This is a genomic window from Zooshikella sp. RANM57, from assembly GCF_050749885.1.
In the GTDB taxonomy this organism is placed as follows: Bacteria; Pseudomonadota; Gammaproteobacteria; order Pseudomonadales; family Zooshikellaceae; genus Zooshikella.
Genome location: NZ_JBOIUB010000022.1, coordinates 1 through 46107, shown reverse-complemented (window position 1 = coordinate 46107; position 46107 = coordinate 1). Strand labels below are relative to the sequence as shown.

Here is a 46107-nt window from a genome sequence, read left to right as displayed (position 1 = left end):
GCCGGATTGATCATGGACCCACAGGCACCAGCACGACCTACTACCAATCGGGTATCTATGAGAAGGTGGTTAGTGATACCGGCAAAATACAGCATAAGCATTACATTGCTGACGTCGCCATTATCACAAAAACCGAAAATGCCGGCACAGACAATGGCATCAACGTTAATTATTTCCACCGTGATCATTTAAACTCACTGACCGCTATTACCGATCAAAATGGTCAAGTGGTTGAGCGCTTCAGCTATGATCCCTGGGGTAAGCGCCGTCAGACCGATTGGCAAGCCGCTATCGACTTTACCCAGATCACCAGCACCATTACCAAACGCGGCTTCACCAACCACGAGCATTTGGATGGTGTGGGCTTAATCCACATGAACGGGCGGGTGTATGATCCTAACGTCGGGAGATTCCTCAGTGCTGATCCCGTCATACAGTACCCCGACGATTTGCAGAGCTTTAATCGCTATAGCTATGTGCGTAACAATCCCCTGAATGCCTATGATCCCACAGGTTTCTCTGAGTGTAAGCCTGATAGCAATGGCAATGGCTGTGATGATTCAGGCGGAAACAAAGGTGGTGGAAGAAGTAGAGGTAGTGATCGAGGTAAAGGTTGGAATGAAGAAAAACAGTGCTATGACGATTATTATGATAATGACTTGGAAACAGTAGTTCATTATATGCGGAATTCTTGTGCTGACAAGGGCAGCGATGACTATAGTTCACCAGGAAATAACAGAAACGATGTAGCTTACAGCCCTGGAGGTAGTTCTTCCAACCAGTCGCCCACAAGCTCTCCATCCAACCGCCCTGGAGGCAGTGAAGGCCCTCGCTCTACCGGTGGTGTAACTTCAGGAAGAATGACTGGAGGCTCAAAGTCAAACACGATTGGGGGCGGTGCACTTTTTGGGAGTATGCTGATTGCAGGAGGCCTTTATAACCTAGGTGATCCCAATGCCTATGCCAATATAGCTCGTTCTCAAGGTGGCTCTGCATACAGCACCTATAGTGCTATAAACTCATCAAAGTATTTTGCTGCTGCTGCAACAGTTTTTATAGCTGTTAAGTCGGCAAAGGGTGCTCTAAAGGGCGGAAGATATGGAAAAGTTAGGTATGCAAATGTTGGTGGCGAAGTCCATCATATGCCTGCAAATTCTGTTAATGGATTACGCCATAGTCAAGGTCCAGCTATTCATATGCCAACCGTTGATCATAGACAAACAGCAAGCCACGGTCACCAAGGTTTGGCTGGAGCTGAGTACCGAGCAAAACAAAAAGAGCTTATTGATGCTGGAAGGTTTGATGATGCAATTCAAATGGACATAGATGATATCCAAACTAAGTTTGGTAATAAATACGATGATGCTATTTTGCAAATGATTGACTCCTTAGACTGAGGTGCGATTAATGAGTGAATTGAATTTAATCCCATATGTTGGAGTTGGACCCATATCGTTCGGTATGGCTCCAAAGGAGGTTGAAGCTGTTTTGGGGAGGCCTGATTCAATCTCCACTAGTGGGCGAAATGAGCTTGAAGAGCATCGTGGAGAAATTACCATACGATATGACTCTGAAACAAATGGTGTTGTAGAAATATCCTTTGGACCAGAAAGTGGTTTGATGTTGGATGGAGTCTATCTATATAGCTCTAGCGACTTAACAAAATATCTTTTATCTAAAGATCCGCACCCTGTTGAGTGCTTTGGATTTTTGCTTTATTTAAATCTTGGGATCGCTGCGACTGGATTTCATGATGGAGACGAGGACCAGAAAGCAATTTCGGTTTTCCAGAAAGGTCGATGGGACTCAATGAAGGACAACTTCACGCCATTTTAAATGCATTGATAATAGCGGTATATGTCGCTCATAGTAAAACCGAATGTGGGAGTTGGCTCTATAGATTTTGGAATGACTCCTGATGAAGTTAGAAATATTTTAGGAGTGCATTATAAGTCATTTAAGAGGACTCCTAGTGCTGCATTTCCATGTGATTACTTTGAATCTCTCGGAATTTTTGTATATTACAAACAGCCAGGAAAAGTTGAAGCATTGGAGTTTGCAGAGCCATCTACTCCTTTATTTGAAAACATCAGTTTACTGACGCTATCGTTTATAAATTTAAAGTCTCTGCTCTTAAAGCATGATAAAAACTTAGAAGTTGATGAGGATTCCCTGACCTCTTTTAAGTTAGGAGTTGGTGCATATGCTCCTGAAGCTGCTGAGCAGCCAGAGTCGAAAATAGAAAGCATTATTGTGTTTGAAAAGGGTTATTACGACTAGCAAAAATAAAGTTCCCAGCCCAAAAATCTGGGGCAGAGATAGATGATGATTAATACGCTAACTACGTTAAAAGAAGTTCTTTTAAATGCAAGTCAACTGCCTTGGGATTTTGCATTGTATATCCCTATAAAAGAGCGTAGCTGGCTTTCAGATATGCCCGTAATGATTTTAGATCCTGAAGACACTGATGATCCTGATGAAGCTAAGAAAAACGGGCTGCAATATGCTTTAACGGTAAGTAGTGTTCAAGATGTGGTAGAGAATGCAATGGCTCAAGATAAAAGTGCCAGCGTGGAGCTGCTTATACAAGCATTGATTTACTACTACGAAAATGATGCATTTATTGCTTTGGGCTAGAAATAGCATTTTTACGACAAGTTATGGATAGCTAGTCAATAAGTCATATTTAAATAAATATTGATATTAAAGTGAGGTCGCTACTCACTACGCTCAAATTCAACCACCTTACTCACCGTATCTACTTGCGGTTGATGCTGAGGTGGTTGCGCCTCTATATACTCAAGTGCCAGTCGTTTCTCCTGATTAGTACTCATGCACTGGGCCAGGGTGGCTAAGCGTGTCTGTTCGTTGTGGGTGCCAGCCGGGTCACGGCTTAAGGCATCGATCTCTTCGTTATTAATAAACCAATGACACTGGTCTTTATGGCGTGAGCCGGCCACATAGGAGAGTTTTTTATTTATTGGAATAAATTTTAAAGGTGCAAGCTGTATATCATGAGTTACTGATATATATGCTGGTGCCCTTAGTGCTCCTACCCCTCCCCAGAATACTAAACCCCCCTGAAAAAACTTCCGGTAACCCTTGTTATCGGCTATTTTGGAGATTTTAGCGTAAAATGCTATCAATTTTGGTATAAAGTAATACCAAATACTGTATTTGTTTTGAGTTTGCTATCACTAAACATTCACAGTAGACGCTTCAGGCTCACCTCTCACCTGCCCAGGGCGAGTCGGTAAATAATGTCTCTGGCAGGAATTCGCACCAGGTCATCTTGATAACAATGGCCGTCCTCAGGGTGTTGGCTATGTACCCAATACGCCACACGGTGCGGCCGTTTCAGGGCACGCTAGAATCGCCGGTGTCAGTCGTTTTTTGGAAAACTCCCGCGCTTTTTCTTCACTGATTTGTACAATCAACATATCAGCGGGGTCATTAGCAATGGTATCTACTGCCCAACCATCGACCAGGGAGACCGTTTTAGAGGTCCGCGCGGGACCAACATAAATCACCGCACTAAAAGACCGCAACTGTAGGCAATCCATGGGTTCCCACATATACGGGACAATATCGCCGTCCCATTTATCCATGGTGCCGCCTTGGCTAACATAAAGAATTTTACGAACCGCTTTGGACAGTTTTTCGCGCTTGGGGGCTTGGATTAAATCGGTATTTTCTATGAATTGGTCAGTTGTTGAGGCGTACACGATTCCGTTAATTGTCTTTGTAATGTTTGATGTAATTGGTTTCTAAATAAATCACACTGCTTTTCCAGCAAATCCAATTGTTCCGAATTAAACAGTCTTGAACGTTCCATTTTGTCAGGTAGCGATTCAAAAAAAGCCACCAGGGTCTTCATTAATTTAATCGACTCTTGTCGTACTTCCTTGGCGGGGATTAATTCACTGCAGGCCAACTCAAACTTAAGCCGCTCATTCTCAGATTGATACCAGTCTTTGCGGTCTTTAGGGGGTAGGTCATTAGGATCGTAGTCAGGCGGCAGGTTGCGTGCGCTTGACTCGTAAAATAGGTGCTCTACATCTTCAAGGTTATAGCGGTTTGCATTACCAATTTTATCAACTGGCTCAATCCCCTCCTGTCGTATTTTGCGCATCACCGTATTTCGATGAATGTCATAGAACTCGGCAATTTGCGTGATGTTGAGCAGTTTCTGCTCTTCCATTAAGGTCTCCTTCATACATTTTAAGTAGCGCTGCTGCCCCATAAAAGGCCAAAATTCTTCCAAAACACGAGCGTGCGCTGCGTGTGGGGCGTTTTCAGGCCCTCAGGGTCCCCAGCGCATTCCCCAGGATCAACGTTGCTCAGAACGCCTCTCAAGCAGCCTATCGAGCTTGTCACTTATACCATTAATGTCGCTTTTCATCTCATCCCTAAACTCTTTATAGCGCTGGTCCGCCTTAGCCTGTGTAGCGATCACATGTTGTATGTTCATGGCATTGACTTCTATGCGCTTATCAACGGAAGAGCCAAACACGATGGCAGAAATCACTAAGGAAAGGGTAGCTATGATGTGCGTGATATTAATTTCTTTTTTAAAGATCCATGGTTCTTGATGGTGTACTGTCATTCTCCTAACTCTTATTTATTTTTGTGCTTAAATAATTTGAAAAAACATTGCGTAAAATGCGCCTAAATCCAAACGTATCGATATACACCAAGGCTAAGGCGAGCATATACCATTCAGGGACACTCGCGTTTAGGGCTTGAAAGCCATTCTTAATATGGTCAGACATCTCAGGCACAAAGCACAGCACAAGCGGGGTAACGGTGATGATGAGTAAGAAGTCATCCTTCCAGCCACGGCTTTGAATACTTAGCGAATCAAGCTCTGAAGCAGAGATATTGCCTTGCTGAATCTCATCTAATTGCTTGTTATGGATGGCTTGTTTGAGTTCGGCTTTGTGTTGCTTATTAGTGAAATAGGCTTGGAAAAGGCTAGTAATTGCGGTGATTATGGTTGAATACATAAGCATTCCTAATTAAGCGGTGGCGCTTCCTCATACCCTTCTGTCAGATACCTGACCTCATATGGCAACAGTAAAAACCGTTTGCTTTACGAGCCATAAACCTCTATAAGACTCACTGAATTCATAAAACGCGAGAATAGAATGAGCACAGGTACAGTTAAGTTTTTTAACACAGCTAAAGGTTTTGGTTTTATCGCTCCTAATGATGGCAGTAAAGACTTGTTTTTCCATAAAAATGATATTCAAGGCTATGAGCCACGCGATGGTGACACAGTTGAGTTTGAGGTAGGCCAAAGCCAGAAAGGACCTTGTGCTATCAACGTTCAAGTGAACTAATAAAGCTTAAGTACCTATTGGAGCGGTGGCGCATCGTCATACCCTTCCGTTAGGTACTTCAACTCCTCAACGGTCAGCATATTCCCTATATAACCAGGTCTTGCTTTCAATACTTCAAGCCTTCCCAGTTGTTGCTTATACAGCGGCAACATTGGGCCTACGGGTGGAAACTCAAGCATATCCTCAGTGACAACCCTTACACCTGGTCTATCTTCGAATACCTCACTATTGTTTAATGCTGTGAGAAAATCCCTTATTTCCGTATAGTATTTGTCTTCTCTACCAAAGCCATTAAATACGATTTTATCGCCGTCTATTTCCCTTTGTTCATCAAGGGACAAATAGCTGTAGCTTGTTTCCATGAGTTCATATAGCTCAGTAATAGCAAGCACATCACGCTGTATATCGTGGGGTAGCTCATAGTTGCCTTCAAATATCTCGGGGAAAAGCTCAACCAAATTGCTATCTAAAATCTCGATGTAATTTTTATATTTATTGGCTTCGTAAATGCCACCGTCTTTATTAAATGCTGGGGCTAGTAATTGAAGGATTTTGTATTGATTACTCAGTACAGCTTTCTCAAAGTAGTCCAGGTGATATTTGTTTGTCATTGGTTTCCTTTTGGTGAATGTAGGTATTCATAAACTTGAAATTATTAAGCAAAACAAAGAGCAATATTCTGTCTAAAAACTCTTCACTAGACAGTTACACGAAAAAAATACTACTTTAGTGGTAGATGAGAGTGAGGTGCAAGTATGACAAGGAAAAAAGCTTTTAAAGAGTCGTTTCAAGAACTCTTGACCAGTAAAGCTTCTGGAGTTTTGGTCTCTTTCAGTGCTCTTTTAGTGGTTTTAATTCATGAATTATTGTATGCAATCTCCCCCCTAAGTGAGTTAAAACGCTTTTCTACAAAGAGCGCTATTTTTTTCCAGTTAAGTCTATGCAAATGCAGTAATAAAAGTTTAACTCAAATGCCATCCAAATATACCACTTTGTGGGTAAATTAACTTCTGCAAAGATGTGTACAAAAGTTGGTTTTATTCATGTTTATCCATAGAATAATTATAGATTAGTCGCAAGAGTCTCCTATAGGCGGTGTTCTTTAACAGTCTTAACTCATGATTTATCTCAAAATGCATTCCTGATATTAATTGAGTTTTGATTGCGCCATATTGAAGAGCACTGCTTTTTTTCATACTCAAACCGCTTAGTTAATATGGGTAGGTGTCACTAACTCTTAAAAATATTTACCTAGCAGGTATAAATTAAAAGTACTACTATGACGTATGTGTGGATCTCAGATGTATGGTATATAACGCATAGATCGCTCAATTAATCTATATGGTTAAATCTTTACTGGCATGAAGATATCCTTGTTAAGTACTGTTCTTTAATATTTTTTGTTCTTTACCCTTTCGCCTTCGCTCCGTAAGGCTTTGAATAAAATGTTGTTATTAAAGAGCGGCACCACTCCCCAACGTCAAAATTAGGGCAGGTCTTATGCGGGTCTAAGTCTCGATGCCCACATATTTCTGCAAGCGGGTATTTATCTTTCCAGCGGGTTAACACACGGTCCAAACTATCAAATTGGTCAGCTGTAAACTCATCCCTACCAATCAAGCACACACCCAGACTGTTACTGTTGTGGCCCTTTACGTGCGCGCCTTCCCAGTACTCTGGTCGACCGTTTTCAACCGTCCCATCTCGTCGTATAACTTTGTGATAGCCGATTCCAGCCCACTTGCGCTGTATGTGCCATCGGTGAATGTCTGCAGCAGTTACGTTCCTATCATTCGGTGTGTCCGAACAATGGACGACTAATCTAGTAATTTTCATTCGATAACTTAATGCTTCAAAGCTTCTTCTAACGTCTCAAACGTGGGTATTTGCTTAACCACAATCCTCCCCTCATCCCCCCAATACTTACTCACGCGACCATCCCATATATGAGAATCTTCATTAAATATTGCATCGAGCAAGCCTTTCTCTAGGTTGTCTTTATCAGGTGTTTGCTGGTGAGGTTTGCCCCGCATCTCGTCTCGCTTTTTCTTGGTCCAAGATTCAGGCATAGGCATAACGAAAATTAAGTGATAACCACCTTCAGGCAAATCAACACACGCCTTGCGTATTTCATCCTTATAATCGCGATATTGCATAACACAGGGTCGTTGTTTCCATTTATCTGAACGCGTCATGCGTGGCTTTGTGTTTGGTTTTATTGGGTAGGATTTGGTCATATTAGATATGAAGTGAGAGTTGTTCGAATAGGTTCGCCGTGTGATAATCCGCCTTTTTCCGGGAGTAGAAGTATGAAAAAGGTGGCTTGCCTTGGCCTATTTGTGGTTTCTTTGTCAGGGTGTGTTTCTCACTACAGCCCTCCAAAGTCGGGACCTACAGCAAAAGCCACTTTTGACTTTGGGGTTACTACATTTTATAAAGAACCAAAGTTATGCCAGGGACTTAGCAATTTTCAAGCAGGAATGGATATTGGTGACTCTGCAACTACAACAATTGAGGCAGAAAAAGAGGTATCGCTAGTTTTTTCAAAAATTAATGATACAGAAGTGGTCTTTAACCAACTAAAAGTTAATTTCTGTAAAAGCCCTGCATTAACCTTTATTCCAATCGCTAATGAATCGTATAAGTTTGTTGCAAAACATGATAAAGAGGCTGGTGAATGCTATTTTCACATTCTTGATTCGAAAGAAAATCGAGTGCCTTTTAGAGAAAGAAAAAGTCGCCTCTGGGGTTCTAACTCATCACCTCAGTGTTTTCCTGAAGAAGAAGTTAAATATGTAAAAGAGGTTAAATCTATTGATTTTGGGCCTAATATTAAGGAGTAACATTCTTAAAAGAAACAAAAAAGCCCCGCTGTGTTAGCGAGGCTTTAACCTTAAGATAAGGTTCTCTCAGTATGGAAAATATTATTCCATATCCATTCCAACCAATCAACATTATTTAATTTTATTAATGAAAAAGTTTACCAGAAACATGCTTAACCCCAACTTCAACCTCTTTATGAAGCGCCGCTACTGTATTCTGGTACACCTCCTTCCACTTACGGAAATACGTGGTTTGTGGGATACCCGTCAGGGTAGAAATCTCTTTAACGGTCGGTGGCTTGTGCCCTGAACCGTCACAGCTCTTGCACTTAGTACGTCGAGTAACGCCTGTTCCATTACAAAACTTACAGATATTATCTGACACCACTTCATAAACCGCAGCTCTCATTAGGTGTCTGGCTTGCGTACTTTGGTAATCATTTCTTCTACAGATCAGTTCTGCTAACTCATTAATTACGCTAAAATCGCCAGAATACTTAATTCGAACCAATAGATATGGAATACGGTCTAGCCCAGCACATGCACCAGCGACCATGTCTGAGGTGATTTCGGGTATTCCCTTGTCACCTCCTTCCATTGCTTTGTAATTAATTCCTTTCGCAGCCAATAAGGCTAATAAATTTTCACTCATGTTCGTTAGGTCTTTAATTATTTTAAGATTACGCTGCCTTAGGTAGCAGCTGTTTTATATTTTAAGATAGGAAATGATGAAAATCATGACTAGAAAAGGTAACTGCATGATTATGCTTTTCCTAGTACAACAACAGTAAGCCAAGGCTGAATGTTTGTAAACAGCCTGTCCGCTGCTCTTGTTGACTCCTGAACCCAAATGGCCTCGAAGTCCCTTGGTTTTCTTTCTGTAAGTTCTTCAGCTATGCTTTTTAAGTATTTACAATGCGTGCATTAGTTAAATGTTATGAGTATATGCTTTCAGAGGCTTTTTATAAGCATATTTTTAACTTCTTGGATATCGATATCTTTTTCTGCTGAATCTGATCAGCAGGTAGAAATCTATACCTATGATATCCTTCCTCCTTATGCTTACCGTGATGACAAAGGGGAATTAACTGGTATTTATATTGAAATTACTAGAACTGCTATTTCAAGGATGAAGGATTACAGTTTAGTTTTTCGAGTTGTTCCCTGGAGTAGAGCAAAATTTCTGGCTCAACAAGGAAAAGCATTTGCTATACTCCCTCCTTATTTTCATGCTCATGATTGGCTTACCGATACTGAACCAAAGCGCCCATATATTTGGCCTTATTCACAGCCGCTTTATACCCAACACGATGTTGTCATATGTAATAAACGTGTACTCAACAAAAGCAGAAGCAAATGGCCTGATGACTTCCAGGGCTTAGGTTTTGTAATGTTCAGAGGGGATGGCCGAGCTGGAGATAAGTTTCTTGAGCAAGTTAAAGAGCATAAAATTAATTTGAAGTTGTTAAACACTGTTGAGGATACTGTTAAAGCCTTGCTACTTGAGCGAACAGACTGCACTGTTACCTCTAGACTTCCTTTTGCTTGGTATCTAGCTAAAATTTTAGAACAGCCTGATTTCCATCAAGAGAAATACAAACAAAATAGCCTAAAACTGAAAGAAGTGTTGTACATATCTAAAAATACTGGGCATCTAGGTTATACGGATATTAATGCTGAAAAGAATTTTCCCTATAAAAAAGATTTCACCATAAAATTTGATATTGAGCTTTACAAAATGAAAATGAATGGAGAGCTAGATGATATAGTGGCTCAATTCATAGATACTGACTATGTAAAACAACTAATGAAACATAGCTTATAAATTAATATCTTCTCTTGTAGCTTGGGTTTCTGGCTCCATCTCGTAAGACTGCAAATTTGGTGGCAAGCTATCAGTATCTAAGTTCATCACTAGCGATTTATCTATTTTATTGCTTGCACTTAGCAATCTGGCTAATCAATAACTAAAATGTACATAAATAAGCAACATACTTGTTATTGCTTAAACAAACTCTCAAAGGTTCTACTCTATGGCAAGAATTTTAATCGTAGATGACTCGATAACAATGATAGAAGGACATAAAGTAATTCTTGAGGGGCTTGGGCACACTATATATTCTGCCCAAAGCGGTGAAGAGGGTGTTGAAAAAGCAATTGAGATTTTGCCAGACTTGATCCTGATGGACATAGTTATGCCTAACATGAATGGATTTCAAGCCACGAGAAAGATCACCAAAGATGATCGCACTAAACATATTCCAGTAGTGATCCTATCAACAAAAGATCAGGAAACTGATATCATCTGGGGTAAGAAGCAAGGAGCCAAAGGGTATTTGGTCAAGCCTGTTGACAAAAAGGAGCTAGCGAGCACTATAGACCAGCTTCTAGAAGAATCTAACCAGTGAACTTGTTTCCCACCATCTCTCTTATACGACTCAACGCGTCTTTCCCCTTCAACCCTGTTAACCCCTGCTGCTCTACTTTCTCAGCCAGTGCCTTAGCATTATATTCCTCGCTTTTCTCGGCTAACGTCTTCTTCTTGGCTCCAGGTAAGGCTTTATGTATTACGATCTCCTCCCCGGCCATCACCTTACGGCAAGCTATCTCATAGTTACGCTTGAACAGTGGTAATACTTCTTTTTCTGTCCTGCTTCTTAGCTCAAACCACCCTGTCGCCCTTGCAGCGGCATATACGGCGTTATGGCTCCATACTGCATTGGCCGGACTGCTAGCGTTCTGGCAAGCCTCGTTGTAAGCCGTATGAACCATAGGCAATCCAAAGTCCTCCGGCCCAGGCTGGCACCATTTCATAAACTGGCCGACAGATGGGAAGTACCTGTCTTCATCCTGGCGAGCTTTAGCAAACCCGTGCCGTAGCTGCTCAAACGTGTTAATTCCGTTATCGATAAACGCCTTGGTCCACTCTCGCTTGGCTGTTACCTCCGACTTGTCGTCTGGTAGAGACAATTTCCAAGCGGGTTTAATACCCTTCATTTGCTCAAAAACTCGGTCAATAATCTTCGCGGTTTGACCTTTTGCTTCCTGTTGTAGCGTTGCCTGCGTCTGCTGAGCGCCCTGTGTAAGGTTTATTTGTGAAACCAATTGCTGAGCATTTTGCATGGCTAAAAATCTCCCAGATCGTCTATCCAGTTGCTCTGGCCTGAAGTTGCCTGCTGCTGCCCTCCCCTCTGAAGCGTGCAAAGTCTTCGTTGCAGCCAGCCAATTTTCACGCCTTTCCAGCCCGCTAGCATGGTCTCATCCAGCGCCTGCTCTGGTGTTATGCCAATTTCTGGCCCCTTCAAGGCTTCAGCGATTGCCAGCTCGAAGGCTCGTTGTGTCAGTGGGGCTTTCATGGCTTTGCGGTGCTCGATGAATGATTTTGCGGCCTCCTCGCTGATGCAGTCCGGCAAGTTGGACAGATCGATTGTGGTTGATTTTTCCCGTTTGGGTTTGGCTGGTTTTGATTTTTTGTTGGTTTGCCCCTTGGGGGGATTAAGGGGGGTAATATTATATTTTGGATTATTATATTTTATATTTTGTTGTTGGCGGTTTTCCGCTAGTTTTTGTGGCACTTTTTCGCTAGTTTTGTAGCAGGTTTCCGCTACTTTTTTATTAGTAGCAGTTTTCTGCTTATTTAGCGTTTTTCTGCTAGTTTCTCCTACCGATTTTTTATTATCCCACTCACTAAGATTTAAATTAATTCCAATCGCTTTGCCTTCATTAATTAAAATTTTACGTGCTTTTAGTGCACGCAAATCAGCGTATATGTGTGACAGATCCCCATCATAGTCAATTAACTGCGCTATTTGGTTAGCTGTGATTCGGTCAAATTGACGTTTAAAGCCAATAGTTTTCCGTATAACAGCATTAATGATGTTGTGCTGTCTACCGCTGATCTTAACTGCACTAGTCGCCTCTAACAGCTCTAAGGCCACCATTGCAAAACCATTCTTTATGTCAGCTATTTTGTCTTGTGATTCGTGTGTCACTGTTGATACTACCGGAAAGCTTACAATACTCATCGCGAGATCCTTTATTAAACCGTCGTTCTCCAGTTGTGGCGGCGGGTTTTTTTAAATGCATGAGGAAACGTATTTTCTAAAAACTCGATAGCACCTAGCGTTGTGCCTGCTGATTCCTTGAGTTCACGATACGTCGTTTTAATCTGTTCAGTCGTTGGATTTGGCCCAAGCTGAATTACAGCAATTTGTGCCTCTGCATTTTCTTTAGTCATCGAAGCGGCAACTTGTCGTATGCTCTTCTCTCCCTCAGACACATATGTCTCATCACCTTTTTTAGTCCCGATATACACGCCAGCCATAGCATAAACCTCATTGAGGTAAGCCAGTTTTAAATCATTGGGCATTGCGGCCACTATGACTGGCTCTAACGCTATGATTTTCGGCTCACTCTTGAACTGCTCATCGTAAAAACCCAGCCACCTAAAAAACTTCTGAGCGTTTACCCTCATTGCTTGATCACAATTTAAGCTGTGTGAGTCTTTAAACTTAATACCTTGATCGGTTAATATTTGGTCAAAACCAAAGTCTAAGAAGGCAGTTACTACTTTATCTGTTAGAATCGCCCGACTTAACTTAGGTAAACTTAGCCAGCGATTAATGTATTTTTGGATAAGGCTAAACCGTCCCTGTGATTGATAGTTCATCAGCTGTCAGTCCTTTGAGTGTAGGTTTTGCCATTGTTGGCTTCGGCTTTAAGTGCTCCATTTGTAATGACTTGGAGCTGGTAGGCTCTAGATGTAGGAACTCTGTTGCCCCATTTAGATACAGCTGATTGAGATATGCCAAGTAAATTGGCTAGAGCAACTTGGGTTCCAAAAAAGTTAATTGCTTCAGTTTTGAGCATGGTTTCACCTCCAAAATATGAGTTTTCTTATATTTTGGGTGTAAATCGCTTCATTGTCAATGTGAGAAAACTTATATATGTCTACACTTGGTAAGAGACTAAAAGAGAGACGTAAAAGCCTAGGTTTAACTCAAGGCCAAATAGCTGAAGCCATAGGTATTTCTGCGTCATCTGTTACCTTGTGGGAAAGAGGAAATACAGCGCCCAAGGGTGAAAACCTATTTGCTCTATGTAATATCTTAAACTGCGAGCAAAACTGGCTCTTATATGGCGATGAAGGTTCAGTAGAACTAGTTACCTCATTTATAAAAGAAGAAAAGGCACCTCTACTTAACTGGGTGGAAGCTGTTAATTGGCAAGAACATGCTTTAAGTAAAACTGATGAGGGTTATCTATGCCCAATCAAAGCTAGCGCAAATACCTTTGTACTTAAGGTGCACGGTTCAAGCATGGAGCCTTTACTTCGAGAAGGTGACTATATTTTTGTAGATCCTCAAGAACAAGCTTCTAGTAGTGATATCGTTGTTTTTCAAGATGAAGACAGTAATGAGGCAATTTGCCGTCAGCTTGTTATTGAGGGCGGGCAAAAGTTTATTAAAGCCATTAACCCAAACTGGCCTGAGCAAGTGAGGATAGCAACCAGCTCATCTAAGGTTATTGGCAAGGTAGTCTCTTCATTTACACTTTTATAAGTAACCCCCCATCCCCAAAAAAAAAGTGAGTTTCCTCATTTTTACCGTTGACTCAAGTATGAGTTTACTTATATTATTCCCACATCAACTAAATACTTCCTGGAGACGAAGTTATGTTATGTGGGAATACAGCAGCACCAGCTAGAAGAACAAAGTTACATCAAGGAACAGAAAACCCGTGAGCTAGCCGAAGACCTACTAAACGGTGAAGAATACGGCAGAGGTAGCCTTAAGTTTTCTATTAATGATGTTGTTGAGCATGTCGTAGAAGATGAGTCCTTTATGGACCTAATCAAAAAGCTAGCTCAAGCCCGCAATAACCAGTTTGAACAAGCGCAGATCCTTAAAGATTTTAACCACCTAGTGAATGAACAAGCCTTCTACGTTGCGGACATGATGGAGGCTTAACAATGAATAAGATCGCACAGCACAATGCGTATATAACAAAACTAAAAGCAAGCATCCCCAGTTTTGGGGAGCTTGAAGGCAAGGCAAAATTCCTTGCTCATCGTCGTCTAGGCATTGGCGGCAGCGATGTTGCAGCCATTATGGGCATAAATAAATATAAAACGTCCTATGCGGTATGGCTGGAAAAAACAGGCCGCGAAGATCCGCAAGAAGAAACCAAAAGTATGTACTTTGGTAAGGTGCTCGAAAATGTTGTTGCAGATGAGTATGCACGCGTTACAGGTAATGCAGTACACCGTGTTAATCAGCCAATAACGTGTAAATTAAAGCCCTGGCTCACCGCTAACTTAGACAGACGTGTAGTCGGTGAAAAAAAGGTTTTAGAGTGTAAGACAGCTAATCCTTTTGCCTTTAAAGCAGAACAATGGGGAAAAGGAAATCAGTATTTAAATATAGAGCCACAAACGGTTATTACCTGCGACGCTGTGCCTGATGCTTATCTATTACAATGCCAGCACTACTTAACCGTTACTGGCTATCTAGAAGCTGATTTAGCGGTGCTTATTGGCGGTAATGACTTTCGAATTTACACCATTAAACACAACACTATGCTGTCTGACATTGTGTGTGAACGGCTCACAGACTTTTGGTTTAACCATGTTATTGCTGATATCCCTCCTACCCCAGAGACGTTGTTAGAAGTAGATGAGTTCTACGGCGGTAACGATAACGGCCAAAGTATCACCGCGACACCAGCCGTAATGCAAGCAATCCATGAGCGGAAGAAAGCTATACATGTAAAGAAGCAGGCCGAAGCGCTCATTCATGAGCAAGAAACCACCATTAAACTGCATATGGGTGAAAATCAGCTGTTAATTGACGACAGTGGTAAGAAATTAGCTTCATGGAAAACTCAAGTTTCTAACCGATTTAATACGGCTGAATTTCGAAATATACACCCAGAATTAGCCAATCAATTTACTCGCTCGGTTGAGAGTCGAATTTTCCGTTAATTATTATTTGAATTAAGTAAGCATTTTTATGTCAAAAAATACGTCAGTTGCCGTTAAAAATAATATGTTTTCGTTGTCACCGCGCAACCTTCAAGAAGCGATGGAGTACGCTAATTTAATAGCACAAAGCTCAATGGTTCCAACGGCATTTAAGGGAAAACCAGGCGATGTGCTAATAGCCGTGCAAATGGGGGCAGAGCTTGGATTACCACCTACCCAAGCACTACAGAATATAGCCGTTATCAATGGTCGCCCTTCCCTTTGGGGTGACGCTGTGCTGGCTGTTTGTAAAAGCTCTCCCCTTTGCGAGTACGTTAGAGAATACTGGGACAGTGAAAAGAAAGTAGCGACCTGTATAGCCAAACGCCAAGGTGACGAGGAAGAAGTTGTCAGAAGCTTCAGCTTTGAAGATGCCAAGCATGCAGGACTGTATGGCAAGCAAGGACCATGGAAGCAGTACCCGCAACGCATGGCGCAGATGCGTGCAAGATCCTGGGCTGTTAGAGATGCCTTTCCCGACCTGCTAAGAGGTATCGCTATCAGAGAAGAACAAGCCGATGTTATGCAGCCTGCAGAGGAAAAAGATGTAACGCCCGCTGAGTCTCGCTCTGATGCCCTACTCCAGAAGTTGCAGCCCAATAAGGAAGAAGATGCTCAAGCCGCGCTGAATATGGTGCTTGATGCAATAGACAAAGCTGAGTCGCTAGAAGGTCTTAACGTGATAGGAGATGACGCCAAGCTGCTACCCGAAGCCGTGCGCGAGCCAGCAAGACAGGCGTATGCAGCCAAAATGAAGGCTTTCAAGGAGTTTCAAAATGTTTGACGCACAACACTGCAAGCAGCTAGGTAAACAGTGTATAAATAAGCCCAGTGCTGATTACAAGGAGGTAAGCGACATGAGGGAATATGCAGATACCAACAAAATGTGGCTAAAAATATCCGCTAAATATCAGCAGAAAAAAAGCGAAAATACTGCCATTAGGAAAAGGCTGAAAAAGGCTTTAGAAGAAGCTCGAAAGCGTATTAGTAAAACTCAGTAATTTAATATTTAGATCGTTTTTATTTTCATGTGCTGGCCGGCATAAAAACATTATTGTAACAGGGTAGATACCAGCTCTTATCCGATTAGACATTTTTTTATAACCCGGGAATATCACTTGGCTTGAAAAAATGGTTTGGGCCGCCGCAGTTCAAATAGTATGTGTTGGGTTTGCTTATACTTTTATCACCGTACTCGATTTCGTTACACTTCTTTGAATCAAGAAAATATTTTCCCGCAGCATAGAGAATTCTGACGTCTCGTTCAGTAGCGCCATATTGGCCTACCTTAGGAATTCCTTTGATTCTCGGATCGTGAGCAATATTGGGTTGAGCTTTATCATTAGGGCGACTATCTGAAAGGTAAGCAGCAGAAACCCACCGAGCGACATTACCTGATAGACCTTCAACTGCTCCATTGTAATATTTGGATATTCTCGCCCATCCACTCTTGACCTCAAAAACTTCTAATTTTTGTTGTCTATATAACTTGTTTGTGATTTTACCTTTCGGGTTGGGTGACAATCTCACGTTCAGTGAGTCTGCTGTAACGTAGTATGTTCCTGCTCTATCAGCATTGGCATGTGCGAACATGGGCAGAAATAGCAGTAATAGTGACAATACTCTGAGTTTCATGATTGGGTTTTCCTTTGGATTGCCTAACTATTAATGAACATCACTTTGACGCAATATATTACGTCGCATTGACGTATAACACTCTAATTAATTTTAACTGGCTTTCACTATTTGAGTGTTTTTTTTGAATAAGGCGGGGATGTCATAGTAGCTTAATATTTTACGTCATTTTAAGGAAAATTAACCGTTGTTATTTATGAGAGTGATTTTAGGCAACCCTATAATTTAATTTACTGAACTGGTTGATTAAACATAATTAACCAACCAACCCCCGCACTAACTCAGCGCTCTTGACGTATTCTTCTGGCCTACCCTACTTTACTGCCGAGGGGGCTAATAGTGGTAGCGACACTGCACAACAACAATAGCTGAGTCAGTAACCTTGTAAACTAATCGATGCTCTCTATCTATCCGCCTAGACCAGTAACCCGACCAGTTGTGCTTTAGCGGCTCAGGATCTCCAAGTCCATCAAAGGGTTCGCGAGTAATATCTTTGATCAACGTATTAATTCGCTTGAGCGTCTTTTTATCTGTCTTTTGCCAATACAAATAGTCTTCCCAAGCAAGTTCGGCCCACGATAAAATCATTCTTCAATAAGATCCTTATTTACCGTGTTGCCTGCCTCCACCTCTGCAATAGCTTGGTTTAGACGCTCTGCATTTCTTTGGCTAGCCATTAGGTAAGCAGTAGCCTCATAAGATTTAAAGTCCTCAAGAGACATCAAAACGGCAGGCTTGCCATTCTGCCGAGTGATTAGTACAGGTGTATGATCATCATTCACCTTATCTAAAGTCCCGGCTAGCTTGTTCCTAAAGGCTGAGTAGCTAATTGTGTCCATAGTAGAACCCTCTTTCATTGTACATATTATTGTACTTGTACTTGTTTTTGTACGCAATGTTTCCACGATATGATTGAGCTACATGACACTAGCCAATAAGACTGGAAGTTGTATCGATGTAGCCGTATCCAATACCAAATGCTACAAAAGTCGAGGAACAATTTGACGATGAGGATTGTGTAAGAGGGCAACTGCTCTTGACGTATTCCTCTGGCTTACTCTCTAGAATTTTGTGAAATATTTCACCTTATCTTTTGTGACTATATAGACGATAGTTCGCTTCTCAGCTAATCAAGACGGAAGTACTAAGGTGTTATATGTCCCAGGCGAACACAGAAACCGATTTCCAGACCATGCTTAATGATGGCTTTGTGATGGTCCCTACCCTTATTCTTATTGCCCTTTCTGAATGCAGACTCAGCAAGCGAGAGCTTAAACTCGTCAATTTTATTATCCTGAAAACGTTTGGCTTTCATAAGATGGTTGATCGAATCTCTCTGAGCCAATTTGAGGAAGCGACAGGTATTGCTAAACACCACACTTGTCAGCTATTGAAGAAACTGGTTGAAGACGAAGTACTCGTTAAAAAGAGGGCTAGAGATGGCTACCTATACGGTATCAACCCTGCCCTTATTTGGAGGTTTAGTAATTCAAAACTCCGCCAGAGTAATGTAAAAAAAAGCACTGAAAAAGTTACCAAAGAAGGGAGTACAGGGGTTACCGAAACAGGTACTAAAAGAGTTACCGAAACAGGGAAACACAATATATATAATACAAAATATAATAATATTATTATTAAAGAGCCTTGCTCAGAAAATGAACAGGGTTTAAATGTTGATCAAGAAAAAAATCAAAACCCTACCCCTGAAGATTTTCAAAAAGTTAATGCCATTGTTTTTGAGTCACTGGAAGAACAATACGGCTCTGAGTTTATTCAAAACCATAAGACTCTGATTAAATCCAAGCTCATGGATAACGAGGCCTACTGTCGACAAAATGGCTACTTCCCAAAAGTCAGCATGGCTCTGAAATACGTTCAGACTGGCATTGATAACTACCTGAAGACCCAAAAGCGCACGGCTCAAATCACCGCCGCTTTGGACAAGAAAGCCAGGGCTACCACTGATTACCAATTCAAAATTACCCAAGCACTTGAACGCAAGATGGATGCAATTGCGCAACGAGGACGTACGACAGCTGAAGAGCTTACGGATTACAGCTGGGCTAACAAGTTTAGCTTTGAGGACAGTAGGATTTAGAAGGCGTGGTTTAGAGTCTGTTTTGGTTGAGTTTGAGGATGAGAACATGAGAGCAAATCTTTACCATTGACTATAAAGTAAAGATCATATATTCTTTACCATATAACAATAAGTAAAGGAGATTAACATGCCAAAAGTCAGCTCAAAAAGACAGATTACCCTTCCTGTTGACCAGTGCCTTGAAGCCCACATAGAGCCTGGTGACGAGATAGAAACATTTATCTTTAATGGTCAAATCACCATAGTTAAAAAGACTGCTGGGGCTGCTAAGGGTATTCTCGGCCATCTGAAGGGTGATAAACGGATCAGCGATGAACAATCACTACAAAGCACTATCGACTCTCGACATTAAGGGCTTCTGTAGTGATTTCAATCGATACAAATGTTCTCTTGCGTTACCTACTTCAAGATGATGAAGTCCAGTCAAAAAAGGCAGCCAAACTAGTTAATGGCTCAGTTAAAGTACTAGTTACAGATATAGTCTTAACCGAGACGCTTTGGACGCTTAAAGGCAAAAAATACAAGGCAACTAAAGATGATATTTTGCTTGTATTAGATTCACTATTTAAAGAGCCAAATATAGTTTTTGAAGATGGCCATACAGTTTGGCGTGCAATGCATGAATATAGGCTATCTGAAAAGGTCAAAGTAGGTAGTAAGAAAAAGGATGCAGATTTTTCTGATGTATTAATTATTAATAAGTCTAAGCAAGTAATCAGACAAAAAAGTGAGGAGTTTGAAGGGGTCTATACCTTTGATATTGCTTCTCAACAAATTGATGGGGCAAAGGCACCTTAAAATAAGGCAGGGATTAAAATGGCATACGAAATTGCTATCAAGCTCATTATTCGGAAAGCCCAAATAGCGCCTTAATTAGCACCCAAATAACTTCTACAAGTTTTCCTCCTACTTCAGAAGCCTCAGAAAAAATGCTAATAATAAAAACAGTGAATACTATTACCAATAAGCATGCAACTCCTATGAATACTGTCAGTGGGATAATCCACCTCAAATGTTTCTTACCCATTAAGATCCACCATTACATAAGGTAATTGGATACTAGATACATTATGATGGAGTATAGCTTTATAGTTATTAATTAGAGCCGCTCAGCGGCTCTCAGGTCTCAGTAATTTATCTTGTGCAACTGCTGCTAGAAACCCTGAACGTGACTTATATTCAGGGTGTAAAGCCACAAACTCATCAATATGCTTAATAAGCAGTCCTGGCAGAGTCACGTTAATTCTCTCAGCCTTACCCAGGTAAGGAGTAATATCAACCTCTACCAAGGCCCAAATCCCACCCTCATAATCAGAGTTTGCCTGATGCTTATTGATGGCAGTAGCTACAGGCACTTGCTCGCCATCTTCGACCAAGATCTCTAGATGGCCTTCAATAGCCTCAACGGCTTCTTGAAGCGCCTCTTCTATACCCTCCCCTGCTGAAAAGCAGCCAGGTATATCTGGCACAGTCACACCATAGTTAATGCCGTCGTCGGTATGTAAAACAACTGGATATTTCATTTTGCCTCCCACTCAAGACTCACTAGCAAGGAAGGCCCAGCTTATAGCTGAGCCTGTTTCCGAATGCTTCTGATAGTTCCTACAGGTAGCTCCCTTTTCGGGTGAGGAACTGTCACAAGCCCCGGTTTTGTTGGATGCTTGAAGTGGTGATGGCTACCTCTAGTACGATGTAAATACCAACCATCAGCTTCAATCTCCTTGATTATTTCCTTGCTGGTCATTGAGTCTCCTCTGTAAATTTGATAAACATAATTATACACACTACACACACCTTTTCAATTTTTTATATGTATAGTGTGTATATAATTAGAGGAAGCAACTGAAGCTATTACATCCTGTTAAAAGAAATACGAAAAAAGCTGTATAGCTCCTATAACAAACATCAAACAACCCAGAAAAGCCCAATACTTAACTGCAGACTTGACCATGTCTGGGTTTTTTTTACGAGTATAGACTTTTACTTCATTTCTTCTGAAATGATTATGTTCATGCAGTGTTATTGAAACTTGACCAGTCAACTTTATAAAAACTGATATACCAAAGAATAACATCCCAAGTAAAAAAGCATTTCCACCATCCATCAAAACACCACTAATAAAAAACTAATAAAAAAGGAAAAGTTATCAATCCCCACACCGTTGATTTAATTTAGGAAAATACTCTTTTCCATCAACAAAAATTCGACTGTCATAGCTATATATGTCACCAGCAATACATGAAATAAAAATCTTATCTCCCTCGATTTCCACCTTCATATTCTCTATATCACTAACTTCCAAAAATGCTTGATCAGGATCTGGAGCCTTGGTTACTTCACTCGTATTAGCTAAAAAATAAAAGCGATAAACATAGTCAACGGTAGCACCATAATTGTATTCAAAGACTGCGACTTTATGAGATTCAATGGGAAACTCAGCCTTTTTTTCAACTGATGGATCACTACAACCAGATAGTAACAAACTACCTACCAGAATAATGGGGAAAGCAAAAGATGACATAATCCGTATGTAGCCCTTAACCAAATTAGGCTATTTTAGTAGGACTTGTATTAGCTATCTCAGAAATAGATCTCACAACTAGTGTTTTTATTTGTAAAACACTAAGGCTACAGACAGACAAAGCACTATTGAGAATCTTCCCCTCAATGCAAGTAAGAAGATTTCCAATCTATTGATATAGTTTGGTGTATTTTATTTACATGCAATCTACATTGACTCTACATGCACTTTATGTTGGATGTGATTTACATCTAAAGTGCATGTACTACAAATTTATTCTGCATGAAGGGTATTTTTAGAATGGCGCAGCTGTCTTTGCATGACCCGTAGATGCTTCACGACCACGGTTATATGCCACTAAGCGATACTCTCCAGCCCCACCATAATATGATTCGCTTGGAAGTCCACCTTCTACTTCAACCCACTTACCATCAATCTTTTTAAAGATGTAAGCAATCAGCCACCCTCGCCCACTCACACGATTATTGACACTAATGCTATGAGTGCCAGCAGCACAGGAAGTGCGATAAGCATTTACAATTTTAAAGTCCTCAGGGGCCAAATTGTAAATTGGAAACTCACTGTGAACAGTAATACATACTCGATTTGCTTCTGAGCTTACAGGCACATTTAGTGCCTCTTCAAGAGCATTTAGTTTGCTTGGCGTGAAATCACCCGTGTTCATTAGTTTTTCTGTTGTTTCTGAAGCAAGTGGGGCTTGTGTCGTTTCCGCTTGAGTGAATGAGGTAGCCCCCATCAAAACAACCAAAATACTCGTTGTTATACATTTAGGTAGGTATTTAAGCTTCATAAGTTGATCCTTAACTCATGTTGGAGGGTATAAAAAAACCACTTTAAGCTGCGTTAAAGTGGTTTCAGCGTATGAAAGCTACATATTGTTGTAAATACGTAGTTTTTAGCAAAAAACAAATGCAAACCAAATACATACTACATTTAATGTAAATGCATACTTTATTTACATTAAATTTGAAGTGCATGTACTATACATGCATATATCGCCCATTATCCTGTCGTATCAATAGGCCTTCACTTTCTAGACGTTCAAAATAGGCTTTTACTCTTGCAGAACCAATCTTGTGCTTCCGCATTGCTTCGCGCTGAGATGGTTTAGTAGCACCTGATGAGATGGCCTCTTTGAGCTCTTCATAAAGCTCTTCTTCTGAGTCAATACGTTCATCAGACGCATTTGGAAATGCCACTATATTGTTTGCTTTATGCTCAGTATTTTCTTGTTCCTCAACCTCAACTCTACTTTCCAGAAGCAGCGTACTATCTGGCTCAGTGGCATTTTCAGTAGCGTTTTGAGTGACACTCTCAGTAGCATTAAGTTGATTGTTATCCATGCATGAAGAAGATAACTTCAGTTGTCTTCTAAAGTCGTTTTCTTCTCTTACCAGGTTAATGCAAAAGCCTGCTACAACATCCAACAAAACACTAAGAACAATAAAGGACCAAGCCTGCACTTTTTCTACATCAACCTTAAAGGCTGTTGCTAGAGCATGGAGCATAGCCAACATTGAAGTTTCACGCTCTTCAGGAAGGGTATTTAACTCCTTTTGAAGCCCTGAAATTTCATCTCGTAGCTTTTGGTTTTCTGTTTGTAAGGGTTGAGCATAATTTTTGATCCGATTTAACTCTATATATCGCTCAATTGCCTTATTGTTTTGCTCAATTTGATTTTTCAGCGAATTAATTTGTAATTGCAGTCCAGATCGCTGTTGCTCAATCTCAGCCAGCCTCGCCTTTGCGGCTTCAGTATCACTATTTAAGCCACCAATTGAGCCCAAAATACTTGTACCTGCTAGCACTAAAAACAATAAGGTAGCAGTCAGAGAACCCAGTTTATTTTCACAGCGCCACCGATGACCTATCTCTGCCAACGCCATAAATTTGGCTAGCTCGAATGAGATTGCCAATGCAGCAAATAAACAGGAAAAATAAAAGCTTTCACTTATTGACCAGAACAGCAAAACTGACAATACGATGGAAATCGTACATGTCAGCGTTGTTCCAAGATAAGCAATAAAGTGATTTAAATTAGGTTTTGGGGTGCGCACATATTCAGAAGTATGCACTAAAACCTCCTAATATCTTACTTCTCAGATTTAGTAGCCTTATCCAAAGCAGGCTTCAGGATTTTTTCAAAAAACATAGAGCGGCCAAGTTTACGACCAGAGCGCTCATATTCATCGTTATCAACAATCCAGTTCCAAATAGCTAACTCATAGTCAGAAACGGGTATTTGAATATGCCTGTTAGCTTTCGCCTTTCTGCTTGGATCAAACTGCTCCCAAGGCTTATCTGTTGTTGGCTTTGGCGTTACAACCGGCTCTTTAACAGCTTTTACTTCATGAGTCCCATCAACAGCCTTACCAGCGAACTTTTCAATCTCAACATCATCAACTTGCTTAAGCTTCTGTTTGTTCTGCTGCTTGATCTTCAGTCCGATGTCTGTCAGTTTGGTCATGTTCTGCAATCTCTTGAATTAGTAACTGAATAGCGGCTTTAGCGTTAGTTTTCGGCAACTCAAGTACACTTCTACCTTCATTAAGTGCAGTTCGGTAATGCTTGAGTTCTTTGATAACAACATTCGATAGGAGCATGTATTCAGATAAATCACTGAGCAAAGTTTTAGCTTCTTTTAATTCATCATTACCTGGAATATTCGGAGCTCGTGAAATAATCGCTCTGCTAATAAGATCAGGATTAAAACTGTCTTTAGCATCAATGATCATTTCACACAATGCCGGTAGTGTTTCTAAATCAGCACGTGAAACCTGAAAAGGCATATAAAAGATATCAGCTGCCGTCAAAGCGGTACGAAATGCTCTACTGTCCCAACCGCCAGAGTCAACAATCACCATGTCATAACGGGATCTTCTATCTAGTAAATCTCGACGGATATTTCCTGTTTGCTGCTCACAGAAAACAGGCGGCAGTTGTTCACCATTATCAATAAGCTCGTTTCTTCTTTCTGCCCACTTCGCAGATGTTCCTTGAGGATCTGCATCAACCAGTAATACTGATAGCCCTTGTAACGCACAACCAACAGCTAGATTTTGGGCAATGGTACTTTTACCAGGACCACCTTTCAGCCCGCCAATCAGAATTATCATACATACATTCCCCCAACATTTGATGTACATAAAATATACATCAGATGTTTATTTAATGTGCAACTAAGTTAAAGTTATACCAAAACCAATGTATATTCAATGTACATAAACTTCGAATGCAATATGAATTAAATTCAAATCTATTTTACATGCACTTTACATGTATAATGAATGCAACTATCTGAATCCCTTATAAATAGTGGGCTAGTGGCGTTTTTGGTAGCATTATGGAGAGAAGGGGAGTAGCGTTTTCAGTAGCGTTTTTTTCAGTGACACTGGCTCTTAATAGCAATCAATTAGCCTGAAGGCGGACTGGCTAAGAAGGTTGCTAGAGAGGCGGGATAACCGCCTATTCAAACTCTCGCTCCTTTGGCTTCATATTTAACCAAGCCTGGTCTTCGCTAGTATTTGTAAAGTTCTCTTTGGGGCTTTTTTCGAGCAACTTCTTGAGCCTTTGCGACTTAATTATTTCATCAGCTTCTTTAACGCTAGCCAGAAGCTCATCAAAAAGCTTTTCATCCATATTCTCAACCCCTTAGAAGAACAAAACAGGGCTAATACCAAAGCGCTCGCTAAGTGCAATTATATGCTGCTTTGTAAGGTTTCGCTCACCTTTGAGGATTTTAGAAAGGAGGGTTTTGTCTCCAATTTCTGGCAAATCTGAAAGCTTTAATTGGTGCTGATCGATTAACAAACGAAGCATTGCAACGTCCGCAGGATCTTGATGCGCTTTCTTTTCAAACTTGTTTAAAGTTTCGTCTTTTTCTTCATACTCAGCAATTGATTTACTCAGTATTTCAATAAGCACATTTCGAGGATCATCATGACAGTCCTCAGCTTCTTCTAAAAGCTCTTCAATGAGGGCAAGTGCTTCTTCATAATGGGCTTGATCGACGATATGTAAATAAGGTGCTGCAACCTCAAAAAAGTGACTCCATGCCTTGTTAACGTCATCGGTACTCATAAACCTCCTTGAGTAAAACTAATCAGATGTGTATAATTTTGTCATTTCATACACATCAAGGCAAAATAGCTATGCGAACTAATATAAACATTGATGATAGCTTAATGGACGAGGCTCTTAAAATAACTGGACTCAAGACAAAGAAGGATGCTGTTGAAGCTGGCTTAAAAATGCTTATCAGGCTGAATAAGCAAGAAAAGATTAAGAATTTTCGTGGCAAGTTAGCTTGGGAAGGGGATCTAGATGATATGAGGACTAACTAGTGGTTCTTGTAGATACTAGTGTCTGGATTGATTACTTCAATGGCAAGGTTACAGTACATACAGATCGCTTGGATAGCCTCCTCTCAACTGAAATAGTGATAGTTGGAGATCTTATCCTTGCTGAGATTCTCCAAGGGTTTCGAGTCGATAAAGACTTTAAAAAAGCGAAAGAATTACTAACTGAGCTAGATGTTTACCCTTTATGTAATCAGCATCTAGCGATCAAAAGTGCTGAAAACTACCGAACATTACGAAAGAAAGGTATTACGGTTAGAAAAACCATTGACTGCATGATTGCCACGTTTTGTATTGAAAGAAAAATCCCTTTGCTATTTTCAGATAAAGACTTTGAGGGGTTTGTTACTCATTTAAAGCTCAAGTCAGCTCTGCAACAATCAAATTAACTCACATATATTTTTAGACTCGCATCAACATAATTTTGTGTATTTAATGTACAATAGGCTTGTCTGATCATGAAAAAGCAATTCTTTTTCATGTGCTTTTTTTAATACCCAGGTTGTGCTAATAGCCTGGGTTTTTCTTTAAAACAACATTTCTTGTGTTGGTGCTGTATCCTCAAGTATGTTGTGAATGCAGTATGTCACAACACCAATGGCCTCAAACTCTGACTCGTCATTAATCTCAAGTGGCCTACATCCCTTACAATCTGTTGTTAGAAATAGTTGTTGTCCTGAAGACTTAAAAATAAGCGACTAACCATGCATGAGATGGCTAAGAGCGTCGTTAAAAAGGCGGAGTAGCCCACCCTAATCAATCCCAGTTCATCTTTAACTTCTTATGGTGCTCAGCACAATCCTTTAGATAAAGATTGATAAGGTTTTGATAAGGAATACCATTTTCCTCAGACAACTCTTTGAAGTAATCAATAACATCCTCATCTAGCCGGATGGTTATTTGCTTCTTAAGCTGCTTGGCGTAAGGGTTTGGTACTGAGTTTGTAAAATCGTAATTATCACGCATAACGGAACCCATCATACTGTTTCTGCTCGTGTTTATTTGCTCTTCGCGCTGATATCAATCGTATTTCATGGTCATCAGCTCGGTAGCAGTGGCACACCACGAGAGTTTTGAAGTGATTGCTCATGCCTAGCAGAATAAAGCGCTCCTCATCTTCTGAATGGTCTGGATCGGCTATTAATCTCGCATAGTCATCAAAGAAAACTGTCTTGGCTTCATCAAAGGATACGCCATGTTTACTTTGATTGATGAGGTTTTTGCGCTCATCCCAAGTAAAGTTATATGCACTCATAATTATATTGTAGTTATAATATAATTATAGTCAAGCTTATAAATTATCTAGTAATAGATGTTCCACAATAATGTTCCACGCGGAACATAAGACAGTTACTGTACGAGATCGGCAAACAAATCCTTGATGGTTTTCATGGGAAGGAACAGAGATAACTCGTCATAGACCATAAACCCGCACTTCTCGTAAAATGACAAAAGCTCTTTAGTCTTGGCATCCACAATCACTGCAGCGCTACCCACCGATTTAGCGACCACCAGTGAGCGCATTAAAGCATCTATGATCAGCACTTTACCTAACCCCTTACCATGCTCAGAAAGATCCACGGCTAACCGATTGATACGAATACAGGGTACAGCAAGTAAGCCATTGTACTTTTTCATAAAGGCAGCTGGTAGTTTGCAGGTATCTACCTCACAAGGCCCAATACTGTAAAAGCCTCGAATGCGGTTACGTTGCTCTCGACGGGTGAGTACAAAGGTCTGCGATAAGTACTTGAGGCCATGCTGGTTTGCCGTTCGTTGCAGATAATGGTTAAGGTCTTCATTGCCGCAATCAAAAGCCTGCCGATCATGAATATGGGTGTCTAATGCAATTGTTTTGAAGGGTAAATCAGCCATTAAGCATCCGACCCCAAGTACTGCTTCAGCGCATCCTTTAAGAACTCAGAAGGTTCGGGTGGGTTTTCCAGCGCCTCAAAAAACCGCTTTGCTTGATCCTCATTGGGGTACAGTCGCTTTTCTGCTTCAATAAGCGCCCGTGCACGCTCAAGCGCGGCTTCAGCGACAAAGGAGTTGATCGAGGTAGCGCCAGATAAGGGTAGGGCAGAGTTAATCAGCTCGCGTTGGGCTTCGTCGAGTGTGGTTGTTATGCGTGACATGATCACCTCCAACAGTTAATGCGTGTCAATATAGCACGCAATAACACTACGTGTCATTTTAACACGCTATTAAGAATATACAATCTCGAATAGGTGTGTCCGCGACAAATTCAAACCTTTATTACCTGTAGCCTGTAGCTGATTGGGCGTCACTTTTCATTTTATTAGCTAAATCTAACTTAGTAATACGTATTACCATTTTTGATAATATACTACGGCTGTCGCCCAAAAATAGCCGATAACTGAAGTTATCGGAAGTTTTTTCGAGGGGGTTGAGTATTCTGGGGTGGGGTAGGAGCACTAAGGGCGCTGGCAACATTTTTCAAAATGAAAGAATAAAGGGGGATTGGTGGCTAAAATGAACTAAATGTATGGGGGATATGATCCCAGAAGAGAGAAAATAAGATGAATAATAGGGTAGAAAGTAGCCATCAAAATAATACTATAAAGTTTGTATTAATAGCAGTATTGTTTTTTTCATTAGGGGTTATGGCTAACAATTTCTACAACCAAAAAGTGGACTTAAAATCGATGTATAATGAAAAAATACAAGAAGATAAAAGGAGAATTTCTGAAACCATTATTTTGGCTAAATTGCTTCAAGATAAGAGATATGATGATGTTACTGAATCATTTGATCAAATAATGTATTTGCGATTTTCTACAGTTATTGGTTTGTCCATGCCTCTTAACAAAGCCACCCAAGAGTGCAATAGCGATAACATAAAAAAACTTCTCGATTACTATCAGAAATATAATAAAGAACTATATAAGAAATCATCGAGGGCTTGCTCAAAAGACTACACGTCAGTTAAAGAACCTAGTAGCAGCGATAACTGACAACCATTACGTTAGAATAATATTTATTAATAGTTATGTGTAAACGAAAGCTATGATCAAAAGACCAAAAATCACAACTACAATCGAAGCCAAAAGCCTAGTTAAGTTACATTGTGGTGAGTGTAATTGGGTTCAGGAAATCGTTTCACAATCAAATGAGGAAATAAAGTGTTGTCCATGGTGCGGTTGGTCCGACTTGGCAATAAGTAAAATATCGAAAGAAGGTATATTTCAAGAATATAGCTGTGAGAAACATGGTAAAATTGTTGTGGTGCTACCAAGCAAGGAGTTAGAACCCGAAGATATTTTGGACAATCTATGGTGCCCTTATTGCGAGTAACACATAACAGGGTAAGAGCCAGTATCTACTCACCACACTGGATACCACCAGCCATAGGACCTACAATGATGTTAGGCTTGTGTTAGAGTGGTGTTTATTAGTAGTTAGGCATACACATGGATATAGATCTCCATAAAAATGAAACGATGGACGAGTTCAAGGCGCGATGCCTTCAGGTGTTCATTAAATATGTAGAGTCGAAATTCCATTTGCGGCACACATTTAAGGCAGTTCATTCTGAGAAACCACTTAATGATACTCATATACCACCTAAAGGGAGCGTTTTATGTGTAACTGGTGGCAAAGTATTTTACTACTATATCCCGTATAGCCAACCCGGTTCGCCTGAATATAGTCGGTATCTCTTAAAGAGTATTTATGAATTTATTGCTGGCCCACTAAAGTCTCAAGTCGTCACTGATAGCGCACCATATGATTTGATAGAAATGGAGGGGTTGCCTGAAGAACTAAATAAGATTGTTGCACGATTGGTAGAATTAAAAAAGGAGCAGAAAAAAGCGGCAAAACAGAAGTTTGGTGAAGGTCCATGTGAATTGAATGCTTTTAATAAATTTATGAGCTTATGGGCGCGTGGAGATTTTCGTGCAATAAATGACTTATTTTCTGAAATGGAAAGGTTTTATGAATATGTGAGAGAAGTGGCTCCACAGGCAAGAGATTATTTTTCATCACTGCTGGATGAACTAGCTGAGACCGATTTATCAACGAAAATCGAAAAAATTGTATTTGGAGGTAACTCCAAAGCCTAATCAGCTAATAGCAGCTCCCTACCCACCTCCCTGGATACCCTGAGCCATAAGGCCTACAATGAGGTTGGGATTTACGTCAGGGTGACGTTCATTAGTAGTTATATTTTTTGGTGAGTCATGAAATTCATTGAAGAAGTCGAAGATGTCTTTGGTATAAGTGGTAGAGGCTGCGTTGTGGTTCCTGGCATCCCTTATGATTTCGAGCCTTCAGTACGTGTTGGTGCAAAGCTGCAGTTTAATAATCCCAACGGCAGTATTGTTACGGCTACCTTGCAAGGCTTGGAAATGATTAATCGCGGTAAGCTAATGAATCATGCACCATTCTCAGTAGATCCCTCAATTAAAAAAGGTGATATTGAAGTTGGTGCAAAAATGTACTTAGTAGAGTGCAATGAATAAAAATATAATTGTGTTCCTTCGGCAGTCTTGTGTGTAGCTATTTTTTTCTAGTTTCACATACTCACCGAGAGATCACCAATGAGTTTAGGCTTGTGTTAGAGTGGTGTTCGTTAGTAGTTAGGCATTTGTAAAAATGAGTGCGTACGCATACATTAACGGCGAGATAAGCTGCGATGAATATCTTGACAGTGATATTGAAGGCCTCTTTGATCAAGAATTTATATCAGGACTTAATCTATATGCCAAAGCTAATGAAGGATATTTATTTTCGTTTGGTGTAAAAGAATGCAGGTTAAAGTATTTGTTTGAGCTATTTGAAAAACTGGCAAAGGCTCAATCGCTTGAAAGCGAATACATCGAGGCTTACATATTAATCAGATACGAAAGCGAAAATGACAGGGTCGATTGTATTAAAATTTATAAAGGTACTATTTCACATAGAAAAACTAGTGACTAATCGGCTAATAAGCCACCTCGCTGGATACCACTAACCATAAGGCCTACAATGAGGTTAGGCTTGCGTCAGAGTGGCGTTCATTAGTAGTTATTTGTAATCCCTAGTTTGGTCTTCAGTATGTTAAATAAGCTTTTTAGAAAAGAGGAAAAAATGGTTTCCTTTCTGATCTGCGAAACCGAGAATGATTCCCCTGAGCTAGATAGAGTGATGAACTGGTTTAAAGAGAGGGGCTTTAAATCTAAAGAAAAAAGTTGGAATGTAGTGGGCTCTCAAGAGCTAACAACATATACTCTCACGAATGGTGATCAAGAAGCTGATTTACTATTTGAAACTTATGCAGGTGTAACCCTATTTACAACTAAAGCTCATGAAAGCTATTTTAGTGAGTTAAAGATAAACTCATAATCGGCTAAGACCTGCTCCCCACCCACCTCCCTGGATACCGCCAACCATAGGGCCTACAGTGACGTTAGGGTTGTGTAGGGGGAGCGCTCACTAATAGTTATGCGATAATGAGGGTCATGAAAATACTGCAATTTATGGGCTTTCTCACTGTTTTTCCCTATGCAGCACTAGTTTTAAGTGTGATATTCGGAGTTCTCTACTATTTTAGTCGTAGGAAAACGAGCTGCTGGGCGTCAATACTATGGTTGCTGTATTTTGTACATGAGCTTTTGATGTATTTTCGAGTAACCTGCACGGGTGAATGCAATATCAGAGTTGATCTGCTTGCTATTTATCCTTTGCTTCTGGTATCTACTTTAATTGCTATTTGCACTCTTTTTGTTCCAAGCAAAAAAAAAGCAAGTTTAAAAAATACAAATAACAAGTGAAAGCCTCATAATTAGCTAATAGCTGCTCCCTAGTGGGATACCCCTAACCATAAGACCTATAGTGAGGCTAGGGTTTCGTCAGGGTGACGTTAATTAGTAGTTATGCTTACTTAGGAATCAAAGAATATGACTGACTTACCTGCATTTACAAGACTCTATGGGTGGAGTCACTTTGAAGATTACTCCACTGCCACTTTATGGATTTCAGTCTTGTTTCTTCCAATAATACCTTTAAAAAAAATTAAACTTAGAGTTCGCACAAATTTTGAGGGTGAATTCATCACCAAGGAAGAAATGTTGCTAGCCGCTATAGGTAGTAGGCAAGTCGCTAAAGCAAGAGAAAACAATGCATATGAAATACTAGGACAGGAAAGCTTTGCTGGTGCAGAAGTATTGTCAACTCTACTGGCCGTTTATATTGGGTTTCCCTTACTCGTTCTTTGGCCATTTATTCTAATGGGCGGTCTGTACCTATCAGTGGTCTCGGCAGAAAATCTATCTAATGATTCTGCGGTAAAAGTCGTTGCCTTTGCTTTGTATTTCCCAACATTGCTTGCATGTATTGCTAACGTGTTTACAGTACCCATATGGGCTATACGTCGGACAAGGGGTAAAAAAGCTGTATATTGGGTTGACTGGCTTCTAAAAAAAGCGGGAGTTAAATATCAACTTTTCAAAGCATAATCAGCTAAGACCTACCACCTACCCACCTCACTGGATGCCACTAAACATAGTGGCCTACAATGAGGTAAAGCTTGCGTCAGGGTGATTTTCATACAGGGGACTTACACCCCATAAATTCAATGCCCTTGCCGGGCGTACACAAATTGCTGCACGTAGACCTGGGTGAGCAAAGCGTTTTCCATTATGAGCATGATTAAAGAGTTTCCACCAAAAGAATTAGGCTGCTGGCAGAATCTTTCTTCTAACGACAAAGAAGAATGGCTTCAGAAGGCTTGTGATAGGTTCTTTCATGATGAATCGTATGTAATTCAAAGTGAGGCGAATAGAACTATTGAGATTGATGGTAAGCTTATTCGTGATCCGCTTGATTTCTTTTGTCTATTTGGGGAGGCAGTAAATGGGCCAGGAGGGTATTTTGGTAAATGTCCTCATAGCTTTGACGATTGCCTATTTGAGAAATTTGGCCTTGAGTTTCCAAGCACCATCATATGGGAAAATTATTCTGCAACAAAAAAAATTCTTCCAAACTTCTGTAAAGATATAGTAGATGCTATGAGAACTGTTCATGACCGACAGTCGTGGTATGACGGTGATAAACAAGCAATACAGCTAGTAATTAAGGACAATGGCTAATCGGGTAAGAGCTGGCAACTAACCCACTTCTTGATCATTCACTCCACCAAAATAGCCGATAACCCTGCTTACCGGCTATTTTCAGGCTGGATTATTTTCACTAAGGGACGGATGGATCAAAATTCATTATCCTAACGGATAAGTTAAATGAACCGCCCTGTGCGGTCCCGCATGCAGGGCGGTGTGGGGAGAGCTGGGTAGATACCAGCTCTTACCCGATTAGCCCTTCAATCCTTGATAAAACTTCTTCAATTTTTAGCTCAAGTGCCTTTGCCGCAATCATAATCTCAGATCTTGAGCTTTCATCCTCTATGCTAATGTAATCCTTAGATTTTCCGCTCTCTTTTTTGAATGGAGTGGCGGTAAATCCAAAGAAAACAGGAAATACATCTAGCGACTCAAAAATCTTTTCATACACGCCAACGTCACTTTCAGTTGCGGCTCTATGAGCCTCATCTACCAAAATTATGCTATAGGAAGAGCTTGCATCATTGCTCTCTAGAGCTTTTTTTACCTCTATAAAGCTATCTAGATAGGTTTTGTTCAAAACGTTTTCAATATAGCGACTATCCTTCGAAATAAGGTCATACAAAAGTTCATAATTTACGGATTTACCTAACGTAATCCAGTTTATTTTAAGATCTCTGATTATCGCCCTTTGAGCTGCACTTGAATAGAATTCATCTATATTTTCTCTAATCTCTGGCCACCTCTGTCCTTCAATATTGCTTTTTATCTTTCTATACTCGTATTCTAGAATTCTTTTTGAAGGGGATGCTTTATGGAGCAATCCTTTAAAAAAGGAAAATCCTAACCACAAAGGGGAAAAGTAATTCATAAACGACTGCCTAATTAGGCTCGGAAGTGTATTTTTAATAATACTTATTGTTCCCATAGTGCCTTTCCCGCTTTCATGAAGCTGCGCAAGAGATGGATCGCAAAAAGACAAATGTCGATAATGAGAATAAAATATTCGACACCAATCAGCGCATAAACAATAGGACCATCGACCACACCCTCTAGGCTCTTTATCCAAAGATTAAAATAAATAGCAGGTAAAGCTATCAGCACGAATATTATAGTTCCTATTGTTATATGCACTACAAACTCATATAGAGGGAACCACCATTTATCCTTGTATCTTTCGGTCACTTTTCGTCCTTCCTCCTCTTCGGGCTAACTATTAATAAACGTCACTCTGACACAATATATTACGTCACTTTAGGATACTTAACCGTCGCTATTTTTTGGCTGCGATTTCAACTTATGTTTCTACTGATGTACATCTGGTAGGCTGAATATAGAAAAGGCAAGTACTGCATATACTCGCCTCAATGAAAACGATGCGTTATAGAGGTTTTTCGTGTGTACTATACAATTAGCATGTTAAGCTTTTTTTTACTTTTGCAATCGTTGTTCTTGAGCACTTAACCGTCCGTATGATTTGACTATAAGATAACCCCTTGGTTAAAAGTCGCTCAATGTTTTCTTGCAGCTCTTTATCTTGTGGCCGTCCCTTGTATTTACCCTCAAGCTTCGCTCTCTGTACCCCCTGTGATTGCCTCCGCTGCCTGTCTTCATAGTCCTTACGAGCTACTGCAGCTAACATATCAAGCATCATGCCGTTGAGCGCTGACAACATCCGCTCTGTAAACTCGTCGGAGCTATTCATAAATTGGTGGCTAGTGGGTAGATCAAGAGAAACTACTTTAATCCCCTTGCTTGTGATGGTCTGTTTCAACTGTTGCCAATCTTCAGAATTTAGGCGGCTGATACGGTCTACTTGCTCTACTAATAAAATATCTCCTGGCTGGGCAATCTCGATAAGCCTAAATAGCTCTGGCCTTTTGAGACTTGCCCCTGATTCATGCTCAATAAACCAGTAAGCGACAGCTAAGTTGTTTCTAGCAGCAAACTCTTCTAGCTCATTTTTTGCACGACTAGCGTCTTGCTCATTAGTTGATGCTCTTAAGTAGCCATAAACACGCATACAATCCTCAAATAGTCCATTATACATTGGTACACATATAGTGGTCCATTATACATAGTATTTTGCTATTTAGTGTACTGGCTTATGGGTAGTCCATTTTAGGTATACCCTAAGTGTACTGGCAATTTAATCAGAGTCGTCACTTTTATTTGATTATTTTTATTGGATATTTTTGCAGACACTTGCTCCAATTATTTTCTGTATTTATAGTTTGCACCTTATGATGAAACTTTGATCATAGTTTTAAAGAAATAGTTTATGAACACAAAAAAATACCTAGACTACGATAACGCAGTGTTTTGCGTTAAAGTTATGCTTATTGATAGTTAAAGAGACAAGATAAACGTGAAAATCGAAATTGAACAAATAGCTAGAAATGAAAGTATGAATTATTCCTATCTAGCACTAGCTATAACTGATTCGTTTTCTATTACTTGGTTATGTAGCCATTTTCGAATCGTTTCAATGAAACCATGTAAAGAAATTAATGCTCTGGATTTTCTCATCTGGGTTCTACTTCGAGATCCAACTAATCCGCAATTTGAGCTTAGGGATTGGTTGCCCAACTGTGAGCTTAAAGATGTGGAAGCTCAGGAAATTATTACATATATCGAGCACGCTAAAAGTGACTTAATTGAAGGGAAGTCAGAGCCAGGTAGTGAAATAGGTGATGTTGATTTTCCTCTTTCAGGTGTAGTAACGAACAATCTAAAATGGGCTTTTTCTTTGAAGGGTAAACAAAAACCATGTAACAAACATAGTGCTGGACCAACATATATTCATATTTGGAAAAATGGTGATAACTTATATTACCTAGAAATACATAATGAATCTTAATGATATGTGTCCATTCGGCAATCGTGCGTGACTCGACCCAGCCCTTGCTGTTAGACTTTTCCTGTATCGATAGGCGTCAGGTTGATACTTTTATTAAATGTTTGTACCACTTTAAACATGAGAACACTAATATAAGGTGAACTATTAATAAAGCTATACTAGAAGCTTGCCACCTTGATAAATATAAAAGTATTAACTGTTGAATAATAATTATTGATGTAGAACTAATGTATGCCCATTTCATATGTTTGAAAAACCCAAACATAGAAATAATCCAACCTGATAAAAGAAACACCATGACGTAGAAATACCAGACCCCGACCTGCTCGGTATACAACCCTCTACTTATGAATGCCATATATAGTACGCCAATAGCTATTAAACCTGTGGCAATGGAATATATGCTAGAAACAGCCTTAAGAATCATGATTTCCTTTTACATTTCACTATTATTAAGTGGATACGTCGCTACGATTATCAAATTCACTCCTCAGCTATTTGTATATATCAGATTCACTTTTGGAATCCAAATTTTCAAAGTTACCAGTCTTTTCGTGTCCCCTCGGTGAGTATGCATGACCAAAAATAAATAGCTACACACTGTTGCCGAGGAGACACAATGATATATGTTTTCCAACAAACAACTCCTCAAAAGCTGACAGTACTACTTTCTGGTTAAAAAACAATCATTTTATGACTAGTCCACTATAGGTGTACCCTAAATGAACTAGCTAAAGAAACTCGGTTGTGTTACAAATATTTAATTAATTCAAAAATAACTTTCATTAACTAGACCTTTTTCACCTGCCATCACACCTGAACAACGTATAACGATAATAAATCATAAGACCAGTGCAAATGGTGAGTGGGTAGTGAAATCAGTGGAGCACAGTATAGGGGCAGGCTTTGCAGAGACCAGGGTGGAGCTGGTTGTACCGAAAAAATAATAGTAAATAGAGGTTACACAGAATGAAAAGGTAAGGCGAGGTTTTATCATATATCCCCGCCTACATTTGACTAAGCGTTACCGCTAAATCCTTTGTTCTGTTAGCTGTTCAAGCTTTCTCAAATCTGCAAAGTCATTCGCTTGTGACGCTTGCCATAGACTATAACTCTGCTGCAGGTTCAACCAAAACTCAGGCGTTCCATTAAGCACTTTAGAAAGCCTAATAGCCATCTCAGGGCTTATGCTGCTTTTGCCATCTACTAGACGGCTAAGAGTGGATGGATTAACACCAAGTTGTTTTGCTAGGTTGTTAATGCTGATGTTTAACTCATCCAGATAGCTTTCTTTGATAATCTCACCAGGGTGCGGGGGATTATGCATCATTCATTGCAATCCTCGCTAAAAAGATCACTCATAATTATTAAGGTTCAGACTTAGATCTTAGGATCTCTAAAGCCTTGTTTGCATCACCTCGGCTGGCTCTGGCAGAGAACCGAATAAAAGCATCCCGTTCTGTAAGAGCAATAGTAACAAGCTCATCAAGCATTTTGTTTACACTAACATCTTGCTCTTTTGCCATTTGGGCAAGCTTATCCCGTTTTTCGTCAGTGGTGCGATAAGTTATTGTCGCCATAATACACCTCTAAAAATTGGTCGGGCGTAACAGAACGAAAACCAAATCTTAAATCACCCGAGTTTAAATCTTTTATATTTTGGCTAACGATAAATTCAGCATTACTTGCAACAGCCAAATCGATTAGATGGTTATCTCCCTCATCTCTAAGATTAGGACGCCATAAGTAATTAATCCTAGTCCAATCACAAACACTAAGAAAACCATCAAGCATTTGCTCAATCTCATCAGGTGAGTACTTTGCACGCTCCAAAATAAAGGGACGTGACAAAACATCCTCATACTCACAAAACAAGGCGCAACCTATTTGAGGTTCTAGTTTGCTCATAAGGCAAAGCTCAAATATTCTGTAGCTGGCACTACTTCTACTAGGGCTTAGAAAGACATTAACCAAAATGTTCGTATCAATGATAACTTTCATAGCAAAAATGATAGCATATGAGACAGCATAATGCTATCTCATGTGATAGCACAAGATAGCAATAGACAAACCTTTTGAGGTCAAGGTACACCTTAGTTTCATAAGGTATACACCTCATCAATTGGTGCTACAAAAACAGTTATGGACGCACGAAGAAGAAAACAAAAAACTTTGTCTTAAAACTAATAACTAAGATTGTTTTTTGATCAGAAAAAGAAAAGCCCAGACTCAAAGAGACTGGGCTACAAATGAAACAATTTTCGCTTGATTTTTATGGTAGGTAAATCGTACAAACTTTAACCAAAAAATTAAGAGACAAAAGTCTCAAAATTTATAGGCCTTTAGACTCAAAACTCATCAAAATCCGTTCTATTAGCCCAACTCATGTCATCCATATCTGGATTATGACTACTTTTAGCTTGCTGTTCTTGGTGTTTAAGGATGCCTAAAAAGTAAGCAGCTGGATCATTAACTTTTCCAACTTGTTTGGCTTTGGTGTAACTTAAAAAAGCTTGGCTAGCAGCAACGGCATCAAGACGGGAAGCTAGCAAAATCACAATATCTTCAGGAAGCTCAGGCACCGCACTAGTAAGCATAACCGCGACAGCTTCGTCGTAGTCTTCAGGTAAAACTTGGGGGTCTACAGCTTTTTCATCTTCAACAGCTTCAAATTTAGCATTGTGCCTAATCGTAAAATTAATACTATTAACACTCCGACCTTTCCTTGCAGGCTCATAGTCAAAAGCCAAGTCTGTTTTTTCTGATAATTCAGCCTGAGTTTTGTCTAATATATTCCGTCGAAATTCTGTGAAACGCTTATATCTACCTTCCTCAACACCAATAAACCCACGTAATTGATCAAGATTAATTTTTCTAAAGGCTATTGTCTGGCCTTCTTTTACCGCTTTTAGCGTTAAAAACTGCCTTAAAAGCTCATACAAGCGAATTGAGTATACAGACTGCAGATTTATAACTTGCTTTAGGTGATAGGTGGTAAAACTGTTTTTTACTTGAAGTAAGTAAGGTTTGAGTTCTGGAGAAAACGAAAACTCAACTAAGCCTCTAGAAGGTGAGTAACGAGCATGAGAAAACCAATTTGCCATCAAAAAACCGTCTGGCTCTTCTGGTTCCCGTATCTGTATAAGGCTAGACATTAACCTTTTACATATCTCCTCAATCTCTCTTGGTTTTTTAGAAAGTCGGCTTTGATTATTTTTACGATAGAGGTTTTGCCTATCAATGTTTGTGAGCTTCTCAAGCTCACTGAGGGTTATATTGTACTTTTTAAAGTCTTCATCATCTGGGGATAGCTGACTAATTACGGCAAGTATGACCTTTTGATCACGCAAGGTTAGCTTTGTCGTCGTTTCAATAAAGACAGCTTCAACGAGCTGATTTGCTTTCGTAATCCTCAGCTTATCAATTTCAGTACTATCGGAGACCATAACCACCTCAAGTGTTAGGAAACAACACACATTAAAGTGTAAAGATAAACATTATATTACACTTTTACCCCTAAAGCGGCTAAAATATTCACAAACCACATAATAAAGTGTAATCAAAGTGGATTTACACCACTTTATATGTGTCAAAGGCTACACCTCAACACAAAAAAGTGTAGTTCAACATCAATATTTACACTTTATTGTGTTAATTCCTACACCTTTCCTGTAATCACAAAAAAATATCTGGTTAAATTTCATGCAGTTATAGAGAGGGAAAAACGTGTGTCAATCACTACACCTTTTTGTGTTGATTACTACACCTTACTAGTGTTGATCACTACACCTCTTTGTGTTGATCACTACACCTCTTTGTGTCAATCACTACACCTTTTTGTGTTGATTACTACACTTTTTTGTGTTGATTACTACACCCTAAATGGCTACAGATACCGTTATTAATGGCTTACATAGAATCTGAAAACAAGACAAACAAGAGAAACAAGTAAAAACAAGATAAAAACAAGTATTAAAACAAGACAAACAAAAATCAGGTTTGTGAGCTGGAATATCGATGTTAAAATAATCAAAGTTTTAAAAAGTAGTAAACATACCTAAAACGACGTATGAGCTAATTTAAGAAACTTTAAGTTATACCCGCTACCCTTGCTTAGGCATCCATCACTAAAGCCCGTCACAAGCATTACAATGCGAAATACGACGTAATTTGTATGACCTTTTGCTATATACTCTAGTTGACTTATAACTATGTTGAGGACTTTAAAGTATTAGTTCGTATAGAAACTAAAGGCGGGAGAAGTAGCTACATGGTCCTATGGTATTGGTGCAAATGAAGATCGATGGTACATAAGGTACTACAGGGGTTGAGTTGTGTACATTTTTGAAGTGATTCTATTTGGCTTTATTTGCCTAGGTGCATTTAATCTTTATGGTTGGTTTTTAGGAAGGTCTCTATTTTGGAAAGGTTTGAGTAACAAGTATTCTTGTACAACCTCTGAGTTTCGTGGTCTTCCAAAGGCATCGAACATGAATGGTAGGTTTGTTTTTAGTGTAGATGACTCTTGGGATAGTAACGACTATATTGATGTCAAAATAACGGATGAATACATTTATCTGGGTGTCGACTTTCCATTATCGTTTACGGTTAAAGCCCTTAAAATACCAAGGGCTCAATGTGTTCAAGAGGGTACTAAAACATACTATTTTAAAAAAAGGGATGTAGTTTCTTTGCCTAGCGATGACTCTATTAAAAGAAAGGTTGCTTTAATTCCATGACTGAAAAGCTATTAGATTTATTTAATTATTGCAGGTCTAAAGCGAAAGAGGTTATAAGTTAAAGACTGTCTTTATTATTGCGAAATTTGGGTAAAAAATCTCATTATGACAGTCAGAACATGAAAATAAAATGACGTAATATATTAAGTTACTATGTCATATAACCTACCCCTCAAAAAAATCCTCAAATAGTGAGCATCAGCTAAAATTAATTAGAGTGTTATACGTCAATGAGACGTAATGTTTTACGTCAGAGTGACGTTCATTAATAGTTAGAAAACAAGCATGTCACAAAGTACTGAGCTTAGATTGCAAGCTGCAATCAGCATATGCACAAAGGTCATTGAATCTATTGGAGGAGATGAGTGGCAAGATCTTGTGCTGGATTTGATAAAAATAAATGAGTTACTTACATGCAAGCAGTTTGAAAATGCAATAGAAATAATTCGCGGCCTCCCTCGGGGAGCCTTGTCAGGAGTATATAATAAGGATACTGATTGGATGGATACTTTAACTGAAGACGATCTTTCTGAAAACTTACATATGGATGCATGCTATGTGTTAGCGTTAGAGGCACTACATGATTTGCGTGTTCACTTGTTATACGGAGCAGAACGAAAAATTGTCGATATCAGTGATAATGCAATATTGCAAAAAAAATCGGAACTCGAGTTGAATGCCAAAACGGCTTTCTAACAAATCGTGCAAAACTGACAATTTTAAGCATTGCTTGAAAAGCAGCAACGCTCAAAATCGCAGTTTCACTCTGCGTTATGTCTTAGGAATATCTAAATACAATGGGAAGTAACAATCGGAATAAGCCTTGTTGGTGCGGTTCGGGAATGAAATACAAGAAATGTCACCTGCTTCGTGAGCAACAGGCGCCTCTCACTCGCGGTGATCTGGAAGCTCATTCAAAGAATCAGAAATCAAAAAAAGTATGCAGTGTTAAGAATCTATTTGCTGAAGACTGCTCTGGCAAGATTATTAATGCGCACACGATTTCCAAAAGCGGATCATTGAAAGAGATCTCTGAAAATGGACATGTCATCGGCTCCAAGCCTAGTCTGTCCAGTCTGATTAAAAGCGATGGAATCTTATCTCTTGAAAAAGTAGGAATAAATAAAGCTTCAACATTTACTGGTTTTTGCTCTGTGCATGATAAAAAGATATTTTCTCCCTTGGAAGATGAAGCTATAACATTAAACGACAAGCAATTATTTTTACTTGCATATCGAGGGTTCTGTCGAGAGTTATTCCACAAAGAGCAGAATAAGGAAACCGCCAGACTTATGAAGGAATCTGATAGAGGCCAAGATCAAATGTTCCAGGCTATGATTCAAGGTTGTGCTGGCACATTTGACTGCGGTGTCGATCTGGCTTTGCGAGACCTTGGGTATATAAAGAAAGAAATGGATTCCATTTTATTGAGCGAAGACTATTCAAAAGTAAATCATTGTGTTTTTGAGCTAAATTCTCCTCCGAAGATTTTGGTTAGTGCAATGATTACTCCGGAGATGGATTTTCAAGGAAATGAGCTTCAAAGGCTTGGGCTGCAAGACGAAATTTATGAGTACATATTTTTTAATTGCATAAGTTACGAAAACAAGGGCTGTTTTGTTTTTTCGTGGCTTTCAAGCAATGAACAGTACTGTAATAAATTTATCGAGTCTCTTCTAAAGCTAGATAATCCTCAAGTGGCAGATGCACTTGTTCGCTTTTGTTATTCTTTCAGTGAAAACACATGGGCCTCTCCTTCTTGGTGGGATTCACTTTCTGAAGAAGGCAAAGCTTCAATTGGCAGAAGATTAATGCATGGCACTCCCAAAGAAATTCATCCACCAGATTGCCTAGTTGATGATGGATATAAATACAATGCATTGAATATCGGTAAAAGAGAACTTAGGGTGCATGAGAAGACATAATCGGGTAAGAGCTGGTATTTCCCCAGCTCTCCCCACACCACCCTGCATGCGGGACCGCACAGGGCGGTTCATTTAACTTATCCGTTAGGATAATGAATTTTGATCCATCCGTCCCTTAGTGAAAATAGCCGATTCGCAGGGTTATCGGCTATTTTTTTGGTTTTCTAAAATGGCTGCTCATTAATTAACCATGACTGTCGTGCAATAAGCCTCCTTATTTTTAATTTTTTTTGTATCAAATGATCCATCGCACTTGAATGTGAGCAGTTACTCATTATAATGCCCAAAATTTGCTCAATTATACCGATACTGCCGTCACAAGAAGTACATAATGAATCGTTTTCACATCACGCTTGCCTGCCTGATTTTATTTATTTTTCAGGTTTTTCTTTCCCCTTTCGCGTTAGCCAATACAGCAGATGCTGTGGGCTCAATACCAGGTGCTTTTTCCATCGGTACCGATGGCGCGGCTAATTACCGTATTCCCTTAGAATTACCGCCAGGGATTAATGGTTTAACGCCGGATTTAGCCTTGGAATACGATAGCCAAAAAGGCAATGGATTATTAGGTATTGGTTGGCGTTTAACCGGTTTTCCATCGATCACACGCTGCCAAACCACACTCGAACAAGACGGTTTTATTGATGGCGTTGATTTTGATGATAATGATAAATATTGTCTGAATGGACAGCGCTTAGTCGCCATAAATGGTTCCTATGGTGCCAGTGGTACGGAATATCGCACTGAACATGACCATTATAAAAAAATTATTTCCTATGGAACAGCAGGCCATGGTCCCGCCTATTTTCAGGTATGGTATAAAGACGGTAATTTTATTGAGTTAGGCAGTACGGAAGATGCGCAAGTAGAAGCGCAAAGTAAACCCAATGAAGTTTTTCGTTGGGATATCAGTAAAATTCAAGATCGGTTTGGCAATACAGTTACTTTTCATTATTCAGAGCAAACCGATTCCGGTGAACATTATCCGGTCGCTATTCGTTATGCAAATACCGCAATTAATTTTACGTTAGAAGAGCGTCCCGATCCTATTTTAACGTATATTTCGGGCGTTAAGCACCTGATTAAACAACGCATAAAAACCATTACGATCGCGCAGGACAATGATCAACGCCGTTATGTTTTAAATTATGGTACAGCAGGACGTCCCCTAAAAAGTTTATTGGAATCGATTCAATACTGTACCGATCAGTGTTTTCCTGCCACACAATTTTCTTGGCAACGCAATGAAAATACTGCATCGAGTTTTAATTCGGCCAGTTTATTACGTCTCAGTGGTAAGCCTTATGAAAAAGATAATACCAAATTAAAAGGCGATTTTAATGGTGACGGTTTAATTGATTTAGCGTGGGCCTATTCAGGTCCGCAAGGATTAGATATTTCAACCGCCTTAGCGAAAGGGGATGGTACTTTTTTATCCGCACAGTTACAGCGTGTCAGTGGTACCCCCTATGAAAAAGATAATACCGCACAGACTGGGGATTTTAATGGTGATGGCTTAACCGATATTGCCTGGATGTATTCCAGCGAACATGGTCTCGATGTCTCAGTCGCGTTAAGCAACGGCGATGGTACATTTCAACAGGCTCAATTACGTAAGCTCACCAGTACGTCCTATGAAAAAGAGAATACTAAATTAACAGGCGATTTTAATGGCGATGGCAGGACGGATTTCGCTTGGATGTATTCCGGTCCCCAAGGGTTAGATGTCACGGTTGCGTTGAGTAACGGCGATGGGACTTTTAGTGCGCCCCGCCTGAAACGTGTCAGAGCTCAAGGGTATGAAAAAGATAATACCGCATTGACCGGGGATTTTAATGGGGATGGTTTAACGGATATTGCCTGGATGTATTCCAGCGCTCATGGACTGGATATTACGACAGCCACCGCCTTAGGTAACGGTGATTTTGCCCCTGCGATTTTTAAACGGGTCAGTACGGTAGGTTATGAAAAAGATAATACCAAGTTAACGGGGGATTTTAACGGTGATGGTCTGACGGACCTGGCCTGGGCCTATGCTGGGCCATTAGGGCTGGATGTGTCAGTGGCCTTAGCCAAAGGGGATGGTTCTTTTACCCAGGCGGTGGTGAAGCGACTCAATAATGCGCGTTATGAGCATGATAATACGGCCTTAACCGGCGATTTTAATGGCGATGGTATGACCGACCTGGCCTGGGTTTATTCCAGTCAGGCGGGGCTGGATGTAACTGTTGCGCTGGGTGTGGGGGATGGTACTTTTTTACCCGCTACCTTAAAGCGACTCAGCGGCTTAGCCTATGAAAAAGATAATGCCAAGCTGACGGGTGACTTTAATGGCGATGGCTTAATGGATTTGGCCTGGCTTTATTCTGGTCCCTCAGGTCTCGATGAAACCGTCGCTCTTTCTTTAGAGAAAAAGCCCCTGGTCAGCCAAATCACCAATGGCTTAGGACAGACCACAACGCTGACGTATCAACCCATCACCCAAAAAACGATTTTCACTAAAAGCACAAATAGCCAATACCCGGTGATTGATAAGCCACCCGTTGTCTATGTGGTGGCACAAGCCGCACAAGCCAATGGGATCGGAGGGTATCTCACCACACGCTATCATTACCAAGGCTTTAAGCGTCATCAACGTGGTTTAGGGGCTTTGGGCTTTGCCAAAATTACCAGCACACAACTGGAAACCGGCATCAAAACCACTGACCATTACCTGCAGGATGTGGCCAACCGTAAAATCGGTTTACTCAGTCGTTCGCAAACCTGGTCAGCGACCGGTGTTTTATTAAAAGACACCCAGCAAGCCTGGCAGGTGAATACGTTGGATGATGGGGGCATTAAACGTTTTCAAACCCACTTAGTATCACGTGAAACCCAACAAAAGTCCCTGCAAGATGAATGGCTATCCACGCTAACGGAAACCTTTAAATATGACGACTGGGGTAATACCACAGAAGCCAAACAAATCATTAAGGATGCGTTAGGTCAGCAGACAAGCACAACAACGAATACCTACCTAAATGATGAAAGCAATTGGCTCATCGGTTTAACGACACAAACGCAAGCCACCAATGTGGGTGTATCCGGTGATAGCCAAACCCGCACCACACAATTTAGTTATGATGCCTCGACCGGTGCCTTAGCCCAGCGTATTCAGGAACCAGGTCAAGGCGATTATGTCCTGACCACGGATTTTAAATACGACAGCTTCGGTAACTTAATCGAAGAGCAAACCCAAGGTGCCAAGGTTGCTACACGCAAACAGACGTATACCTATGATGCCCAAGGTCGTTTTTTAACCTCGACCACCAATGCGCTAGGGCATATGACAGCACAAACCCTTCATCCATTCTGGGGCGTGCCTGTTATCGTGATGGATGCCAATGGCCTGGTCACCAGCTATGGCTATGATGCCTTTGGTCGGCTGACCACACAAAAAGCACCCGATAACAGCCAAACCTTCGTGACTCGCGGCTGGTGTGATGCCAGCACAGAATGTCCCGCAGGCGCCGTGTATTGGGTGAAAACCCAAGCCCAGGGCAGTGCACCTACCACCGTGTATGTGGATCAACTGGAGCGCACGATTCGCACCGAAACCCTGGCCTTAACGGGAGAAACCCAATACCAGGATACCGTGTATAACGCATTGGGTCAGGTGGTGAAAACCTCGTTGCCTTATTTTAAAGGTGATGAGGTGTATTGGACCA

At 40.3% G+C, this 46107-nt stretch carries 67 protein-coding genes; 30 read left to right on the top strand and 37 right to left on the bottom strand.

What is annotated here, in order from left to right:
- From ACQ96U_RS25570 to ACQ96U_RS25555, 4 genes are all read left to right on the top strand, one after another.
- Positions 1–1397, top strand: a 1397-nt coding sequence (locus ACQ96U_RS25570) for an RHS repeat domain-containing protein (RefSeq protein ID WP_431724116.1), incomplete at its 5' end; no start/stop codon positions are given.
- 10 nt (positions 1398–1407) lie between these two features.
- A complete protein-coding gene (locus ACQ96U_RS25565) occupies positions 1408–1836 on the top strand; it encodes a hypothetical protein (RefSeq protein WP_431724115.1) in 429 nt (142 codons plus the stop codon).
- 21 nt (positions 1837–1857) lie between these two features.
- Complete coding sequence (locus ACQ96U_RS25560; RefSeq protein ID WP_431724114.1) at positions 1858–2280, top strand: hypothetical protein; 423 nt, start codon at positions 1858–1860, stop codon at positions 2278–2280.
- Between the two features lie 42 nt (positions 2281–2322).
- Entirely contained in the window at positions 2323–2637 is a 315-nt protein-coding gene (locus ACQ96U_RS25555) for a DUF7716 domain-containing protein (protein ID WP_431724113.1), read from the top strand.
- An 80-nt stretch (positions 2638–2717) separates the two neighbouring features.
- Here ACQ96U_RS25555 and ACQ96U_RS25550 read toward each other — a convergent pair whose 3' ends face one another.
- From ACQ96U_RS25550 to ACQ96U_RS25530, 5 genes are all read right to left on the bottom strand, one after another.
- Positions 2718–2960: a hypothetical protein gene (locus ACQ96U_RS25550; protein WP_431724112.1), complete on the bottom strand. Its 243-nt coding sequence runs from the start codon at positions 2958–2960 to the stop codon at positions 2718–2720.
- A 363-nt stretch (positions 2961–3323) separates the two neighbouring features.
- Complete coding sequence (locus ACQ96U_RS25545; protein WP_431724111.1) at positions 3324–3608, bottom strand: phage terminase large subunit family protein; 285 nt, start codon at positions 3606–3608, stop codon at positions 3324–3326.
- An 86-nt stretch (positions 3609–3694) separates the two neighbouring features.
- Entirely contained in the window at positions 3695–4201 is a 507-nt protein-coding gene (locus ACQ96U_RS25540) for a DUF1441 family protein (protein WP_431724110.1), read from the bottom strand.
- A 129-nt stretch (positions 4202–4330) separates the two neighbouring features.
- On the bottom strand, positions 4331–4606 hold the full coding sequence (locus tag ACQ96U_RS25535) for a hypothetical protein (protein ID WP_431724109.1): 276 nt from the start codon (positions 4604–4606) through the stop codon (positions 4331–4333).
- A gap of 4 nt (positions 4607–4610) precedes the next feature.
- The gene (locus ACQ96U_RS25530) at positions 4611–5006 is read right to left on the bottom strand and encodes a hypothetical protein (RefSeq protein WP_431724108.1); all 396 of its coding nucleotides are present in this window, start codon (positions 5004–5006) and stop codon (positions 4611–4613) included.
- A 141-nt stretch (positions 5007–5147) separates the two neighbouring features.
- Here ACQ96U_RS25530 and ACQ96U_RS25525 point away from each other — a divergent pair, with 141 nt between their 5' ends.
- A complete protein-coding gene (locus ACQ96U_RS25525; protein WP_431724107.1) occupies positions 5148–5342 on the top strand; it encodes a cold-shock protein in 195 nt (64 codons plus the stop codon).
- Between the two features lie 14 nt (positions 5343–5356).
- On the opposite strand, the gene ACQ96U_RS25520 is transcribed toward ACQ96U_RS25525, so the two are convergent.
- The 3 genes from ACQ96U_RS25520 to ACQ96U_RS25510 form a co-directional block, all read right to left on the bottom strand.
- Complete coding sequence (locus tag ACQ96U_RS25520) at positions 5357–5953, bottom strand: YfbU family protein (protein ID WP_431724106.1); 597 nt, start codon at positions 5951–5953, stop codon at positions 5357–5359.
- A 796-nt stretch (positions 5954–6749) separates the two neighbouring features.
- The gene (locus tag ACQ96U_RS25515; RefSeq protein ID WP_431724105.1) at positions 6750–7178 is read right to left on the bottom strand and encodes an N-acetylmuramoyl-L-alanine amidase; all 429 of its coding nucleotides are present in this window, start codon (positions 7176–7178) and stop codon (positions 6750–6752) included.
- 8 nt (positions 7179–7186) lie between these two features.
- Positions 7187–7579 carry a RusA family crossover junction endodeoxyribonuclease gene (locus ACQ96U_RS25510; protein WP_431724104.1) on the bottom strand — a complete coding sequence of 131 codons (393 nt, stop codon included), beginning with the start codon at positions 7577–7579 and terminating at the stop codon, positions 7187–7189.
- Positions 7580–7651: 72 nt separating this feature from the next.
- Between ACQ96U_RS25510 and ACQ96U_RS25505 the strand changes: the two genes are divergently transcribed.
- Complete coding sequence (locus ACQ96U_RS25505) at positions 7652–8185, top strand: hypothetical protein (protein ID WP_431724103.1); 534 nt, start codon at positions 7652–7654, stop codon at positions 8183–8185.
- A 124-nt stretch (positions 8186–8309) separates the two neighbouring features.
- On the opposite strand, the gene ACQ96U_RS25500 is transcribed toward ACQ96U_RS25505, so the two are convergent.
- Positions 8310–8816, bottom strand: coding sequence for a hypothetical protein (locus ACQ96U_RS25500; RefSeq protein WP_431724102.1), 507 nt, complete (start codon positions 8814–8816; stop codon positions 8310–8312).
- Between the two features lie 285 nt (positions 8817–9101).
- Between ACQ96U_RS25500 and ACQ96U_RS25495 the strand changes: the two genes are divergently transcribed.
- Both ACQ96U_RS25495 and ACQ96U_RS25490 read left to right on the top strand, forming a co-directional pair.
- Complete coding sequence (locus ACQ96U_RS25495; protein ID WP_431724101.1) at positions 9102–9989, top strand: substrate-binding periplasmic protein; 888 nt, start codon at positions 9102–9104, stop codon at positions 9987–9989.
- A 208-nt stretch (positions 9990–10197) separates the two neighbouring features.
- Positions 10198–10572 carry a response regulator gene (locus ACQ96U_RS25490; protein ID WP_431724100.1) on the top strand — a complete coding sequence of 125 codons (375 nt, stop codon included), beginning with the start codon at positions 10198–10200 and terminating at the stop codon, positions 10570–10572.
- On the opposite strand, the gene ACQ96U_RS25485 is transcribed toward ACQ96U_RS25490, so the two are convergent.
- From ACQ96U_RS25485 to ACQ96U_RS25470, 4 genes are read right to left on the bottom strand one after another with little or no spacing between them, the layout of a single operon-like run.
- The gene (locus tag ACQ96U_RS25485) at positions 10562–11287 is read right to left on the bottom strand and encodes a replication protein P (protein ID WP_431724099.1); all 726 of its coding nucleotides are present in this window, start codon (positions 11285–11287) and stop codon (positions 10562–10564) included. The genes ACQ96U_RS25490 and ACQ96U_RS25485 overlap by 11 nt on opposite strands.
- 2 nt (positions 11288–11289) lie before the next feature.
- Positions 11290–12189 carry a replication protein gene (locus ACQ96U_RS25480; RefSeq protein ID WP_431724098.1) on the bottom strand — a complete coding sequence of 300 codons (900 nt, stop codon included), beginning with the start codon at positions 12187–12189 and terminating at the stop codon, positions 11290–11292.
- 14 nt (positions 12190–12203) lie between these two features.
- The gene (locus tag ACQ96U_RS25475; RefSeq protein ID WP_431724097.1) at positions 12204–12833 is read right to left on the bottom strand and encodes a hypothetical protein; all 630 of its coding nucleotides are present in this window, start codon (positions 12831–12833) and stop codon (positions 12204–12206) included.
- On the bottom strand, positions 12833–13033 hold the full coding sequence (locus ACQ96U_RS25470) for a Cro/CI family transcriptional regulator (protein ID WP_431724096.1): 201 nt from the start codon (positions 13031–13033) through the stop codon (positions 12833–12835). Before ACQ96U_RS25470 ends, ACQ96U_RS25475 begins: the two co-directional genes overlap by 1 nt.
- Positions 13034–13110: 77 nt before the next feature.
- On the opposite strand from ACQ96U_RS25470, the gene ACQ96U_RS25465 reads away from it, so the two are divergent.
- From ACQ96U_RS25465 to ACQ96U_RS25445, 5 genes are all read left to right on the top strand, one after another.
- Positions 13111–13725: a LexA family protein gene (locus ACQ96U_RS25465; protein WP_431724095.1), complete on the top strand. Its 615-nt coding sequence runs from the start codon at positions 13111–13113 to the stop codon at positions 13723–13725.
- 120 nt (positions 13726–13845) lie between these two features.
- Positions 13846–14133, top strand: coding sequence for a hypothetical protein (locus ACQ96U_RS25460; protein WP_431724094.1), 288 nt, complete (start codon positions 13846–13848; stop codon positions 14131–14133).
- A 2-nt stretch (positions 14134–14135) separates the two neighbouring features.
- The gene (locus ACQ96U_RS25455) at positions 14136–15146 is read left to right on the top strand and encodes a YqaJ viral recombinase family protein (protein WP_431724093.1); all 1011 of its coding nucleotides are present in this window, start codon (positions 14136–14138) and stop codon (positions 15144–15146) included.
- A gap of 28 nt (positions 15147–15174) precedes the next feature.
- Complete coding sequence (locus tag ACQ96U_RS25450; RefSeq protein ID WP_431724092.1) at positions 15175–15969, top strand: recombinase RecT; 795 nt, start codon at positions 15175–15177, stop codon at positions 15967–15969.
- Positions 15962–16186 (top strand): hypothetical protein, encoded by a 225-nt coding sequence (locus ACQ96U_RS25445; RefSeq protein ID WP_431724091.1) that lies wholly within the window; start codon positions 15962–15964, stop codon positions 16184–16186. Before ACQ96U_RS25450 ends, ACQ96U_RS25445 begins: the two co-directional genes overlap by 8 nt.
- A gap of 97 nt (positions 16187–16283) precedes the next feature.
- Here the strand turns inward: ACQ96U_RS25445 and ACQ96U_RS25440 are convergent, their stop codons facing one another.
- The 3 genes from ACQ96U_RS25440 to ACQ96U_RS25430 form a co-directional block, all read right to left on the bottom strand.
- On the bottom strand, positions 16284–16820 hold the full coding sequence (locus tag ACQ96U_RS25440; RefSeq protein ID WP_431724090.1) for an SH3 domain-containing protein: 537 nt from the start codon (positions 16818–16820) through the stop codon (positions 16284–16286).
- A gap of 333 nt (positions 16821–17153) precedes the next feature.
- Entirely contained in the window at positions 17154–17408 is a 255-nt protein-coding gene (locus tag ACQ96U_RS25435; protein WP_431724089.1) for a Txe/YoeB family addiction module toxin, read from the bottom strand.
- Positions 17405–17659 (bottom strand): type II toxin-antitoxin system Phd/YefM family antitoxin, encoded by a 255-nt coding sequence (locus ACQ96U_RS25430; RefSeq protein WP_431724088.1) that lies wholly within the window; start codon positions 17657–17659, stop codon positions 17405–17407. The genes ACQ96U_RS25435 and ACQ96U_RS25430 overlap by 4 nt, the downstream gene beginning before the upstream one ends.
- Before the next feature lie 317 nt (positions 17660–17976).
- Here ACQ96U_RS25430 and ACQ96U_RS25425 point away from each other — a divergent pair, with 317 nt between their 5' ends.
- From ACQ96U_RS25425 to ACQ96U_RS25415, 3 genes are all read left to right on the top strand, one after another.
- On the top strand, positions 17977–18918 hold the full coding sequence (locus ACQ96U_RS25425; protein ID WP_431724087.1) for a replication protein: 942 nt from the start codon (positions 17977–17979) through the stop codon (positions 18916–18918).
- 127 nt (positions 18919–19045) lie between these two features.
- Positions 19046–19270: an AbrB/MazE/SpoVT family DNA-binding domain-containing protein gene (locus ACQ96U_RS25420; RefSeq protein WP_431724086.1), complete on the top strand. Its 225-nt coding sequence runs from the start codon at positions 19046–19048 to the stop codon at positions 19268–19270.
- A gap of 11 nt (positions 19271–19281) precedes the next feature.
- Entirely contained in the window at positions 19282–19716 is a 435-nt protein-coding gene (locus ACQ96U_RS25415) for a PIN domain-containing protein (protein WP_431724085.1), read from the top strand.
- A gap of 311 nt (positions 19717–20027) precedes the next feature.
- On the opposite strand, the gene ACQ96U_RS25410 is transcribed toward ACQ96U_RS25415, so the two are convergent.
- The 10 genes from ACQ96U_RS25410 to ACQ96U_RS25365 all read right to left on the bottom strand — a co-directional run bounded on the left by ACQ96U_RS25410 (position 20028) and on the right by ACQ96U_RS25365 (position 25540).
- Positions 20028–20441, bottom strand: a complete 414-nt coding sequence (locus ACQ96U_RS25410; RefSeq protein WP_431724084.1) for a type II toxin-antitoxin system HicB family antitoxin — start codon at positions 20439–20441, stop codon at positions 20028–20030.
- Between the two features lie 41 nt (positions 20442–20482).
- On the bottom strand, positions 20483–20662 hold the full coding sequence (locus ACQ96U_RS25405) for a type II toxin-antitoxin system HicA family toxin (protein ID WP_431724083.1): 180 nt from the start codon (positions 20660–20662) through the stop codon (positions 20483–20485).
- Positions 20663–20779: 117 nt separating this feature from the next.
- Positions 20780–21022: a hypothetical protein gene (locus tag ACQ96U_RS25400; RefSeq protein ID WP_431724082.1), complete on the bottom strand. Its 243-nt coding sequence runs from the start codon at positions 21020–21022 to the stop codon at positions 20780–20782.
- Positions 21023–21064: 42 nt separating this feature from the next.
- The gene (locus ACQ96U_RS25395) at positions 21065–21439 is read right to left on the bottom strand and encodes a hypothetical protein (protein ID WP_431724081.1); all 375 of its coding nucleotides are present in this window, start codon (positions 21437–21439) and stop codon (positions 21065–21067) included.
- Between the two features lie 295 nt (positions 21440–21734).
- Complete coding sequence (locus ACQ96U_RS25390; RefSeq protein WP_431724080.1) at positions 21735–22250, bottom strand: hypothetical protein; 516 nt, start codon at positions 22248–22250, stop codon at positions 21735–21737.
- Between the two features lie 190 nt (positions 22251–22440).
- Entirely contained in the window at positions 22441–23535 is a 1095-nt protein-coding gene (locus tag ACQ96U_RS25385; RefSeq protein WP_431724079.1) for a hypothetical protein, read from the bottom strand.
- A 17-nt stretch (positions 23536–23552) separates the two neighbouring features.
- Entirely contained in the window at positions 23553–23927 is a 375-nt protein-coding gene (locus tag ACQ96U_RS25380; protein ID WP_431724078.1) for a hypothetical protein, read from the bottom strand.
- A complete protein-coding gene (locus ACQ96U_RS25375) occupies positions 23869–24576 on the bottom strand; it encodes an AAA family ATPase (RefSeq protein ID WP_431724077.1) in 708 nt (235 codons plus the stop codon). The genes ACQ96U_RS25380 and ACQ96U_RS25375 overlap by 59 nt, the downstream gene beginning before the upstream one ends.
- A gap of 349 nt (positions 24577–24925) precedes the next feature.
- Positions 24926–25099 carry a hypothetical protein gene (locus ACQ96U_RS25370; RefSeq protein WP_431724076.1) on the bottom strand — a complete coding sequence of 58 codons (174 nt, stop codon included), beginning with the start codon at positions 25097–25099 and terminating at the stop codon, positions 24926–24928.
- A gap of 12 nt (positions 25100–25111) precedes the next feature.
- On the bottom strand, positions 25112–25540 hold the full coding sequence (locus ACQ96U_RS25365) for a helix-turn-helix domain-containing protein (protein WP_431724075.1): 429 nt from the start codon (positions 25538–25540) through the stop codon (positions 25112–25114).
- Between the two features lie 71 nt (positions 25541–25611).
- On the opposite strand from ACQ96U_RS25365, the gene ACQ96U_RS25360 reads away from it, so the two are divergent.
- Positions 25612–25803, top strand: a complete 192-nt coding sequence (locus ACQ96U_RS25360) for a type II toxin-antitoxin system VapB family antitoxin (protein WP_215822671.1) — start codon at positions 25612–25614, stop codon at positions 25801–25803.
- A complete protein-coding gene (gene vapC / locus ACQ96U_RS25355; RefSeq protein ID WP_431724074.1) occupies positions 25803–26207 on the top strand; it encodes a type II toxin-antitoxin system VapC family toxin in 405 nt (134 codons plus the stop codon). Before ACQ96U_RS25360 ends, vapC begins: the two co-directional genes overlap by 1 nt.
- A 367-nt stretch (positions 26208–26574) precedes the next feature.
- Here the strand turns inward: vapC and ACQ96U_RS25350 are convergent, their stop codons facing one another.
- The 4 genes from ACQ96U_RS25350 to ACQ96U_RS25335 form a co-directional block, all read right to left on the bottom strand.
- Positions 26575–26784, bottom strand: a complete 210-nt coding sequence (locus tag ACQ96U_RS25350) for a BrnA antitoxin family protein (protein ID WP_431724073.1) — start codon at positions 26782–26784, stop codon at positions 26575–26577.
- Entirely contained in the window at positions 26777–27073 is a 297-nt protein-coding gene (locus ACQ96U_RS25345) for a BrnT family toxin (protein WP_431724072.1), read from the bottom strand. The genes ACQ96U_RS25350 and ACQ96U_RS25345 overlap by 8 nt, the downstream gene beginning before the upstream one ends.
- A 95-nt stretch (positions 27074–27168) precedes the next feature.
- Positions 27169–27693: a GNAT family N-acetyltransferase gene (locus ACQ96U_RS25340; protein ID WP_431724071.1), complete on the bottom strand. Its 525-nt coding sequence runs from the start codon at positions 27691–27693 to the stop codon at positions 27169–27171.
- Positions 27693–27953 carry a DUF1778 domain-containing protein gene (locus ACQ96U_RS25335; protein WP_431724070.1) on the bottom strand — a complete coding sequence of 87 codons (261 nt, stop codon included), beginning with the start codon at positions 27951–27953 and terminating at the stop codon, positions 27693–27695. The genes ACQ96U_RS25340 and ACQ96U_RS25335 overlap by 1 nt, the downstream gene beginning before the upstream one ends.
- 405 nt (positions 27954–28358) lie before the next feature.
- Here ACQ96U_RS25335 and ACQ96U_RS25330 point away from each other — a divergent pair, with 405 nt between their 5' ends.
- The 7 genes from ACQ96U_RS25330 (at position 28359) to ACQ96U_RS25300 (ending at position 32909) form a co-directional block, all read left to right on the top strand.
- Complete coding sequence (locus ACQ96U_RS25330; protein ID WP_431724069.1) at positions 28359–28793, top strand: hypothetical protein; 435 nt, start codon at positions 28359–28361, stop codon at positions 28791–28793.
- Positions 28794–29249: 456 nt separating this feature from the next.
- Positions 29250–29903 carry a hypothetical protein gene (locus tag ACQ96U_RS25325; RefSeq protein WP_431724068.1) on the top strand — a complete coding sequence of 218 codons (654 nt, stop codon included), beginning with the start codon at positions 29250–29252 and terminating at the stop codon, positions 29901–29903.
- 117 nt (positions 29904–30020) lie between these two features.
- A complete protein-coding gene (locus ACQ96U_RS25320; protein WP_431724067.1) occupies positions 30021–30302 on the top strand; it encodes a hypothetical protein in 282 nt (93 codons plus the stop codon).
- Positions 30303–30435: 133 nt separating this feature from the next.
- Positions 30436–30759: a hypothetical protein gene (locus tag ACQ96U_RS25315; RefSeq protein WP_431724066.1), complete on the top strand. Its 324-nt coding sequence runs from the start codon at positions 30436–30438 to the stop codon at positions 30757–30759.
- Positions 30760–30876: 117 nt separating this feature from the next.
- Positions 30877–31164: a hypothetical protein gene (locus ACQ96U_RS25310; RefSeq protein WP_431724065.1), complete on the top strand. Its 288-nt coding sequence runs from the start codon at positions 30877–30879 to the stop codon at positions 31162–31164.
- Positions 31165–31718: 554 nt separating this feature from the next.
- A complete protein-coding gene (locus ACQ96U_RS25305; protein ID WP_431724064.1) occupies positions 31719–32276 on the top strand; it encodes a hypothetical protein in 558 nt (185 codons plus the stop codon).
- Between the two features lie 183 nt (positions 32277–32459).
- Positions 32460–32909, top strand: coding sequence for a barstar family protein (locus ACQ96U_RS25300; RefSeq protein WP_431724063.1), 450 nt, complete (start codon positions 32460–32462; stop codon positions 32907–32909).
- Between the two features lie 211 nt (positions 32910–33120).
- Here ACQ96U_RS25300 and ACQ96U_RS25295 read toward each other — a convergent pair whose 3' ends face one another.
- The 3 genes from ACQ96U_RS25295 to ACQ96U_RS25285 form a co-directional block, all read right to left on the bottom strand.
- A complete protein-coding gene (locus ACQ96U_RS25295) occupies positions 33121–33804 on the bottom strand; it encodes a DEAD/DEAH box helicase family protein (RefSeq protein WP_431724062.1) in 684 nt (227 codons plus the stop codon).
- Entirely contained in the window at positions 33792–34061 is a 270-nt protein-coding gene (locus tag ACQ96U_RS25290) for a hypothetical protein (protein WP_431724061.1), read from the bottom strand. Before ACQ96U_RS25290 ends, ACQ96U_RS25295 begins: the two co-directional genes overlap by 13 nt.
- Positions 34062–34287: 226 nt before the next feature.
- A complete protein-coding gene (locus ACQ96U_RS25285; RefSeq protein ID WP_431724060.1) occupies positions 34288–34926 on the bottom strand; it encodes a recombinase family protein in 639 nt (212 codons plus the stop codon).
- A 318-nt stretch (positions 34927–35244) separates the two neighbouring features.
- Between ACQ96U_RS25285 and ACQ96U_RS25280 the strand changes: the two genes are divergently transcribed.
- Positions 35245–35736 (top strand): hypothetical protein, encoded by a 492-nt coding sequence (locus tag ACQ96U_RS25280; protein ID WP_431724059.1) that lies wholly within the window; start codon positions 35245–35247, stop codon positions 35734–35736.
- A 1030-nt stretch (positions 35737–36766) separates the two neighbouring features.
- Here the strand turns inward: ACQ96U_RS25280 and ACQ96U_RS25275 are convergent.
- The 4 genes from ACQ96U_RS25275 to ACQ96U_RS25260 all read right to left on the bottom strand — a co-directional run bounded on the left by ACQ96U_RS25275 (position 36767) and on the right by ACQ96U_RS25260 (position 39182).
- Positions 36767–37066, bottom strand: coding sequence for a HigA family addiction module antitoxin (locus ACQ96U_RS25275; RefSeq protein WP_431724058.1), 300 nt, complete (start codon positions 37064–37066; stop codon positions 36767–36769).
- 37 nt (positions 37067–37103) lie between these two features.
- A complete protein-coding gene (locus ACQ96U_RS25270; protein WP_431724057.1) occupies positions 37104–37316 on the bottom strand; it encodes a hypothetical protein in 213 nt (70 codons plus the stop codon).
- On the bottom strand, positions 37288–37737 hold the full coding sequence (locus tag ACQ96U_RS25265; protein ID WP_431724056.1) for a putative toxin-antitoxin system toxin component, PIN family: 450 nt from the start codon (positions 37735–37737) through the stop codon (positions 37288–37290). Before ACQ96U_RS25265 ends, ACQ96U_RS25270 begins: the two co-directional genes overlap by 29 nt.
- Positions 37738–38084: 347 nt before the next feature.
- Positions 38085–39182 carry a replication initiation protein gene (locus tag ACQ96U_RS25260; RefSeq protein WP_431724055.1) on the bottom strand — a complete coding sequence of 366 codons (1098 nt, stop codon included), beginning with the start codon at positions 39180–39182 and terminating at the stop codon, positions 38085–38087.
- A 1044-nt stretch (positions 39183–40226) separates the two neighbouring features.
- On the opposite strand from ACQ96U_RS25260, the gene ACQ96U_RS25255 reads away from it, so the two are divergent.
- The 4 genes from ACQ96U_RS25255 to ACQ96U_RS25240 form a co-directional block, all read left to right on the top strand.
- Positions 40227–40475, top strand: coding sequence for a hypothetical protein (locus ACQ96U_RS25255; protein WP_431724054.1), 249 nt, complete (start codon positions 40227–40229; stop codon positions 40473–40475).
- A 285-nt stretch (positions 40476–40760) separates the two neighbouring features.
- Positions 40761–41171, top strand: a complete 411-nt coding sequence (locus ACQ96U_RS25250; RefSeq protein WP_431724053.1) for a hypothetical protein — start codon at positions 40761–40763, stop codon at positions 41169–41171.
- A 101-nt stretch (positions 41172–41272) separates the two neighbouring features.
- Entirely contained in the window at positions 41273–42400 is a 1128-nt protein-coding gene (locus ACQ96U_RS25245; protein WP_431724052.1) for an SEC-C domain-containing protein, read from the top strand.
- A 331-nt stretch (positions 42401–42731) separates the two neighbouring features.
- A partial coding sequence (locus ACQ96U_RS25240) for an FG-GAP-like repeat-containing protein (RefSeq protein WP_431724051.1) occupies positions 42732–46107 on the top strand: 3376 nt, incomplete at its 3' end.

Coding starts and splice junctions, on each gene's coding strand:
- ACQ96U_RS25445 (WP_431724091.1), top strand. CDS start 15,962: ATGTTTGACGCACAACACTGCAAGCAGCTAGGTAAACAGTGTATAAAT.
- ACQ96U_RS25435 (WP_431724089.1), bottom strand. CDS start 17,408: ATGATTTTATCGTGGGCCGAACTTGCTTGGGAAGACTATTTGTATTGG.
- ACQ96U_RS25565 (WP_431724115.1), top strand. CDS start 1,408: ATGAGTGAATTGAATTTAATCCCATATGTTGGAGTTGGACCCATATCG.
- ACQ96U_RS25245 (WP_431724052.1), top strand. CDS start 41,273: ATGGGAAGTAACAATCGGAATAAGCCTTGTTGGTGCGGTTCGGGAATG.
- ACQ96U_RS25530 (WP_431724108.1), bottom strand. CDS start 5,006: ATGTATTCAACCATAATCACCGCAATTACTAGCCTTTTCCAAGCCTAT.
- ACQ96U_RS25330 (WP_431724069.1), top strand. CDS start 28,359: ATGAATAATAGGGTAGAAAGTAGCCATCAAAATAATACTATAAAGTTT.
- ACQ96U_RS25545 (WP_431724111.1), bottom strand. CDS start 3,608: ATGGATAAATGGGACGGCGATATTGTCCCGTATATGTGGGAACCCATG.
- ACQ96U_RS25465 (WP_431724095.1), top strand. CDS start 13,111: ATGTCTACACTTGGTAAGAGACTAAAAGAGAGACGTAAAAGCCTAGGT.
- ACQ96U_RS25555 (WP_431724113.1), top strand. CDS start 2,323: ATGATGATTAATACGCTAACTACGTTAAAAGAAGTTCTTTTAAATGCA.
- ACQ96U_RS25375 (WP_431724077.1), bottom strand. CDS start 24,576: ATGATAATTCTGATTGGCGGGCTGAAAGGTGGTCCTGGTAAAAGTACC.
- ACQ96U_RS25505 (WP_431724103.1), top strand. CDS start 7,652: ATGAAAAAGGTGGCTTGCCTTGGCCTATTTGTGGTTTCTTTGTCAGGG.
- ACQ96U_RS25285 (WP_431724060.1), bottom strand. CDS start 34,926: ATGTATAATGGACTATTTGAGGATTGTATGCGTGTTTATGGCTACTTA.
- ACQ96U_RS25520 (WP_431724106.1), bottom strand. CDS start 5,953: ATGACAAACAAATATCACCTGGACTACTTTGAGAAAGCTGTACTGAGT.
- ACQ96U_RS25320 (WP_431724067.1), top strand. CDS start 30,021: ATGAAATTCATTGAAGAAGTCGAAGATGTCTTTGGTATAAGTGGTAGA.
- ACQ96U_RS25365 (WP_431724075.1), bottom strand. CDS start 25,540: ATGAGTACCGATGACGTTAACAAGGCATGGAGTCACTTTTTTGAGGTT.
- ACQ96U_RS25350 (WP_431724073.1), bottom strand. CDS start 26,784: ATGCGTGATAATTACGATTTTACAAACTCAGTACCAAACCCTTACGCC.
- ACQ96U_RS25485 (WP_431724099.1), bottom strand. CDS start 11,287: ATGCAAAATGCTCAGCAATTGGTTTCACAAATAAACCTTACACAGGGC.
- ACQ96U_RS25255 (WP_431724054.1), top strand. CDS start 40,227: ATGAATGGTAGGTTTGTTTTTAGTGTAGATGACTCTTGGGATAGTAAC.
- ACQ96U_RS25430 (WP_431724088.1), bottom strand. CDS start 17,659: ATGGACACAATTAGCTACTCAGCCTTTAGGAACAAGCTAGCCGGGACT.
- ACQ96U_RS25305 (WP_431724064.1), top strand. CDS start 31,719: ATGACTGACTTACCTGCATTTACAAGACTCTATGGGTGGAGTCACTTT.
- ACQ96U_RS25360 (WP_215822671.1), top strand. CDS start 25,612: ATGCGAACTAATATAAACATTGATGATAGCTTAATGGACGAGGCTCTT.
- ACQ96U_RS25390 (WP_431724080.1), bottom strand. CDS start 22,250: ATGAAGCTTAAATACCTACCTAAATGTATAACAACGAGTATTTTGGTT.
- ACQ96U_RS25370 (WP_431724076.1), bottom strand. CDS start 25,099: ATGGATGAAAAGCTTTTTGATGAGCTTCTGGCTAGCGTTAAAGAAGCT.
- ACQ96U_RS25395 (WP_431724081.1), bottom strand. CDS start 21,439: ATGTCATCTTTTGCTTTCCCCATTATTCTGGTAGGTAGTTTGTTACTA.
- ACQ96U_RS25405 (WP_431724083.1), bottom strand. CDS start 20,662: ATGACCAGCAAGGAAATAATCAAGGAGATTGAAGCTGATGGTTGGTAT.
- ACQ96U_RS25270 (WP_431724057.1), bottom strand. CDS start 37,316: ATGGCGACAATAACTTATCGCACCACTGACGAAAAACGGGATAAGCTT.
- ACQ96U_RS25500 (WP_431724102.1), bottom strand. CDS start 8,816: ATGAGTGAAAATTTATTAGCCTTATTGGCTGCGAAAGGAATTAATTAC.
- ACQ96U_RS25440 (WP_431724090.1), bottom strand. CDS start 16,820: ATGAAACTCAGAGTATTGTCACTATTACTGCTATTTCTGCCCATGTTC.
- ACQ96U_RS25450 (WP_431724092.1), top strand. CDS start 15,175: ATGTCAAAAAATACGTCAGTTGCCGTTAAAAATAATATGTTTTCGTTG.
- ACQ96U_RS25345 (WP_431724072.1), bottom strand. CDS start 27,073: ATGAGTGCATATAACTTTACTTGGGATGAGCGCAAAAACCTCATCAAT.
- ACQ96U_RS25400 (WP_431724082.1), bottom strand. CDS start 21,022: ATGGATGGTGGAAATGCTTTTTTACTTGGGATGTTATTCTTTGGTATA.
- ACQ96U_RS25260 (WP_431724055.1), bottom strand. CDS start 39,182: ATGGTCTCCGATAGTACTGAAATTGATAAGCTGAGGATTACGAAAGCA.
- ACQ96U_RS25410 (WP_431724084.1), bottom strand. CDS start 20,441: ATGAAATATCCAGTTGTTTTACATACCGACGACGGCATTAACTATGGT.
- ACQ96U_RS25455 (WP_431724093.1), top strand. CDS start 14,136: ATGAATAAGATCGCACAGCACAATGCGTATATAACAAAACTAAAAGCA.
- ACQ96U_RS25525 (WP_431724107.1), top strand. CDS start 5,148: ATGAGCACAGGTACAGTTAAGTTTTTTAACACAGCTAAAGGTTTTGGT.
- ACQ96U_RS25250 (WP_431724053.1), top strand. CDS start 40,761: ATGTCACAAAGTACTGAGCTTAGATTGCAAGCTGCAATCAGCATATGC.
- ACQ96U_RS25510 (WP_431724104.1), bottom strand. CDS start 7,579: ATGACCAAATCCTACCCAATAAAACCAAACACAAAGCCACGCATGACG.
- ACQ96U_RS25480 (WP_431724098.1), bottom strand. CDS start 12,189: ATGAGTATTGTAAGCTTTCCGGTAGTATCAACAGTGACACACGAATCA.
- ACQ96U_RS25420 (WP_431724086.1), top strand. CDS start 19,046: ATGCCAAAAGTCAGCTCAAAAAGACAGATTACCCTTCCTGTTGACCAG.
- ACQ96U_RS25425 (WP_431724087.1), top strand. CDS start 17,977: ATGTCCCAGGCGAACACAGAAACCGATTTCCAGACCATGCTTAATGAT.
- ACQ96U_RS25490 (WP_431724100.1), top strand. CDS start 10,198: ATGGCAAGAATTTTAATCGTAGATGACTCGATAACAATGATAGAAGGA.
- ACQ96U_RS25295 (WP_431724062.1), bottom strand. CDS start 33,804: ATGGGAACAATAAGTATTATTAAAAATACACTTCCGAGCCTAATTAGG.
- ACQ96U_RS25300 (WP_431724063.1), top strand. CDS start 32,460: ATGAGCATGATTAAAGAGTTTCCACCAAAAGAATTAGGCTGCTGGCAG.
- ACQ96U_RS25275 (WP_431724058.1), bottom strand. CDS start 37,066: ATGATGCATAATCCCCCGCACCCTGGTGAGATTATCAAAGAAAGCTAT.
- ACQ96U_RS25535 (WP_431724109.1), bottom strand. CDS start 4,606: ATGACAGTACACCATCAAGAACCATGGATCTTTAAAAAAGAAATTAAT.
- ACQ96U_RS25515 (WP_431724105.1), bottom strand. CDS start 7,178: ATGAAAATTACTAGATTAGTCGTCCATTGTTCGGACACACCGAATGAT.
- ACQ96U_RS25310 (WP_431724065.1), top strand. CDS start 30,877: ATGTTAAATAAGCTTTTTAGAAAAGAGGAAAAAATGGTTTCCTTTCTG.
- ACQ96U_RS25340 (WP_431724071.1), bottom strand. CDS start 27,693: ATGGCTGATTTACCCTTCAAAACAATTGCATTAGACACCCATATTCAT.
- ACQ96U_RS25560 (WP_431724114.1), top strand. CDS start 1,858: ATGTCGCTCATAGTAAAACCGAATGTGGGAGTTGGCTCTATAGATTTT.
- ACQ96U_RS25495 (WP_431724101.1), top strand. CDS start 9,102: ATGAGTATATGCTTTCAGAGGCTTTTTATAAGCATATTTTTAACTTCT.
- ACQ96U_RS25475 (WP_431724097.1), bottom strand. CDS start 12,833: ATGAACTATCAATCACAGGGACGGTTTAGCCTTATCCAAAAATACATT.
- ACQ96U_RS25470 (WP_431724096.1), bottom strand. CDS start 13,033: ATGCTCAAAACTGAAGCAATTAACTTTTTTGGAACCCAAGTTGCTCTA.
- ACQ96U_RS25265 (WP_431724056.1), bottom strand. CDS start 37,737: ATGAAAGTTATCATTGATACGAACATTTTGGTTAATGTCTTTCTAAGC.
- ACQ96U_RS25325 (WP_431724068.1), top strand. CDS start 29,250: ATGGATATAGATCTCCATAAAAATGAAACGATGGACGAGTTCAAGGCG.
- ACQ96U_RS25540 (WP_431724110.1), bottom strand. CDS start 4,201: ATGGAAGAGCAGAAACTGCTCAACATCACGCAAATTGCCGAGTTCTAT.
- ACQ96U_RS25315 (WP_431724066.1), top strand. CDS start 30,436: ATGAGTGCGTACGCATACATTAACGGCGAGATAAGCTGCGATGAATAT.
- ACQ96U_RS25380 (WP_431724078.1), bottom strand. CDS start 23,927: ATGACCAAACTGACAGACATCGGACTGAAGATCAAGCAGCAGAACAAA.
- ACQ96U_RS25335 (WP_431724070.1), bottom strand. CDS start 27,953: ATGTCACGCATAACAACCACACTCGACGAAGCCCAACGCGAGCTGATT.